This is a genomic window from Pedobacter sp. BMA, assembly GCF_001027745.1.
Taxonomy (GTDB): Bacteria; Bacteroidota; Bacteroidia; order Sphingobacteriales; family Sphingobacteriaceae; genus Pedobacter.
On sequence record NZ_LECU01000008.1, the window covers coordinates 1 to 57,671 of the forward strand.

Annotated in this window: 54 protein-coding genes (1 of these 54 running past the window's edge); 13 read left to right on the top strand and 41 right to left on the bottom strand. The window is 38.0% G+C overall.

The window, feature by feature from the left end; all coding sequences use genetic code 11:
- Nucleotides 1-487: 487 nt before the first annotated feature.
- Entirely contained in the window at nt 488-1,186 is a 699-nt protein-coding gene (locus AB669_RS18180; protein WP_047800788.1) for a ComF family protein, read from the top strand.
- Between the two features lie 46 nt (nt 1,187-1,232).
- The gene (locus AB669_RS18185) at nt 1,233-2,609 is read left to right on the top strand and encodes a hypothetical protein (RefSeq protein ID WP_047800789.1); all 1,377 of its coding nucleotides are present in this window, start codon (nt 1,233-1,235) and stop codon (nt 2,607-2,609) included.
- A gap of 119 nt (nt 2,610-2,728) precedes the next feature.
- Here the strand turns inward: AB669_RS18185 and glyA are convergent, their stop codons facing one another.
- Nucleotides 2,729-4,000: a serine hydroxymethyltransferase gene (gene glyA, locus AB669_RS18190; protein WP_047800790.1), complete on the bottom strand. Its 1,272-nt coding sequence runs from the start codon at nt 3,998-4,000 to the stop codon at nt 2,729-2,731.
- An 80-nt stretch (nt 4,001-4,080) separates the two neighbouring features.
- Nucleotides 4,081-4,821: a ScpA family protein gene (locus AB669_RS18195; protein ID WP_047800791.1), complete on the bottom strand. Its 741-nt coding sequence runs from the start codon at nt 4,819-4,821 to the stop codon at nt 4,081-4,083.
- 154 nt (nt 4,822-4,975) lie between these two features.
- Between AB669_RS18195 and dxs the strand changes: the two genes are divergently transcribed.
- Entirely contained in the window at nt 4,976-6,904 is a 1,929-nt protein-coding gene (gene dxs / locus AB669_RS18200; protein WP_047800792.1) for a 1-deoxy-D-xylulose-5-phosphate synthase, read from the top strand.
- Nucleotides 6,905-7,344: 440 nt separating this feature from the next.
- Here dxs and AB669_RS18205 read toward each other — a convergent pair whose 3' ends face one another.
- The 12 genes from AB669_RS18205 to AB669_RS18260 all read right to left on the bottom strand — a co-directional run bounded on the left by AB669_RS18205 (nt 7,345) and on the right by AB669_RS18260 (nt 22,080).
- Nucleotides 7,345-8,334, bottom strand: coding sequence for a UDP-glucuronic acid decarboxylase family protein (locus AB669_RS18205; RefSeq protein ID WP_047800793.1), 990 nt, complete (start codon nt 8,332-8,334; stop codon nt 7,345-7,347).
- 1 nt (nt 8,335) lies between these two features.
- A complete protein-coding gene (locus AB669_RS18210; protein ID WP_047800794.1) occupies nt 8,336-9,646 on the bottom strand; it encodes a UDP-glucose/GDP-mannose dehydrogenase family protein in 1,311 nt (436 codons plus the stop codon).
- Nucleotides 9,647-9,689: 43 nt separating this feature from the next.
- Nucleotides 9,690-11,297: a hypothetical protein gene (locus AB669_RS18215; RefSeq protein ID WP_047800795.1), complete on the bottom strand. Its 1,608-nt coding sequence runs from the start codon at nt 11,295-11,297 to the stop codon at nt 9,690-9,692.
- Nucleotides 11,298-11,439: 142 nt separating this feature from the next.
- Entirely contained in the window at nt 11,440-12,357 is a 918-nt protein-coding gene (locus AB669_RS18220) for a sugar phosphate nucleotidyltransferase (RefSeq protein ID WP_047800796.1), read from the bottom strand.
- A 3-nt stretch (nt 12,358-12,360) separates the two neighbouring features.
- Nucleotides 12,361-13,728, bottom strand: a complete 1,368-nt coding sequence (locus tag AB669_RS18225; protein WP_231582713.1) for an undecaprenyl-phosphate glucose phosphotransferase — start codon at nt 13,726-13,728, stop codon at nt 12,361-12,363.
- A gap of 309 nt (nt 13,729-14,037) precedes the next feature.
- Complete coding sequence (locus tag AB669_RS18230) at nt 14,038-15,114, bottom strand: mannose-1-phosphate guanylyltransferase (protein WP_047800798.1); 1,077 nt, start codon at nt 15,112-15,114, stop codon at nt 14,038-14,040.
- Nucleotides 15,101-16,216: a glycosyltransferase gene (locus AB669_RS18235; RefSeq protein ID WP_047800799.1), complete on the bottom strand. Its 1,116-nt coding sequence runs from the start codon at nt 16,214-16,216 to the stop codon at nt 15,101-15,103. The genes AB669_RS18230 and AB669_RS18235 overlap by 14 nt, the downstream gene beginning before the upstream one ends.
- Nucleotides 16,216-17,181 (bottom strand): GDP-mannose 4,6-dehydratase, encoded by a 966-nt coding sequence (locus tag AB669_RS18240; protein ID WP_047800800.1) that lies wholly within the window; start codon nt 17,179-17,181, stop codon nt 16,216-16,218. The genes AB669_RS18235 and AB669_RS18240 overlap by 1 nt, the downstream gene beginning before the upstream one ends.
- 12 nt (nt 17,182-17,193) lie before the next feature.
- Nucleotides 17,194-18,321, bottom strand: a complete 1,128-nt coding sequence (gene gmd / locus AB669_RS18245; RefSeq protein WP_047800801.1) for a GDP-mannose 4,6-dehydratase — start codon at nt 18,319-18,321, stop codon at nt 17,194-17,196.
- Between the two features lie 69 nt (nt 18,322-18,390).
- Nucleotides 18,391-19,428: a glycosyltransferase family 1 protein gene (locus tag AB669_RS18250; RefSeq protein ID WP_047800802.1), complete on the bottom strand. Its 1,038-nt coding sequence runs from the start codon at nt 19,426-19,428 to the stop codon at nt 18,391-18,393.
- Nucleotides 19,429-19,684: 256 nt separating this feature from the next.
- Entirely contained in the window at nt 19,685-20,935 is a 1,251-nt protein-coding gene (locus tag AB669_RS18255) for an O-antigen polymerase (protein ID WP_047800803.1), read from the bottom strand.
- Entirely contained in the window at nt 20,932-22,080 is a 1,149-nt protein-coding gene (locus tag AB669_RS18260; protein WP_047800804.1) for a glycosyltransferase family 4 protein, read from the bottom strand. The genes AB669_RS18255 and AB669_RS18260 overlap by 4 nt, the downstream gene beginning before the upstream one ends.
- Nucleotides 22,081-22,205: 125 nt before the next feature.
- Here AB669_RS18260 and AB669_RS18265 point away from each other — a divergent pair, with 125 nt between their 5' ends.
- Complete coding sequence (locus tag AB669_RS18265) at nt 22,206-23,153, top strand: beta-1,6-N-acetylglucosaminyltransferase (protein WP_197082436.1); 948 nt, start codon at nt 22,206-22,208, stop codon at nt 23,151-23,153.
- A gap of 383 nt (nt 23,154-23,536) precedes the next feature.
- Here the strand turns inward: AB669_RS18265 and AB669_RS18270 are convergent, their stop codons facing one another.
- A complete protein-coding gene (locus tag AB669_RS18270) occupies nt 23,537-23,779 on the bottom strand; it encodes a hypothetical protein (protein ID WP_047800806.1) in 243 nt (80 codons plus the stop codon).
- A 409-nt stretch (nt 23,780-24,188) separates the two neighbouring features.
- On the opposite strand from AB669_RS18270, the gene AB669_RS18275 reads away from it, so the two are divergent.
- Complete coding sequence (locus AB669_RS18275; protein ID WP_047800807.1) at nt 24,189-24,554, top strand: hypothetical protein; 366 nt, start codon at nt 24,189-24,191, stop codon at nt 24,552-24,554.
- Between the two features lie 275 nt (nt 24,555-24,829).
- Here the strand turns inward: AB669_RS18275 and AB669_RS18280 are convergent, their stop codons facing one another.
- The 4 genes from AB669_RS18280 to AB669_RS18290 all read right to left on the bottom strand — a co-directional run bounded on the left by AB669_RS18280 (nt 24,830) and on the right by AB669_RS18290 (nt 27,135).
- Nucleotides 24,830-25,375 (bottom strand): hypothetical protein, encoded by a 546-nt coding sequence (locus AB669_RS18280; RefSeq protein WP_047800808.1) that lies wholly within the window; start codon nt 25,373-25,375, stop codon nt 24,830-24,832.
- 368 nt (nt 25,376-25,743) lie between these two features.
- Nucleotides 25,744-25,881, bottom strand: coding sequence for a hypothetical protein (locus tag AB669_RS22225; RefSeq protein WP_156166783.1), 138 nt, complete (start codon nt 25,879-25,881; stop codon nt 25,744-25,746).
- Nucleotides 25,881-26,807: an IS1595 family transposase gene (locus AB669_RS18285; protein WP_047800941.1), complete on the bottom strand. Its 927-nt coding sequence runs from the start codon at nt 26,805-26,807 to the stop codon at nt 25,881-25,883. The genes AB669_RS22225 and AB669_RS18285 overlap by 1 nt, the downstream gene beginning before the upstream one ends.
- A 124-nt stretch (nt 26,808-26,931) precedes the next feature.
- Nucleotides 26,932-27,135, bottom strand: a complete 204-nt coding sequence (locus tag AB669_RS18290; RefSeq protein ID WP_047800809.1) for a hypothetical protein — start codon at nt 27,133-27,135, stop codon at nt 26,932-26,934.
- Nucleotides 27,136-27,178: 43 nt separating this feature from the next.
- On the opposite strand from AB669_RS18290, the gene AB669_RS18295 reads away from it, so the two are divergent.
- Nucleotides 27,179-27,412 carry a hypothetical protein gene (locus tag AB669_RS18295; RefSeq protein ID WP_156166784.1) on the top strand — a complete coding sequence of 78 codons (234 nt, stop codon included), beginning with the start codon at nt 27,179-27,181 and terminating at the stop codon, nt 27,410-27,412.
- Here the strand turns inward: AB669_RS18295 and AB669_RS18300 are convergent.
- Nucleotides 27,409-27,618: a hypothetical protein gene (locus AB669_RS18300; protein WP_047800811.1), complete on the bottom strand. Its 210-nt coding sequence runs from the start codon at nt 27,616-27,618 to the stop codon at nt 27,409-27,411. The two genes, AB669_RS18295 and AB669_RS18300, sit on opposite strands and share 4 nt — an antisense overlap.
- A gap of 106 nt (nt 27,619-27,724) precedes the next feature.
- Between AB669_RS18300 and AB669_RS18305 the strand changes: the two genes are divergently transcribed.
- Nucleotides 27,725-28,528, top strand: coding sequence for a hypothetical protein (locus tag AB669_RS18305; RefSeq protein WP_047800812.1), 804 nt, complete (start codon nt 27,725-27,727; stop codon nt 28,526-28,528).
- A gap of 733 nt (nt 28,529-29,261) precedes the next feature.
- Here AB669_RS18305 and AB669_RS18310 read toward each other — a convergent pair.
- The 16 genes from AB669_RS18310 to AB669_RS18385 all read right to left on the bottom strand — a co-directional run bounded on the left by AB669_RS18310 (nt 29,262) and on the right by AB669_RS18385 (nt 44,584).
- Complete coding sequence (locus tag AB669_RS18310; RefSeq protein ID WP_047800813.1) at nt 29,262-30,173, bottom strand: glycosyltransferase family 2 protein; 912 nt, start codon at nt 30,171-30,173, stop codon at nt 29,262-29,264.
- Nucleotides 30,166-31,560 (bottom strand): O-unit flippase-like protein, encoded by a 1,395-nt coding sequence (wzx, locus tag AB669_RS18315; RefSeq protein WP_156166785.1) that lies wholly within the window; start codon nt 31,558-31,560, stop codon nt 30,166-30,168. Before wzx ends, AB669_RS18310 begins: the two co-directional genes overlap by 8 nt.
- A gap of 62 nt (nt 31,561-31,622) precedes the next feature.
- Nucleotides 31,623-32,930: a lipopolysaccharide biosynthesis protein RfbH gene (gene rfbH, locus AB669_RS18320; RefSeq protein WP_047800815.1), complete on the bottom strand. Its 1,308-nt coding sequence runs from the start codon at nt 32,928-32,930 to the stop codon at nt 31,623-31,625.
- Nucleotides 32,920-33,798: an SDR family oxidoreductase gene (locus tag AB669_RS18325; RefSeq protein WP_053058474.1), complete on the bottom strand. Its 879-nt coding sequence runs from the start codon at nt 33,796-33,798 to the stop codon at nt 32,920-32,922. The genes rfbH and AB669_RS18325 overlap by 11 nt, the downstream gene beginning before the upstream one ends.
- 2 nt (nt 33,799-33,800) lie before the next feature.
- Nucleotides 33,801-34,337, bottom strand: coding sequence for a dTDP-4-dehydrorhamnose 3,5-epimerase family protein (locus AB669_RS18330; protein ID WP_047800816.1), 537 nt, complete (start codon nt 34,335-34,337; stop codon nt 33,801-33,803).
- A complete protein-coding gene (gene rfbG / locus AB669_RS18335) occupies nt 34,337-35,428 on the bottom strand; it encodes a CDP-glucose 4,6-dehydratase (protein WP_047800817.1) in 1,092 nt (363 codons plus the stop codon). The genes AB669_RS18330 and rfbG overlap by 1 nt, the downstream gene beginning before the upstream one ends.
- Before the next feature lies 1 nt (nt 35,429).
- Nucleotides 35,430-36,206, bottom strand: a complete 777-nt coding sequence (gene rfbF, locus AB669_RS18340; RefSeq protein ID WP_047800818.1) for a glucose-1-phosphate cytidylyltransferase — start codon at nt 36,204-36,206, stop codon at nt 35,430-35,432.
- Between the two features lie 7 nt (nt 36,207-36,213).
- On the bottom strand, nt 36,214-37,245 hold the full coding sequence (locus AB669_RS18345; RefSeq protein WP_047800819.1) for a ferredoxin--NADP reductase: 1,032 nt from the start codon (nt 37,243-37,245) through the stop codon (nt 36,214-36,216).
- Between the two features lie 3 nt (nt 37,246-37,248).
- A complete protein-coding gene (locus AB669_RS18350; protein WP_047800820.1) occupies nt 37,249-39,600 on the bottom strand; it encodes a tyrosine-protein kinase in 2,352 nt (783 codons plus the stop codon).
- Nucleotides 39,601-39,609: 9 nt separating this feature from the next.
- On the bottom strand, nt 39,610-40,416 hold the full coding sequence (locus tag AB669_RS18355) for a polysaccharide biosynthesis/export family protein (protein ID WP_047800821.1): 807 nt from the start codon (nt 40,414-40,416) through the stop codon (nt 39,610-39,612).
- Between the two features lie 164 nt (nt 40,417-40,580).
- Nucleotides 40,581-41,321, bottom strand: coding sequence for a tyrosine-protein phosphatase (locus AB669_RS18360; RefSeq protein ID WP_047800822.1), 741 nt, complete (start codon nt 41,319-41,321; stop codon nt 40,581-40,583).
- A 507-nt stretch (nt 41,322-41,828) separates the two neighbouring features.
- A complete protein-coding gene (locus tag AB669_RS18365; protein WP_047800823.1) occupies nt 41,829-42,290 on the bottom strand; it encodes a hypothetical protein in 462 nt (153 codons plus the stop codon).
- On the bottom strand, nt 42,287-42,898 hold the full coding sequence (locus AB669_RS18370) for a peptidoglycan-binding protein (RefSeq protein ID WP_231582714.1): 612 nt from the start codon (nt 42,896-42,898) through the stop codon (nt 42,287-42,289). The genes AB669_RS18365 and AB669_RS18370 overlap by 4 nt, the downstream gene beginning before the upstream one ends.
- Nucleotides 42,817-43,191 carry a hypothetical protein gene (locus AB669_RS18375; protein ID WP_047800824.1) on the bottom strand — a complete coding sequence of 125 codons (375 nt, stop codon included), beginning with the start codon at nt 43,189-43,191 and terminating at the stop codon, nt 42,817-42,819. Before AB669_RS18375 ends, AB669_RS18370 begins: the two co-directional genes overlap by 82 nt.
- Before the next feature lie 56 nt (nt 43,192-43,247).
- Nucleotides 43,248-43,892, bottom strand: coding sequence for a DUF6266 family protein (locus AB669_RS18380; RefSeq protein WP_156166786.1), 645 nt, complete (start codon nt 43,890-43,892; stop codon nt 43,248-43,250).
- Nucleotides 43,893-44,293: 401 nt separating this feature from the next.
- Nucleotides 44,294-44,584 carry a hypothetical protein gene (locus AB669_RS18385; protein WP_047800826.1) on the bottom strand — a complete coding sequence of 97 codons (291 nt, stop codon included), beginning with the start codon at nt 44,582-44,584 and terminating at the stop codon, nt 44,294-44,296.
- Nucleotides 44,585-44,962: 378 nt separating this feature from the next.
- Here AB669_RS18385 and AB669_RS18390 point away from each other — a divergent pair, with 378 nt between their 5' ends.
- The 3 genes from AB669_RS18390 to AB669_RS18400 all read left to right on the top strand — a co-directional run bounded on the left by AB669_RS18390 (nt 44,963) and on the right by AB669_RS18400 (nt 47,450).
- The gene (locus AB669_RS18390) at nt 44,963-46,090 is read left to right on the top strand and encodes a hypothetical protein (protein WP_047800827.1); all 1,128 of its coding nucleotides are present in this window, start codon (nt 44,963-44,965) and stop codon (nt 46,088-46,090) included.
- 162 nt (nt 46,091-46,252) lie between these two features.
- Nucleotides 46,253-46,828, top strand: a complete 576-nt coding sequence (locus AB669_RS18395; protein WP_047800828.1) for a hypothetical protein — start codon at nt 46,253-46,255, stop codon at nt 46,826-46,828.
- Nucleotides 46,829-47,132: 304 nt separating this feature from the next.
- Nucleotides 47,133-47,450, top strand: coding sequence for a hypothetical protein (locus tag AB669_RS18400; protein WP_047800829.1), 318 nt, complete (start codon nt 47,133-47,135; stop codon nt 47,448-47,450).
- 39 nt (nt 47,451-47,489) lie between these two features.
- Here AB669_RS18400 and AB669_RS18405 read toward each other — a convergent pair whose 3' ends face one another.
- Genes AB669_RS18405 through AB669_RS18415 form a run of 3 tightly spaced genes read right to left on the bottom strand, consistent with a single transcriptional unit; the run spans nt 47,490 to nt 52,699 of the window.
- Nucleotides 47,490-48,854 carry a RagB/SusD family nutrient uptake outer membrane protein gene (locus tag AB669_RS18405; protein WP_197082437.1) on the bottom strand — a complete coding sequence of 455 codons (1,365 nt, stop codon included), beginning with the start codon at nt 48,852-48,854 and terminating at the stop codon, nt 47,490-47,492.
- 9 nt (nt 48,855-48,863) lie between these two features.
- On the bottom strand, nt 48,864-52,025 hold the full coding sequence (locus AB669_RS18410; RefSeq protein WP_047800831.1) for a SusC/RagA family TonB-linked outer membrane protein: 3,162 nt from the start codon (nt 52,023-52,025) through the stop codon (nt 48,864-48,866).
- A gap of 2 nt (nt 52,026-52,027) precedes the next feature.
- Nucleotides 52,028-52,699, bottom strand: a complete 672-nt coding sequence (locus AB669_RS18415; protein WP_047800832.1) for a TlpA disulfide reductase family protein — start codon at nt 52,697-52,699, stop codon at nt 52,028-52,030.
- A gap of 614 nt (nt 52,700-53,313) precedes the next feature.
- Here AB669_RS18415 and AB669_RS18420 point away from each other — a divergent pair.
- The 3 genes from AB669_RS18420 to AB669_RS18435 all read left to right on the top strand — a co-directional run bounded on the left by AB669_RS18420 (nt 53,314) and on the right by AB669_RS18435 (nt 55,861).
- Nucleotides 53,314-53,700 (top strand): helix-turn-helix transcriptional regulator, encoded by a 387-nt coding sequence (locus AB669_RS18420; protein ID WP_047800833.1) that lies wholly within the window; start codon nt 53,314-53,316, stop codon nt 53,698-53,700.
- Between the two features lie 58 nt (nt 53,701-53,758).
- Nucleotides 53,759-54,490, top strand: coding sequence for a LytTR family DNA-binding domain-containing protein (locus AB669_RS18425; protein WP_047800834.1), 732 nt, complete (start codon nt 53,759-53,761; stop codon nt 54,488-54,490).
- Nucleotides 54,491-54,694: 204 nt separating this feature from the next.
- Nucleotides 54,695-55,861: a sensor histidine kinase gene (locus AB669_RS18435; protein ID WP_047800836.1), complete on the top strand. Its 1,167-nt coding sequence runs from the start codon at nt 54,695-54,697 to the stop codon at nt 55,859-55,861.
- 376 nt (nt 55,862-56,237) lie between these two features.
- Here AB669_RS18435 and AB669_RS18440 read toward each other — a convergent pair whose 3' ends face one another.
- Both AB669_RS18440 and AB669_RS18445 read right to left on the bottom strand, forming a co-directional pair.
- A complete protein-coding gene (locus AB669_RS18440; protein ID WP_047800837.1) occupies nt 56,238-56,933 on the bottom strand; it encodes a hypothetical protein in 696 nt (231 codons plus the stop codon).
- Nucleotides 56,933-57,671, bottom strand: partial view of an FG-GAP-like repeat-containing protein gene (locus AB669_RS18445; protein ID WP_047800838.1) — the end only. It continues 5,099 nt past the right edge of the window; only the last 739 of its 5,838 coding nucleotides appear in the window; its start codon lies off the right edge, out of view — the gene reads right to left on this strand; the stop codon is at nt 56,933-56,935. The genes AB669_RS18440 and AB669_RS18445 overlap by 1 nt, the downstream gene beginning before the upstream one ends.

Genomic DNA, 57,671 nt, shown 5'->3' on the forward strand with positions numbered 1-57,671 from the left:
AAAATATATTTTAGCTTTAAACTTCTTCTTTCTCCTAAAACACTGTTTTTCAAGCAGAAAAATTTAACCGCCATTAAAACATTTATCGCTTTAGGTTGTTTGCAGGCCCCGGCAGGAAAAGACCACTATATATAAGCTTCACTTTCCTTTGTCCTTTTGTGTCTTTGTGGGATAATCATTTAAGCGCTCTATTCCCTGGTTCACGTACATCGGACCCATGACACAAAAGGTAAACCCAAATCAATAGCTTAAAACCCCAAAATCAAACTCACAAAACCCCGTTTCCAGCATTCCGCTAGGATAAAAGCACCCAAAATCGGCCTTGAAGCCTATAAGATGGCACTTTTATAGGAACTTTATCCTAGCATGTTCCTTTCTTGTCCCTACCTTGTTCCTTTGTGGTACCTATCTGTTAAGTGCAATGGTACTGCGAAACACGAACCAAACACCTATTGCACCTTTAGGGTTAAAACCTTAAATTAGTTACATGTTAGCAATAAAGCGCTGGAGCTCAGACTTATTTAACCTATTGTTTCCGAATCTGTGTAATGCATGCGGAATCCCCCTTTATCATAACGAAAATTTGATTTGCACCAAGTGCCTTTACAACCTGCCTTATACCGACTATCACCTGTACAACGAAAACCGGGTCGCAAAGCAGTTCTGGGGTCGGGTTCCCTTAAATGCTGCCATGGCCATGCTTTATTTCAGAAAAGGATCAAAAGCACAAAACCTGATTCATGCCCTGAAATATAACGCCAAAACAGAAGTAGGCACAGTGATGGGAACTTTAATCGGCGATCGGCTTAAGGCAAATCAACTGTATGCAGATATCGACCTGATCGTACCCGTACCACTTCATGCAAAAAAACTCCGGAGCAGGGGTTATAACCAAAGTACATTCATCGCTCAGGGAATTTCAGCCGCATTAAATGTTAGCGTTTGTGAAAATGCACTGATCAGGAACGTAGCTACTGAAAGTCAGACTAAAAAAAGCAGGTATAACCGTTATGAAAATATGCTGTCGGTTTTTACCACTAAAGATTCTACGCTGTTTTTAAACAAACACATTTTATTGGTGGATGATGTGATTACCACAGGAGCAACTTTAGAAGCCTGTGCCAGCCTGATGTTAAGCCATGGTGCTGCAAAGGTAAGTGTTGCAGCAATCGCTTTTGCAGAATAAGCATCTACCTATTGCAATACATAGAACAAATACATAAGTTTGGAGTATGCGTCTGCTCATTTGCACCTGGATCATCACTATCTTTTTCCTTGCTTCCTGCAGGAAAGATGAACGCATTACAACCGATCCCAACGCCATGCTGACCTTTGCGAACGACAGCCTGTTATTCGACACCCTGTTTACAACAATCGGCTCAACAACTAAAAGAATCAAAATCGCAAATCCCAACAGAAGCGCACTAAACATTGGACAAATCAAACTCTCCGGCGGGACATCATCTTCCTATCACCTGAACATTAATGGTGAATCAACTAATCTGAAACAAAACCTGATCATCAACGGTGGCGACTCCATCAACATCTTTGTGAAAGTAACCATCGACCCCAAATCAACGGCCTTGCCCTTTCTCGTACAGGATTCGATCATCATTAATTATAACGGGAATAAAAAGGCATTGCAACTGCTGGCTTACGGACAAAACGCTGTTTTTATCAATGGCGGAACGTTAAGCGGCAATGTAAACTGGACAAACACCCTCCCATACGTGATCAGTGGAAGTCCGACAATTACAAAAGGAAGCCAGGTAAATGTTTCAGCCGGTGCTAAAATTTACTTTCATAAAGACGCCACGCTGAATGTTGAAGGGGTCTTAAATGTAAACGGCTCCATTGCCGCGCCTATAATGTTTTGCAGCGACCGGCTTGAAAGTATATATAGCGAACAGGCTGGCCAGTGGCAGGGCGTTCATTTAAAACCATCAGGCAATGCGCTTATTAAAAATGCAGTGATTAAAAATGCATCGGTTGGCATCACGTCCGATTCTTTGTCGCAAAACACCAATGCTAAGCTTATTTTAGCTAACACGATCATTAAAAACATGCAGGTAGCAGCTTATATCGGTTATCACTCCGAACTTAACGCATTCAATTGCCTCATGTATAACTGTGGAAATTATATTCTTTACGCCGTTGGCGGAGGCAATTATAACCTTAAACAGAACAGCTTTGCAGGATACAATCCCGATTTTCCGAGAAAAAATGCCGCGTTGACCTTTTCTGACTATCTATCGGCCAACGCCTATAACAACCTCCAAATCAACCTGACCAATAATATCATCTGGGGATCCCTCAGCAATGAAATAGACATTCAGAAAAAGAGTAACGCCGTTATTCAATCGGTAATCATGAACAATTTAATCCGCACCACCAATGCTGCGCTCAGTACAAACAATAATGTTATCAATACCGATCCGCAATTTGTAAGTCCTGTTTCAGGCAACTTCAATATATCAATTACCAGTGTCGCCATCAGAAAAGGGGTAGACCTGTCTGGTGATTATTATTTCAGCACTTATTTGAATAAAGACATCAATGGGGCTGACAGGATTTTCCCTTCATCTTTAGGCTGTTATCAGAAATATTAATTTTTTTTCACTTTATGAAAACAAAATCTCTTTAGTTTTCGTTTATATAATTGAGAGCGTTAATTTAGATGGTAAGGGTCGATATTTCTTCAAAGAGTATCGGCCCTTTACTTTTTATGCTATTTATATAATGGAAATGCACTTACCAGCTTAACCACCTCAGCTTTTACTGCATTTAAGTTTGCCTCATCTTCCGGATTGGTCAACACCTGATCGATTAAATCAACGATTTGTTCCATTTCCGCTTCTTTTAAACCACGGGTTGTGATTGCAGCGGTACCCACACGGATACCCGAAGTTACAAATGGTGATTTATCATCAAAAGGCACCATGTTTTTGTTCACCGTGATTTCAGCCTTTTCCAAAGCGTTTTCTGCCAGTTTACCTGTGATGTTTTTATTACGTAAATCAATTAACATCAAGTGGTTATCCGTACCACCAGAAATGATTCCGTATCCTTTAGCAACAAAAGCTTTCGCCATTGCCTGCGCATTAGCCGCTACCTGTTTAATATATGTTCCGTATTCTTCACTTAAAGCTTCACCAAAAGCAATGGCTTTTGCAGCAATAATATGCTCTAGTGGTCCGCCTTGAGTACCCGGGAAAACTGCCATATCCAATACGCTGCTCATCAAACGAACTTCACCTTTTGGCGTTTTTAATCCCCATGGGTTTTCAAAATCCTGTCCCATCATAATCATACCACCACGAGGACCACGTAAAGTTTTATGTGTAGTTGTGGTAACAATATGGCAATGTGGAAGCGGGTTAGCCAACAATCCTTTAGCAATTAAACCTGCTGGGTGAGAAATATCAGCCAGTACCAAAGCACCAACCTGATCCGCTACTGAACGGATGAAAGCATAGTCCCACTCACGTGAATAAGCAGATGCACCGCAAATAATCAACTTTGGTTTTTCTGCCAAAGCCACCTCTTCCAGTTTTTTATAATCAATTAATCCGGTTTCCCTGTCTACACCATAAAAGAACGGCTGATAGGTTTTACCAGAAAAATTTACCGGAGAACCGTGGGTTAAGTGACCACCATGAGAAAGATCAAATCCTAAAATTTTATCACCTGGTTGCAAAACCGCTAACATTACGGCTGCATTCGCCTGCGCACCTGAGTGTGGTTGAACGTTCACCCATGCAGCACCAAATAATTCTTTTGCCCTGTCGATTGCAATCTGCTCTACCACATCCACTACCTGACAGCCGCCATAATAGCGCTTTCCAGGTAAGCCTTCAGCATACTTGTTGGTGAGTACTGAACCAGCAGCTTCCATTACTTGCTTGCTTACGAAGTTTTCTGATGCGATAAGCTCTAAACCATGCTCCTGGCGGTTTAGCTCCTGATCAATGAGGTCAAAAATTTTGGTGTCGCGTGTCATCCTATTATATAAGGTTTGTATTATTTTCGCAAAAGTAGGCATTTTATTTCAGACTCAGCAAACCAACTTGCTACTTGATACTAGACGCCCGACACTAAAAAGTTATTGTATCCACTCCCGATCTTGATCTCGACAATCTGCTGTTGCAGCATCTCTAAAATCGCCAGGAAGTTATAAACGAAATGCACTTTGTTTTCAGAGTTCTTCAGCACCAGGGCAAAGTCGATTTGTTTATTGATGTCGAGCAGGTTGGCGATAAAATGTTTCTGCTGTTCAATGGTGTAAGGGTACTGCACTACGGTGTGCTTCACTTCCTCACTCCGCAACTCATACTTCTGCATCGTACGGTGGTATACGGTGAGCAACTTATATAAATCCAGCGAAAGCAACTCATCCTGATGGGAAGATGACTCCGCAGCCAGCGTTAAATCGTATTCAATGTTTCCGCGGCGCTCCTGCTGCAAGCGCGCTTCTTCAAAAACCTTCATCTCTTCCGCTGCCGACTTAAACTGCTTGTAGGCGATCAGCCTGGCAATCAGGTCTTGCTCCGGATTAATCTCATTACCCGATTCATCAATCTCCATGCGGGGCAACAGCATTTTCGACTTAATGCGCATCAGGGTTGCCGCTACCAATATAAATTCACTGGCTACTTCCACGTTGAGGGAAAGCAACTGGTGAATATAAGCAAGGAAATCGTTGGTGATCTTCGCAATCTCCACATCCTGGATGTTCAGCTCATCCCGCTCAATAAAGAATAAGAGCAAGTCGAAGGGGCCTTCAAAAACAGGAAGTTTGATTTCAAAATTGGAGTCTGGCATGCAAAACAAAAATAGCAATAGTGTTAAGGATTAACAATATTATATTTTGGCTGCTCAAAGTCGTTTTCTGCTCAGCTTTATACTCGCTACTTAATACTTGATACTTGACATAAAAATACCTTACTTTGTATCTTGTTTTTTACTATAATACTGAATGCAAGTTAAAGCTGGCCCCCTATTATCTACCATTAACTATCCCGCTGATTTAAAGCAGTATAGTGAAGAAGACTTAGTGCAAATTAGCCAAGAGTTACGTCAATACATTATTGATATCGTGAGTGTGAATGGCGGCCATTTCGGTGCCAGCTTAGGTGTTGTGGAGCTAACAGTAGCCTTACACTATGCATTAAACACCCCTTACGATAAAGTAGTGTGGGACGTTGGTCACCAGGCCTATGGACACAAAATCCTGACCGGCCGACGCGATTTGTTCCATACCAACCGCGTTTACAAAGGCATCAGTGGTTTCCCGAAAATTTCTGAGAGTAAATATGATACCTTTGGTGTAGGTCACTCTTCTACTTCCATCTCGGCTGCGCTGGGTATGGCTGTGGCGTCTCAGCTTAAAGGCGAAACCGACAGGCAGCATGTAGCCATCATTGGCGATGGTGCCATGACTGCCGGACTGGCTTTCGAAGGACTCAACCACGCCGGGATCGAAAACAGCAATGTGCTCGTGATCTTAAACGATAACTGCATGTCTATCGACCCTAACGTAGGTGCATTAAAAGAATATTTAACCAGCATTACCATCTCCAAATCGTACAACCGATTCAGGGATGATATTTCTACCGTACTTGCAGGCCTCTCTAAATTGGGCCCCAATGCACATAAGTACGTGAAGAAAATAGAAAAAAGCATCAAAGGGACTTTACTTAAACAAAGTAACCTCTTCGAAGCGCTTAATTTCCGTTATTTCGGTCCGGTTGATGGGCACGATGTCAAACGCCTGGCGCAAACCATCAAAGATTTATCTGCGATACCAGGACCGAAACTGTTACACTGCGTAACGGTAAAAGGAAAAGGATTCGCACTTGCTGAAAAAGACCAGACCATTTGGCACGCCCCAGGTTTGTTCGATAAAATTACCGGCGAAATCAAAAAAAGTATTCCCGATAAGCCTCAGCCGCCTAAATACCAGGATGTATTTGGCCATACGATGGTGGAGCTTGCCGAAGCCAATGCTAAAATCGTAGGCATTACCCCCGCCATGCCTTCAGGCTCTTCCTTAAATATCATGATGAAGGCCATGCCTAAACGGGCATTTGATGTGGGTATTGCCGAGCAGCATGCCGTCACTTTTTCTGCTGGTTTAGCCACGCAGGGACTGGTACCTTTCTGTAATATTTACTCCAGCTTTATGCAACGCGCCTATGATCAGGTGATCCATGATGTGGCCATTCAAAAGCTGAACGTGGTATTCTGTTTAGACCGTGCAGGTTTAGCTGGTGCTGATGGTGCAACCCACCATGGTGCGTACGACATTTCTTACATGCGCTGCATCCCGAACCTGATTGTTTCCTCTCCCATGAACGAGGAAGAGCTGCGCAACCTGATGTATACTGCCCAGCAGGATAACATCGGACCATTCGTAATCCGCTACCCTCGTGGTAATGGCGTGATGCCCGACTGGAAACGTCCTTTCAAAGCGCTGGAAATTGGTAAAGGCCGCAAAATCTCAGATGGTGAAGAAGTCGCTATCCTGACCCTTGGTCACGTAGGGAATTTCGCCGTAGAAGCTACCGCTGAATTAAACAGCGAAGGTTTATATCCGGCACATTACGATATGCGTTTCGTAAAACCTCTAGATGAGCAAATGCTTCATGAAGTTTTCTCTAAATTTAAACATGTAATTACTGTAGAAGATGGTTCACTGCCGGGTGGTATGGGCTCAGCGGTAATTGAGTTTATGGCCGATCACCAGTACAGCGCTAATGTGGTGCGTTTGGGTATCCCCGATCAGTTCATTGAGCATGGTGAGCAACCGGAGCTATGGGCAGAGTGTGGTTACGATAAAGAAGCGATTGTTAGTGCGGTTAAGAAAGTAGGGACAAAAAGGGTAACGAATACGTTGGTGGGGTAAGGGTTGTCGCGGGTTTTTACCACCTCAGACATTTTAGAACACCTGAGATTTCACACGATCTAAAATCTATTTTTTCCGAATTTTACTGTTTTTTAACATGTAAGGGATGTAAGGACAGATGAGTTCGATACGCCCAAACTACATATAGTATTAACCCGGTTTCCTGGGCGGGCAGTAAGGAATGTAAGGACAGATCAGTTCGATAAACCCAAATTACATCTACCATTATCCCGATTGCCTGGGCAGGGAGTAAGGAATGTAAGGACAGATCAGTTCGATGTATCCAAACTACATATAGCATTATCCCGATTGCCTGGGCAGGGAGTAAGGAATGTAAGGACAGATCAGTTCGATGTATCCAAACTACATATAGCATTATCCCGATTGCCTGGGCAGGCAGTGAAGCATGCTCCTTTCCCGGTTGCCCGGGAAGGAGGCACTTATTTATTAAAAGTGGTGAAGTCTTTATGCTCTATTTTCTCCAGGGCTTCAGCAGGTAAAGACCTGAAATAATCATAGGTAATTTTTAGTCCCTCGGCACGGCCTACCTTAGGCTCCCACCCCAGGATGGCTTTCGCTTTGGTAATGTCTGGTCTGCGTTGTTTCGGATCGTCTTGCGGAAGTTCTTTGTACACAATCTGCTGATTAGTACCAGTAAGCTTGATGATTTCCTCGCAGAACTGCTGGATGGTAATCTCATCCGGATTACCGATGTTTACCGGTTGTGCATAGTCGCTCATCAGGAGGCGGAAAATCCCTTCGATTAAATCATCTACATAACAGAAAGACCTCGTCTGGCTGCCATCGCCGAACACCGTTAAATCTTCACCTCTTAAAGCCTGACCGATAAAGGCAGGCAACACCCGACCGTCATTTAAACGCATGCGCGGGCCATAGGTGTTAAAGATCCTCACGATCCGGGTTTCAACCCCGTGAAAGGTATGATAGGCCATCGTAATGGCTTCTTGGAAACGCTTGGCTTCATCATATACCCCACGCGGACCAACCGGATTCACATTGCCCCAGTATTCCTCTGGCTGAGGGTTTACATTTGGATCGCCATAAATTTCTGAAGTGGAAGCAATCAGCATTCTCGCTTTCTTGGCTCTCGCTAAACCGAGCAAATTATGCGTGCCTAAAGAACCTACCTTCAGGGTCTGAATCGGAATTTTAAGGTAATCAATCGGACTTGCAGGTGAAGCAAAATGAAGGATATAATCTAAGTTTCCGGGGATGTGTACAAACTTGGAAACATCGTGGTTATAAAACTCAAAGTTCTCCAGTTTAAACAAATGCTCAATATTGGCCAGATCACCTGTAATCAGGTTATCCATGCCAATCACATGGTAGTCTTCCGCAATAAAGCGGTCGCATAAGTGCGAGCCTAAAAATCCGGCAGCTCCTGTTATTAATATTCTTTTGCGCGCCATGTTAATCAATCAGTTTACGGCCAATGCTATTGTAATAATAACCCAGGTCAATCATCTTCTGTAAATCGTATAAATTACGGCCATCAAAAATCACCTTATTTTTTAAAATCTGATCGATCTTTTCGAAATCCGGATTACGGAATACCGACCATTCCGTAGCGATCAAAAGCGCATCGGCACCTTCAAGGGCATCATACTGGCTTTGCGAATAGTTCACCTTATCACCAATCACCGCCTGAACGTTTTCCATGGCTTCCGGATCGAATACCGTAACCGTAGCCCCGTTTTTCACCAGCGCATCGATGATGTATAAAGCAGGAGCCTCACGGATATCGTCGGTTTCCGGTTTAAATGCCAGTCCCCATAACGCAAAATGTTTGCCCTGTACGTTGCCTTTGTAATATTTTAAAACCTTATCTACCAATATGGTCTTTTGTCTCTCGTTCACTTCCATCACCGATTTCAGGATCTGGAAATCGTATTCATAATCATCAGATGATTTTACCAGTGCCTGCACATCTTTAGGAAAACAGGAGCCTCCGTAACCTACGCCCGGGAAAAGGAACCTTTTGCCAATGCGCTCATCCGAACCAATGCCTTTTCTCACCGCGTCGACATCCGCCCCTACCAGTTCGCATAAGTTGGCCACCTCATTCATAAAGGTAATTTTTGTAGCCAGGAATGAGTTTGCTGCATATTTGGTCAGCTCTGAAGAACGTTCATCCATAAACAGGATTGGGTTTCCCTGGCGCACATAAGGACCGTAAAGTTCAGTCATCAGCTTTTTGGCTTTTTCACTTCTGGTGCCCAACACCACGCGATCAGGTTTCATGAAGTCATCCACAGCTACCCCTTCGCGCAAGAACTCCGGATTCGATACCACATCCACTTCAATGTTGCTGTGGGCTTCAAATACCGCTTTTACTTTATCTGCAGTCCCCACCGGAACTGTCGATTTGTTTACGATAATTTTATATTCTGTAATCAGTTTTGAAATGTCTTTGGCAGCACCCAATATAAAAGACAAATCTGCTGCACCATCCCCACCCGGAGGCGTTGGCAATGCCATGAAAATAATCTGTGCAGCCGCTACCGCATCAGCCAGGTTGGTAGTAAAAGTAAGCCTGCCCTGCGCAATGTTGCGGTGAAAAAGTAAATCCAAACCAGGTTCATAAATGGGCACTTCCCCATCCTGCATCTTTTTCACCTTACTTTCGTTAATGTCTACACAAATCACGTCGTTACCAGTCTCTGCAAGGCAGGTTCCTGTAACCAAACCTACATATCCTGTACCTATTACGGCTATTTTCATATTGCTATTAAATGATTGATAAAATGTTGAATGTAAAAGGGGATTAAAAGTCGGTATACAAGTTTCTAAACGAACTGCGTAAACCGAAAGTGATGATGCCGGTATTTTGTTTACCCTGCATATTGCTTTCCCTTCTTACAATACCACCTAGTTCTAAACGCAGGTTATATTTAGGATTCACTACGTAAGCAACTCTACCCTCCGCGTAAACCAGATCCGTTCTTACGCCTTGTGTGGTATAGTTGCCATTCGGTTGTACTACATCGGTGTAGGGCTCGAAGATGTTCTTGCCATAATTCTGACCGGTAGCATCCAAACCATATTTCGCATACATCAACTCGCCACTGAAATCAAAACGTTTGTATGAATAGTTTAACAAGCCCACTACTTCCCTGAAGTTTGCACCCAGTGGATGCGCTAAAGGTTCATTGTAGTTGGCATAATTGCCGATCCGTGTTCTTGACGAATAAGTATAGGGTTTGGCGGTATTATATTCCAATAGGTAATTCAAACCAGCAACTTTAAATACATCTGCCCCTCTCACCCCTAACTGCCAGCCATATTTATTACGGGAGCTACCTGATGAAGAAAAGAAATTCTTAGCTTCAAATTCATCTAAAGAAAATTGGCCATAAGCCACCAGTTCTTTTGAGAATTTATATTTACTGGTAAAACCGATTAAAGCATTATCCGGTGAGCCACTTGAAGCTTCTACAGGACGCAAAAATATAACCGGACTGGCGTAGCCCCAGTCGAACCCACGTTTGTTACCTTCATCATCATATTGCGACCAAACGATTGAATCAAAGAAACCGATTGATAAACGATTGTTCACATTCCAGTCTAAATAATGAAATACCCCACCCTTCTTTCTGTTTCCGGCATCGTATGATAATTTAGGTGCCCCAGGATCTTGCATAGATGTCCACATGGCCATATATTGCACATTTCCCAGGTTAGCCGTTAAACGCAATAATGGTGCTGGCGATGAAAAATCAGATAATAGCATCGAGCGATAACCATCACCAATAAAGGTTTTATCGTAACCAGCAGTAATGTTTAGATATTTAATCGGTGTATAAGATAAAGTCGCGGTAACGTATGACCAGTCAAGCGAGCTTTTGCCGCCGTTGAAACCATACGCGCGATTGTAGGATTGCCCTGGTACTACTCCGGTGCTATTTACATAGTTGTTATAATATTGAGAAAACTGTCCCTGGTTCTCATAACCGCTGGTGTAGAAGGAGAACTTCTTTCCTACTGTTCCACCCACCTGGTATCCCCTGGTATTTAGCCAAACATTCTGTTTACCGGAGAAGTCTTTCCCAATCTGGAAATCAGGAAGGAAGTCTGCGTATACCGTAAAGTCTTCTTTCTTGATATCTAATAAATGTTCCTGCCAAAGCTTACGGCCACCCCATGATTTGCGGCTCGAATCTCCGTTATAACTCAATAACATACTCGCTTTCTTCACGATCAAACTGTCATCAATAAAGAAAGGCTTTAGAGAACTATGAAAACGCGTTTCTGGATTGTAGATTTCTGCGCCTAACTTCTGGTAAAACTGATAAGAATAAGGCTGATACTGCGATTGTGCACTTAACCGGCTGATTGAGATAGCCAAAAGAACGAGTAGTAAGATTTTTTTCATGGATATTGTTTATGTACCGGTTACAAAAGAACGGAAATTATACGGGAAACGGAAAATTCGATCATCAGGCCTGGCTGTTTACGCAAAAATCCCGCTTGCGCAGGATTAATACTATATATGTTTAACGACTTAAAAAGCAAACTTAATTAACTAATGCTTCTTTCCAAAGAACTTCAGGATAAACTCCCTCATGTGTCAGTTTCAACAACTCTTCTTTTACTATTGGCGCATCATCCTTAAACGTTACCCCAAACCATTTCGCATCCGTAGGAATTACTGAGATTGCGGCGTTTCCACTTTTGATCATCTGATCTGCTACTTCCGGGATTAAGAATTCTGCTTTAAGCTCATTCTTATTTTCTTCCAAAAACTGATAGTATTGTTTTTCCATCCAATTAATAAATGTTGGATCAAAACAGAAAAAGTTCATGCTTACCTGCGTATCCTGATCCAGGATTTCCTGGTGATCATTTTCAAGACTTACGATTTTGCCATCTTTTAAAATGATTTCTCTTCTTTCTTTGATGGAAACAATTTCGTTATGAGTATTGGTTTTAATTTCACCCCTGGTGACCGCACCAAATTCACTTACCGTATTTTTTAGTGCATAACCCAGGCATGCGTATTTGCCGTCAGCAATTTTTGTTGTCAAAAATTGATAAGCCTGTTGAAAGGCGTCAAAACCATAAAAATCATCTGCATTAATTACTGCAAATGGCTCATTCACTTTACCTTTGCAACAGAGCAATGCATGAGCTGTGCCGAACGGTTTGACACGATCCTGATTAAATTGAATCCCATTGCTAAAGCTATCTAACGATTGAAATACATAGTCGAGCTCTATCTTACCGTTTAACTTCGCTTCCATTGATTTTGCAAAAGCCTTATGAAATTCTTCCCTAATGATGAAAATTACTTTACCGAATCCGGCTTTGATGGCATCATAAATAGAGTATTCCATAATGGTTTCCCCATTTGGCCCAAAAGACTCTGTCTGCTTATTCCCTCCATATCGGCTCGCCATTCCTGCAGCCAGTATTACTAATGTTGGTCTTGTCATATTTTAAAATGCATTCTCCTCGCCTTTTACCATGTTGATCACGGTCATGAAGATAATCTTCACATCCAGCATAGCCGACCAGTTTTCCAGGTACCAGATATCGTGTTCCACCCTCTTCACCATCTTATAATCTTCTTTGGTTTCACCACGGTAACCGTTTACCTGCGCCCAACCCGTAATACCTGGCTTAAGAAAGTGACGTACCATAAATTGGTCTACGATTCCTTTATACTGTTCCGTATGGCTTAACATATGTGGGCGTGGTCCGACAACACTCATGTGCCCCATGAAAACATTGAAAAATTGTGGCAGTTCGTCAAGACTTGATTTCCTTAAAAATTTGCCAATTGGCGTAATGCGGTCATCATTCTTACTCGCTTGTCTTTTATCACTATCGGCATTCATGCGCATACTTCTAAATTTGAAACACCAGAAAGGCTCATCATCCCGACCACTACGCAACTGCTTAAACAGCACTGGCCCTTTACTCTGTAACTTAATCAATAGTGCAATGATTGGATATAACCAGCTTAAGACAAACAGAATCACTAGTCCACTAAAAACTACATCAATGACACGTTTCTTGAAACGGTTGTGAATTTTCTCTAAGGGTTCGGAACGAAGTGAAATTACCGGAAATTCATTCCCTAAATAACTCACCGTGTAAGGTGATAAAAGGGCGCCGCTGATATCGGGAATGAATTTCAACCTTACACACTGACGTTCCGCCTCCTCCGTTAATAATAACATATCTCCCATACGCTCTGGTGCGATGGTCACATAGATGTCTTTAATCCCTTTGTCTACGGCTTGTTTAAACTGTCGACCTACGGCTTCGGAAAGGTGTCCATCCCGATCGCGATATTCTTCAGGCACATCGTTGATAAAACCATGAAATTCAATATAGCGCTGTTTTTCAAAATAACCTGCCAATTGTAAACCAGTCGCATTATTCCCCATAATTGCGACAGACTTAACCCCTCTCAGATGATTAAATAATAGAAACTGAAAAGAAGTCCCTATGAAGCGATTCACCAGGAACAATATGCCAAGCATTCCATAAAAGACCACTAAGAATGACCTGGAGAATTCATTTTGCTTTGAAAAGAATAGATAGACAGCAAATAGAACCGCATGTAAAACTACACTTTTCCAGGTTCCACGATAAATTCTCTCGATACGTCTTGATCCATATTCGGTATATAAACCAAAACTAGTGGTACTTACAATCCAAATTAAATTGCAAACCACTACATAATGCCATTGCAATTCGGAACTTAAGGATTTTCCAAGATAACCTGTAAATTGGAACGCTAAAAAATACACCAGATTGACCATTAAAAGATCGGTAACTGGTAATATGTATTTCAATATAAATAAGTAACGTGTTTGCATAGGCTATGAGTGCGCTGTATAACAGACAATTTAATTTTTTGTTTGAAAGTCTTTAGATATGAACAAAATTAATGCCCAAATCACCATGACAAAGTTAATTAATGATTATCAATATAAAAATTGTTAATTATTAAGCAATATACAGCTTAAAACATTGCCGATTCAAAATTAGTCACTGAACATGAATGAACAGTAGAACACTAAAGTAAATCAGTAGATAGCAAAAAAGGCTTAACCCTTTAGGTAAGCCTTCTAAATTCATCATTTATTAATCGCTAATAAGGACTATGCATAATCTTCACCATATTTCTCCACCATTCCTTTCGCCACTTGCTTAATTTCCTGTTCTTCTGATTTAGGGTATATTAATAAAACCTTCCCGTCATCCACTACAATATAATTATCCAGCCCCCTAATTACTGCAGCTTTGTCTTTAGGTAATTGAATAATGCAATTGGCTGTTTCCTGCAAGTGAACTTTATCTAGATTCACCATGTTATTTTTTTCATCCTTGTCTCCTACTACATATAGCGAAGCCCAGGTACCTAAGTCAGACCAACCGATATCAGCTGGAATCGTATAGACATTATCCGCTTTTTCTAAAATCGCATAATCAATTGAGATATTAGGGCTAGTTGGATATTTGGAATTGATGAATTCAGTTTCCTGATCCGTGTTATAGCAAGATAGACCACTTTCGAATAATCTCGCTATTTCAGGTGAATATTTTTCAAATGCCTTCTTAAGTGATTCTGCCGACCATATAAAAATGCCCGCATTCCAAACATAATCACCACTTTTCAAGTATTCCTGTGCCTTGGCCAGTTCTGGTTTTTCCATGAACGCATCAACCTTTTTTACGTCTTCATTGCCATCCTGATATCTGATGTAACCATACCCAGTGTCTGGCCGGGTGGGGCTAATACCCAACGTAAGCAAGGCATCATTTTCTGAGCTGAAACCTAAAGCAACTTTTATTTTCTCAAGGAAAACATCCTCTTTTAAAATTAAGTGGTCAGATGGTGCAACTACGATATTGGCATCAGGATTTGTTTTCCCAATTTTGTAGGCTGCATAAGCAATGCAAGGAGCCGTATTGTTACGGCTAGGTTCCAAGAGAATGTTATCTTTCAACACATCTGGTAACTGCTGAGTAACAAGTTCTGAATAAGCTTCGTTGGTTAATACATAAATCTGGCTATTAGGGCATATCTTAAGAAACCTTTCATACGTAAGCTGAAGTAGCGATTTTCCTATTCCTAAAATGTCAATAAACTGTTTTGGAAACTGGTTGCGACTTTTTGGCCAAAAGCGGGAACCTACCCCACCCGCCATAATTAGTACATAATTATCTTTGCTCATTATACTTTTCTAATACGAATTTTTTTATCTCATCTTTAAAGACAGTCTCATCAAATCTTTCTGCATTCAACCTTATAAAATTAGTGTCGAAATCAAGAGACTCGGATAGTTGAACTGCTTTGATAAGGCTTTCAACTGTTTGTTCATCAAAAAATATGGCAGTTGATTTGGCTGCATCATTTATGTAAGGAATCATTGTTTCTAACACGCCACCAACGCCATAAGCAATTACTGGTCTTCCAGATGCATTGGCTTCCAGCGGCGTAATGCCATAATCTTCGTGCTGTGGAAATATAAGTGCTTTGCAATTTGCATACAATTCAGCTAACTCTTCACTTGATAGACCTTTCCTGAATGTGATATTATCCTTTGCAAGTTGCTTTAGTTCCTGTGCCTTAGTACCATTACCAACAACTATCAAATTCAGACCAAGCTTATTAAAAGCCTCTATGGCCAAATCCGCCTTCTTATAATACTCAAGTCGCGAAACCAAAAGATAGTAATCTTTGGGTTTATCTGAAAGATGGAAATTTCTGGTTTTAACATCTGGAGGTATAAGTTTGATATCCTTTACCCCATAAGCATCGCGAATGCGCTGGGCAGTTTCCTCTGTCATTCCAAGGAAATAATCCCCTCTCTGCGCAGCTTCTTTATCGATCTTTCTCAGTATACTCACAACCTTATCGAACACCCATCGAGACAGTCCTTTAGAATTATTATATTGACTGTAAGAGGTTGGATTCCATGCTAGTCTGAAAGGGGTATAAGTGTAAATGAAAACTAATGCTTTAGAGTCTATATTTACATACTTTGCGCTATGGGTATTCGAAATAAGCACCACGTCGTACCCATGCACATCTAATGCCTTCATAGCCATTACTCCGAATGGAAAGTACAACCTCTGCATCCACTTTACACTTTTGGAAAGAAATTGTAATTTGGAAGTGGTAATCTTGTAGTCCCGATATTCTGGGTAAGTACCATCAGGGTTATAAGCCAGCGTAAATACGTCTGCTTCTGGAAATGCCTGAAGCATTGTCATCACCACTTGCTCTGCACCTCCCCTACGCATTAACTCATCATGTACAATTGCTACCTTCATTATATAAAATTCTTATCTTCTTCGTTAATTAAAATTTCGAGAACGTCGAAAAATGATTTATCGTATTCCCAACCTAATACTGTTTTTGCCTTTTTGTTATCTCCATACATATCTTCCATTTCTGTAGGTCTAAACAACGTAGGATCCTCCACTAACTTATTTTTAGAAATCTTAAGATAATCCATCGTATACGTTATGATATCTCTCAAGTAAATGGACGTCCCAGAACATATCAAATAATCGTCAGCTTTATTTTGTTGTAAGGAAAGCCACATTGCGGTAACATAGTCTGGAGCATAACCGAAATCACGCTTAACATCAATATTTCCCACCCTCAGTTCGTCCCGCAAACCTTTTTTTATTTCCAATGATGTTCTAATCACCTTTTTTACAAAAAAATTTGGACTGCGAAGATATGACTCATGGTTAAATAAGATACCATTCACGCAAAATACTTTATAAGACTCCCGATAATTTACGCCAATCCAAAAGCCCGAAGCTTTCGAAATGGCATAAGGACTCAAGGGGTGCATTGGCGTGGATTCCGTCACAGGCAATGATTTTACCTGCCCAAACATTTCACTACTACTCGCCTGGTAAATTTTTGTCTCCAGTTGCAAAAGACGAACACTCTCCAATATATTGAGCACGGACTGTGTATTATAATTGATCGTACCAATCGGCTGTTCGAATGAAATCCCTACTGAACTTTGAGCGGCTAGATTATAAAACTCGTCAGGCTGGTATTTCAATAATACTTTGATAATGCTTGAAAAATCTAATAGATCACATTCCTCAATTAAAATTTCAGCTTTAATATCTAAGTACTTGAAATTTTTTGTGCTAAAATTATGGCTACTTCGGGTTAGGCCAACGATAGTATAATTTTCACGGGACAATAACTGTGCTAAGTAAGCACCATCTTGGCCCGTTATTCCTGAAATAATTGCTATTTTCTTTTTCATGCGTCAAGAATATTATTCAAACTGGCTTTTGATATAATATCCGTTTTCCTTAAGCAATTTTTCTTTTTTGAAATGATCAACGTCAGTTGCTACCATTTCTTTAACCAGTCCAGCCAAATCATACTTGGGTTCCCACCCTAATTTAGTTTTTGATTTCGTTGGATCACCAATCAGTAGATCAACTTCTGTCGGCCTAAAATATGATGAATCCACTGCGACAACGGTTGTTCCAATCGCAACCTGGAATTCAGGTTTCGAACAAGAAATTACTTTTCCAATCTCGTCGACTCCTTCTCCTTCGAAGCCAACCACGATTCCAACTTCTTCAAAGGCCAATCTCACAAACTCCCTAACTCTTGTAGTAACCCCTGTCGCAATTACATAGTCTTCAGGTACATCCTGCTGCAAAATTCTCCACATTGCTTCTACGTAGTCTTTAGCATGTCCCCAATCTCGTTGAGCATCTAAATTCCCTAAATATAGTTTTGACTGCAGTCCTTGAGCAATTTTGGCAACAGCTCTTGTTATCTTACGGGTAACAAAGGTTTCACCTCTGAGCGGGCTTTCATGGTTAAATAAAATCCCATTACATGCAAACATACCATAAGCTTCCCGATAATTTTTAGTTATCCAAAAACCATAAATTTTGGCTACACCATATGGTGAGCGTGGATAAAAAGGCGAATTTTCATCGTAAAATCCTTTTTCATTTTTATTTTCTGGCATACCGCCATATAATTCAGATGTAGATGCTTGGTAAACTTTAGTCTTTTTTTCCAAGCCTAGAATCCTTACTGCCTCCAATATCCTCAAAGTTCCTATCCCGTCGACATTGGCTACATATTCAGGAGAATCAAAAGAAACTTTAACATGACTCATTGCGCCAAGATTATAAATTTCATCTGGCTGTACTTCCTGAACAATTCTGATTAGGTTAGTCGAATCAGTTAAATCTCCGTAATGCAATTTGAATCTTACATTGTCAGAATGTGGGTCTTGATATAAGTGATCAATGCGATCCGTATTAAACAAAGAACTTCTTCTTTTTATTCCATGAACTTCATAACCTTTTTCCAAGAGAAGTTCTAGAAGATAGGCACCGTCTTGGCCAGTGATGCCTGTAATTAATGCTGTTTTCATTTTCAATATTGCTTACTTTTATTTAATATTTTCATTTATTTAACTATTGCTGACATATTCACGCAATAGCTAATTTAAATCATTAATAACATTTTTGATAATATTTGCTGAATTAGACCAGGAGAACTCCGTAACACGTTTTAATCCTTTCTGTTTTAGTTGAGTCCGAAGCTTTTCATTCTCGCTTATAAGTTTTATTTTTTCAGCTAGTTCTTCGGTATTGTGAGGGTTGAAATAAATTGCTGCGTCGCCACATACTTCAGGTAAACTACTGCTCTCGCTAACTAATACCGGACAGCCGTGCTGCATGGCCTCTAGAGGTGGTATTCCAAATCCTTCATACAAACTGGGGTAGACAAATGCTACAGCATTTTTGTACAAAGCTGCCAAATGAGCATCACTTACTTTACCTAGGTATATAATATTTTCACTATAGTCTAAATCTACCAAACCAAAGTTTTTGTTAACCATCCCTGCGATTACAAGTTTTAAATTCGCTTGGTTAGCAGATTTGAAAGCATTTACTAGAGTGATCAGATTCTTTCGGGGATCCAAGGAACCAACAAATAACAAATATTCCCCATACATTACTGGTTCAGAATGTCCTGAATTCAATTGAGAGGAAGAGTTGTATACAACAATTATCTTTTCAGCCGGTTGCTTGAGAATATTGATGATTTCTCCTTTTGAAAACATACTCACTGTTAAAATTTTCCTTGATCTTCTGGCTAAAATAGGAATAATAAACCTATACCAAAGCGAAAATGGTTTTGAAAACCATCCAGGATTAACGAAGAAAGCAAGGTCATGTAAAGTGACCACTTGATTCTTATATAACAATGGAGCGCTATTGCATAAATTAAGCAAAACAGGTTTTTCTTTCGTATTTAGGTAAGACGGCAAATCAATTTGCTCCCATTTAACGCCTTGATTTTTACCAATGGTTTTGAACCGCTCTGGTAAAACCATCTCTTTGGGAGATGTATTGGGAGGGCATAAAACTATGAAACTAATTGGCTGCTTAATAAGCTCATTAAGAATCTCCCGCGCAAAACGCTGAACTCCGGTTGTTGGTTGGGTTAAAAATTTTCCGTTAATATAAAACATAATGTTATTCAACTTCTACATAACGATTATGTAATAGCATTTCATCAATTAATAATTTGAAAGTTCGTAAAAATAGTGTAATTATTTATAAACAGAGAAAAATTTTAAAGTAACACATTTATTTTCGAACTTTATGATAATTCAAAGATTCTTAGTATTAGAGAACTTATTTAGTCCATTGATTATCGTGATCATAATTATTAAACTTTCAATTTATTTTTAACACATTTTGTTAGATAAATTCATTTATGAAAAATCAATCTATTTTAAATCTGTACAAATAAAAAAGCATGACAAAGGTTGGAGGTAGTAGATAAATCGATAATGTATAGAATGTATAAAAATTAGCAAATACCACGTTAAAGCTGACTATAATAATTGTCTTTATTATTAATGAATCTGAACCCATAAGCTTCTTCTTCAAATATTTTGTAAAATACCCATAAAAGTATCCTGATATTAAGCAAAAACCAATGATTCCGAACCAACCGAACGATACATAACCCCATATTGGAGCCGGTAGCCTCAGACCTCCGGATACAATCTCTTCTAAATCATCACCGTTTGTTAACACCTTTAGAGTATAAACACCGGGATTCCATTCATAGTGCCCAGGAATCAAGCCACCATAAATTGTTTGCCCATAGGTTAAGTTGGGGTGTTGGACAAACTTTTCCATAAACAATAGTTGATCTGCAATATCCGGAGAGCCAGATGCAATGATTTCCCAATACGGATGCTCTGTGTTATAATTTGAATAATCGAGTTCCCGGGCCCCAATAATAAAGTAAAATACAGAACTAAAGACATATAATCCTATTACAGAAAGTAAAAGTAATATAAAATGAAACCGGCTTTTAAAAACCATAATAATCCCAAAAGCAAGAACAAGTCCCGAAAAAGCTGGACTCCTAGACAAGGACAATGCCATAAGCGCTACCGCTAGTATTGTACTGTAAAGAAAGAAACTTCTTTTCGTTTGATACCAAATAACTGCTGATATGGGTATAATTGTAGACAGAATATAGAATGATGTTCTAAAAAAGATTGCAACGCGCATATATGGAGCCTGATAAGGCCCTCGAAAAAACTTAGCTAGAAATGGATCCGCAGCAAATGCAGGAATAAATCCCATTCCAGCGTAACTCAAAACTAACATTACAATACTTACTATCATCAGCCATTTAGTAAAAGACATTACTCTTGCTAAATAAACTTCACTGTCAAGAACCTCATAGCTAAATCTTTTTAAGTCTGGCTTGGATCTATACCCAACAAACAGCCCTATTGCGAATGAAATAGCACCGACTAACAATATGTTTGAATACAAATCGACTACTGCCTCAGCAAAATTATTATGAACGCCTAAAATAATGGCAGGAACGAAAGTAGATATAAAGTTTCCTCCTAAAGACAGATGGGCTATAATATTATATCTGCTAGGCCAAACTAAATACCCTGGAGAAATAAAGATAGCGAGCGCAAGAAAAATAATTAAGCTATTCATATATTATTGATAATGGAATTGTACCGCTCGACCATCACATCAATATTAAATTTCCTTAATACTTTAATACGAGCATTTTTACGAACTTGCTCTAGGTCTTTAAAATTTTCGATAATCCATGCAATTTTTTTACGTAAATCATCATTATCATCCGGTATAAAGAGAAAACCATCAATATTATTTTCAATAATTTCTGAAGACCCACCTGTATTACTCGCCAACACAATTTTCTCACATGACATTGCTTCATAAATAGTAGTTCCCAATGGTTCGCTACCTATTTTTGAACTATTATTTATAACTATATCACAAGTATTGTAAAACTCTTTCATGTCATGAATATCACCGAGGTAAAAGAAATTTCCCTTCGAATTTATTATATCAATAACTTCTTTTCCATATTCGGGATGATCATCCGCAAACTTTCCAGCGACAAACACCTTGAATTTACAGGGTAAATTTAAATTCTCTAGGGACTGTAACAGCTCTAATTGACCCTTTCGAGGGGCAATGACAGCGGCTATGCCAATTACTATGCAATCTGCATCAATTTTTAAAAAGTTTCTTTGCCTAGCCCTTATTGTCTCGTCGTTGGTAAAAAAATTAGTAGACAGGCCATTGTAGAGAACAAAAGTTTTACTTTTGTCAGAGAACTTTTGTCTTACAGCTTCTGATACTACCAATGTTGCATTATATAACTTGTTACATGCTCTCGACATCATTGCATCTAAACCGGAATAATATTTCAAGTCATGATCACTCCAAATCCATTTGATATTTCTCTTAAAAATTTTGGTGTAAATTATAACTGGCAATAGATAGGATGCGGGCACTATTGTATTTGCATGAATTACATGTATATTATTCGATTTTATATATTTAAAGACAAATTTAGAGATTCTGAAGTAGTTAGTTAATGCTCTAACATAAAATGATAAGCTTTTTTCTTTACTTCGATTTAGTTTTTTCAATTCTGGCAAAATTACAATTGGATAGTCAATTTGCTGCTTCAATTTCGAAGCGTATTCACCTGGCGCTATCAAAAGATGCGGCTTGACTTTAGTGTTTTTCCCAAGAAGTCTAGAGATAACAATCTCTGCGCCGGAGGCCTTTTCACCCCCGTAAACATATAATATATCTTTCACTTAAGTAGTGTTTTTTAATTCAAGGTAAAAGTATTATTTAAACACTATTTATTACCAACATCCTTCAAGACTCTTACTATAACGCAAATATGTTAATAATAAATTGATTTTATATATCACATTCTTTGATTAAAATAAAAAAGCATTTTGGCAATAAAAATTCTCCAAGTTTATTATTTTTGAAACAAATGAAGCAAGCCATACTAATTGTCGCGTATAAGGACATCGACTATCTTAAAAAGTTGATAACGTTTTTTAATCCAAATGACTATATTTTCTTTATACACCTGAATAAGAAATCAGTTTTTACGGGTAATGAACTGAAAACGCTCACTGACATGGAAAATGTTAAGATAGTAGTACAAAAATATAATACGCATTGGGGGAGTTTTAACCATCTAAAAGCTATATTACATCTGTGTTCGGTTGCACTTGATTTTGATATAAGCTATTTGCATCTTATAAGTGGCCAGGATTTCCCCGCAATGTCTGGTGAGAAAATCAAAGATTTTCTTCGCGAAAATAAGGGGAAGGAATTTTTAGAGCATTTTGAATTCCCTGCAGATGTATGGAAGGATGAAGGCTATGGACTAGATCGAATTAATTTTTTTCACCTCAACGATTTCGTCAGCAGCACCAAACGCAGTGGCAGATATATCCTGAGATTAGTATTTACATTACAGAAAATATTACATTTAAGAAGGTCAGGATGGGGCGGGCTTAAATTATTTGGAGGCGGTACTTGGTGGACATTAAGCAAGGAATGTATTGCTTATGTTTTAAGATATATAGATGAAAATCCCGCTTTTTACGAGCGATTTAATTATACAAAAATACCAGAGGAAATTCTATTCCAAACTGTGATAATGAACTCACATTTTAAGAGTAACGTCGTTAACAATAACTTGCGGTACATTGATTGGAATTGGAAAAATGGTAGCAGGCCTGCAATTTTAGATGAAAATGATTTTCAAGTCATTAAAAATTCGAACGCATTATTTGCTAGAAAATTTATTCTCCCGATTTCAGCAAAACTTCTTGACATTTTAACGGAAGATTTTAAAAAAGCTTAACTACCTGTTAACTTTTCTGGTATTAGTTATAAAAGATTACTATAGTTCTTAATAAAAAATTTAGGCGACAATATAGCAAATTACCCTTAGTGGCATAATCTGTGTTTATTCTTAATTCAACGATTTTTTAGTAATCCGCCTTTTTTTATATTTGTACTTCAGCCTTCGGAAGAGGCGTAATCGAAGCAGAAAGCTAAAACACAATGACAATCCTCATTGCAAATATCTTAACAAAATTTATTAAGCGGATTACTAAGAAAATCAAATTCAACTTATCTATTAACATTGAATTAAAAATAGGGAGTTTATAGCTCTCTATTTCATTTTCTAAAGATCATCGGTATCTAGCTTTATTTTATAAAATAAGATCAAAAAGTTAGAAGCTATAACCTATTTTCCTCAATATATTGAGCTCTGATTCTATCTAAATGAGACTTAAGAATACTTGCCTCCCCATGTGGATCTATCAAATCAATAAACTCTCCCTTTTCTAAATCGTATTCAGCCGCTACTTTTCCTGGAAAATCCTCTGAGCTTTCATAGCTTTTCTTTAATTCACTTAGATCATCAAATCTCTTTGAATAGATTTCGTTAAGATGAATTTTTAACAATACATATCGTTTCATAATGTCTTTTTATAAATATATAAAAAGGAAAGTACATTTATTAAATAAGAATATTTTAATAGTATTGACTTTAACTCTTACTAAATTAAAGTTACTTTAATCTATAAAAGTATATAGTTAAAGTTTTCAGATGAGAATGCAAATAAATCACATAAGGAATTTCATATGGAAGAGTGATAATAAAACCACATGAGTTAAGTTACCATGATTGGTGGCATTAATAAAATCATACACAGAATTTGAGATATATAAAATTGAAAAGGTGTTACTTTTTGTCATTACAATAATTATGAATACTTAAAGCGTATGTAATCATATATTAATAAATAGAAAAAATAAATTTTATTTTTTTATATAAAACTTGCTTTTTGTAAAAAATGATATATATTTGTATTAATAAAATTGAGATATGGAAATTGAATTCATAAAAGCTAATACTTCTAAAACTAAACCAAAAGCAACTGTGCATAAAACTGGAAAGCTTGGTCTTAATATAGAGGCAAGTAATTTAATGGAAATACAAAATAAGAAATCTTTCCTTATAGGAAGAGATAAAGGTGATACAACAACGCTATACTTATTAGAATCCAACGCTGAAGGATCTGTTAAGGTTTCGAAAGCTGGAGCCTATTATTATCTAAATGCAGGTAGTGTATTTGATCAAATGGAATTTGATTATGAAAAGAACAATATAATGTTCGATTTGTCAAAAGACAAGTATCAAAACAAAGATATATATGTTTTAAAGGGAAGACCAAAAACTCCTAGAAAATAAAAAGCCCAACAAATAGCTGGGCTTACTAATACAGTAGGGTTATTGTTTAGAACCATTTGTAAGGTTCTGATTTAGTCTTGGAAATTGTCATTTTGAGTTGTAACAAAATGAAATCAAAAGACCAATTAATGCTAGCAGGAGATAGAGTAACGCAAATGCTCTATCCGAGGCGTTTCCGTTGTATGGAGACGCCTTTCCTGTTTATTAAGTGTAAACTTATATAAAGTTTTCTTCATTTACAACTTTACTCTGTAAAATGTTAGTCTCCTAATATCTTATTCCCCTTCAAATCCTTCTGACTGCTCTTCTTTGATCTTGACCTCTTCTGTTTTCTCTGACCTCAACATTCTCAAGTATACATGTGATAGTGACTGACTTGGACTACTCTTTATTACTCTTTCTTTTGCTTTTTCAGTTCCTAATATCTCTACTATTGATTGAGTATAGAACATTTCTCCATTCGAAGCCTTTCTATCTCCATTAGCAAGTGCAACCGTTCTAAAATTAAGCTTCAAACCAGGGATATCGATCATCTCTACGCCATCACTATTTGAACTTTTGTACTTATATGTTTTGACTAATTTGCCTAGTGATGGATCAGTTTTATACGTTCTAATATCTCCAAGGCTAGAGTTAAGTGTAGCTGTCATTTCAATGTATTCACTTGAAATAAAGTTAAGTTGGACTTCTTCAAGAGTTGCTATATAACCATTGAGTTTGCAGTTTAAGACATAGAACTTTTTACCTTTCCAAGGATTGGATTGACACGATAGCAACAATAGGCTTATTGCAATGAAGAGGTACTTAGATTTTTCGATCATTTCGATTTGTTTAGATAAAAAGAAGCCTGAGCGAGTGCTACTTTCGTATCTAAGGTGGTCGAATACCCGGTACTACAAAGCAGTCTCATGCCCAGGCTTTTACCTGAGCACTTAACTAAACTTTCCTGTAGTACCTTAAATTTTCGACCTTTTAGATACAGGGTTTAAGTTTTGCTAAATGCAAAATCTATTATGATATATTACTCTACTTGCTTCTTTCTATTTGGGTTAATTTTATTTGTAAAAATAGTAAAATATTATAAATAGAAAGAGAGGGAACATTACAACCCTCTCTTCTTTTTTGCCTTACAGCAACTTATTTGAATTAGTAACCTAAAGATCACATTATCAATTTAGTTGCTCAACTTTTATTTTTCTTTCTTGGGCTTTCCAGATTCGACAATCTTATCTATAGCCTGTTTCATTGAAATGCCATAAAAAGGATTTGTTACTTCTTCATCCTTTTTCTCTTTTGGCTTTACCTGTTTTGCTTTCGCTTTTTTCATTATTTTCTTTTTAGTTCGTGGTATTTCAATCTGCAGTTAGCAAGATCTACTACCATAGCAACTCTTTCACCATCTCCAGCTTTTCTATAGTTGTATCTAAATACACTTTCATCAACATACTTTTGTAGATGTAATCTTGAAGTGGAGTGATATATTCCAAATATACTACGTTTTAGATGACTCCAAAAACCTTCAATCGTGTTGGTATGTGCATTACCAACAACATATTGACCTTCTCCATGCTTAACGAAGCTGTGTGAATGGCTTTTCTTTAATCCTTTATAGCCTCTCCACTCATCAGTCATAACAGTTGAGTTTGATTTAATAGTTTCATCAACAATTGGCTGAATTTCTGAAGCAGACGTATCTTTCATAACTTTTGCCACTAATAAACCGCCTCTTTCAACCATTCCAAGTACTGGTGTTTTATCAATACAACTTCTACCTTGTGAATTTTTAACTTTCTTTTTAGCATGGCGGTTTTTGTTCTTTCCGCCAACAAATGATTCGTCAATTTCAACTATATTTTCACCACCAAGCATTTCGAAACTTCCATTTCCTAATGCAGTACGCAATCTTTGTAGCATGAACCATGCTGTTTTCTGTGTTACTTTTAGATCTCTTGCTAACTGATGGGAAGATACCCCTTTCTTGTGTGAGGTTAATAGATAGATAGCTATAAACCATTTTTTAAGTGGAACTTTTGAACCTTCGAAGATAGTACCAACTTTAGCTGTGAATTGTTCGTCGCAATCTTTATCGGCACACTTATATTTACCGCTTTTTAATGCATAAGTTTTAATGTTACCACAATGTGGACATGCTCTGCTACCTTTCCATCTTAATTCCTCAAGATGCTTTACGGCTGTTTCTTCGTCTTTTAAAAACTCTACTAATTCAAATAAATTGGTGTAGTGTTGGTCCATTTTCTTTTTGGTGTTTTCTCGATCTTGTAATGTTAAACTAAAGGTCCAACTATTAACAATGGGGTCCACCATTTTTGTGAAAAAACTTGCAAGATCGTGTTCGTGCCCTATCTGGAACGAAGATTTATAGGGTCATAAAGAATTGAACTTTACCACCTTTTTGTTGATTATAAGGTAAGCTGTTTTTAATTGAAGGAATTGGTACTAAAGTCAGATCAACATATTTAGCTTTCCATTTATTTTCAAATGCGAAAATCAATTCATTAACCTGCTTTTCAAGCTCCAGCTGTTCCTTAATTACCCGTGTTTTTAATCTTTCTTCGTACATTTTGTAAACTTCCTACTTTATTTTCTAAATGTTATATTTGACCATGAACTTGACAGAAAAGCAAAAAGAATCTTTCAATAAACAATTTTTAGAATTGGTCTCTGAGTCTTCAGAAGAAGTCCAAAAATTATGGTATAGAATTGGAAAAATAGTTTGGCCGCTCAACATAGATGTTCCAAACACATTTGGATTTGAAACAAAACTTGTTGGATCTATTGCTGATCGTTACCATATCCTGATTAATAAAGTGCATAATAAAACTATTGAGGAAGATTAAAAAAACACTCTTTCTAAGCCCCATTCTTCGTACATATTCTTAATCCATTCACTTTCCGAATTTCCCAAAAGATAAATTTGAGAACCAATTATTGCATACTCAACCTCTTCAACTTCTTCAAGGTTTGAATTATTTCCTTTTAATGGAATGTAAACAGACATATTGGGTCCATCTAGTAATTTTCTGGCTAATTCATGTGATGTCATTTGGACTTTGTGTTTTTCGATTTATATAAACTTCTGCCTTTATCTGCATATTCTCCAAATAATAGTTGTGATTTATTATATTTGATCTCTATCTAATATAACCCTTATGCAAATTACCCCTTCAGAATTTTTTCTTGAAACACCTCTTTATACAGGTGTCACTATAGAAAACGAAAACGACCTTGAAATATTTGTTAAGAGAAAATATTATGATATTACTGAATTCCACGGATACAATCCGAAGCAAAGACTTGAAACTACCTATGCAGTTCATGGTGCTGAATTCACTAACTTTAGAACAGACTGCTTTAATAAGAACGGTTACCATCTTTTAGAGTTAAGATGCAAAAGAAGTACAGATGTTTTTAAATTCTATGTTCGTTGGGACGCTGACAATAAAATACTTATGAAAATAGGGCAGTATCCTACAATTGCGGATTTTCACATAGATCAAGTGAAACAATACGATAAACTTCTAGATAAAGAAAAATTACGGGAATTTACGAAGGCAATCGGTTTAGCAGCTAACGGAGTAGGTATAGGCTCATTCGTTTACTTAAGAAGGATTTTCGAAGATTTGATATATGAAGCGTATAGTGAATATGTAAATAAAAATGGGCAGTTGGATGGTTTTAACAAAAAACGGATGGCTGATAAAATTGATACTTTGCATGATTTTCTTCCAGAGTTTTTAGTTGAAAATAAAGAGCTTTATGGTATTTTGAGTAAAGGTATTCATGAGTTAGAAGAAAAAGATTGTCTTGCTCATTTCGATGCTGTTAAAGTTGGGATTGAAATGATTTTAGATGAAAAGCTTGAGCAACTCAATAAAAAGAAAAAAGCTGAAGCTGCTCGTCTTAAAATTCAACAAGCAGCTTCAGCTATTACAAAACCTGAGGTGAAGTCTTAAAATACCACTAAGGGTAATTTGCTATATTGTCGCCAAAATTTAAACATCGCCGTTTCTATTGCAATTGACTGGATGGTTGCGAAATTTGTAGTACTGAACAATTAGCGCAAATAATTTTGGAGCGCCTTTTGATTATCCCCTTCTAAGAGAAAACCTTCTACTCCATCATTTCCCATTTCATTAGAGGTACCTGACAACGACGCGATTGCATTCCTTCTCAAACGAAATCGCATCTTCGTAGATAGTTGTTCCTAATAGTTTACTACATGTTAGGTCACTATTATTTATCACAATCTTACACAAATTGTAGAATCTCACATACTATTAACATGTCCAATCTAGACGATTTTGTTCCGTGATCACTTCATATCCCCTTATTTATTTTAAAAAATTTAAGAAGTATAACGCAGGCAGCAGGCATGATGAGAGAACTACCATGTTATCATGAAATACATCATGCTTAACGAGCTTTCGAGGAATAATAAAAATCTAATAAATTAATTAAATTGCTCTAAAATGGTATTTTGGAGCAGATGAACCACTTCAATTCAGTTTTTGAAGTCTGTCTAGAGTTTGAATTTACCCTACTGATCCTCAGCTAAAATTTTATTTGCAAAATCCCGAGGAGATAAAATTAAAACAGATTTGCATTTTTTTATTGTCAATTAATCATTTAATAAAGATCTCTCCCCAAAGCTTTTAAACTTCAAAGACACATAGTGCTATTAACATATTAAGTCAATGATATATAAATTCGCTTCGCAATTCTGACAAAAATACGCTGCATAAACAAAGGAATAGGAATCTTACTATAACTTTCAATCAAGTGTCTACAAGAATACTTGCTATCATTTAGCAGGTTATCCTCTCCATTATGGGTTTTAGAATAATTTTTGAATCCAACATAAGTATCCAGTTTGGATAGAAATATCTCTAATAAATTCCTAGCGGTGATAGTATTTTTGAACCTATATGCTTTTTCTACGATTTCTAAATATACCTCGCTTGTTTCTTGTTGGGGAGATATTCTATAGAAAGCCAGTTTTTTATTTACAAAATGCAGTGGGGAAATTAAAGATAGTTCGTACCAGAAAGAGTAATCGGCAATTGGATACATATCTTTCTTGAACTTTGTATTTATCTTTCTCTTATTAAACAGTACCCCTGGAAAAGGGATAGGATTTCCTAGTAAAAAATGATTTGGCTTAATTCTATTGAACGGAAAAACAATATTCTTTTTAGGATCATTAAAATCTGGCCTCACAGCTGTACCGAAATGTGTATCAGATGCTACCGAAATCAAATAAGGAAATTTTTCAATGTATGCTAACATATTCGCAATATAGACTGGTGAAAGCATGTCGTCTGAATGTAGAATAGTAACCCACTCCGTTTCGGTTTTGTCAATACAAACATTCCAATTTTCCACCATTCCAACATTTTCCGAATTTCTTATATACGACACCTGCGGGTTTTTAAGGGAATCAACAAAATCTTTAAACCTTGCATGACTTGAATTATTATCTACTACAAGTATGTTTGCGCTTACAGTCTGGTTAATGGCGCTGTAGATCGCATCCTCGAAATATTCATAACGTTCATAAACGGGGATAGCTATGGTTATTTTTCTAAGTGTATTAGGCATAAAGATCTTTGAATTTAATTTTTAATTCTTTTATTACTTCCAAAGGCCATTTCCAAGCATTATATGACAACTGTATAAATATGGTAGAAATACCAAATGCCTCTAACCTCAAATGAAAGTAAAATATAAGAATTAAGTTTGCGCAAAAGATTGCTACCCCTGAAACAATAGTGGGTAAAACATATGGCACAGTATTTTTTGTTGTCAGGAATATTCCGCTATTTCCATGCGTAATTTCCATAAGATAGATAAATCCAAACATTAGAATCATCGACAAATTTGGCAAATTTGTATTACTGCCGATTATTTGTAAAATATACCTTCCAGCAAAAATTATCACTAAGCTCCCCAAAGCATAAAGTGCCCAGCCTATTTTCATGCTTTTGATGAATTCTCCTTTGAGTTTGGACACGTTATTTCCCATCCAAAGGCTATTAAATCTTGGCAAATGAGATGTAAAATACAACCGGGAAAAAATCGCTAAAAGAGAAAACAACTGAACTACGAGTCCGTAAGATGCGACCTCACTTAAAGAAAAAAATTGACCGGCAATGAGCATATTTGCTTGAAATATCAGAAAAGTTCCCACAGAAACTAACCCCAACTTTTTTGAATTAAACCATATACTATTGAAAACATCCTTTGGATTCTCAACATTAGCTCTATCCAATTTCGTAACCGTGTCGAAATCATAGAAAGCTCTGTGGTACAAGAATCGGCAAACTATATTACTTAAAAGTAGCGCTATAGATATGCTCAAAAGACCATATCCCAAGAATAGGCCAGTTGCTGCTAAGATCAGGTTCAGTAATTTAGCATAAGATATAGCTTGATTCGCATTTTTTACTTTACCTCTTCCTAATAGAAGTGCATCATAATATGAGTAGAAAAAATTCATCGATATTGCGATGCAAAAAATGTAAAATGCAATCCAAAGAGTGTGTTCCTCCGGTGAAATTATATTTCTCAAATACCAATATCCACCAAAAATCAATAAAAAAACCAAAAGACCCGTTATTAACATGTATATTTTTTTAATAACGTGTATGATTGTTTTTAGTAAATCATAATTGATTTCGTTACTGGTAGTAATATCATCTAAGCCTTCTTTTTTTAGTTTTTGCGCCCCGCTATATACATAAGATACAATTCTTGTAATGTTTGGTAGAAACCCGAAATCTAGTAATAAAACAAGTGAGGTTATACTCGAGAAGATGTACCAAATACCAATTTGATGTTCTGGTAGTGTTTTTAATATTATTGGTAGCAAAAGAACACTTGACCCATAATTCAAAGCTTGCGCTACATAACTCCAAAAAACATCCTTTTTACTTATACTAATATCCATAAAAGTAAATTCTGTTGAAGTTAAAAGTTGGTAAAACATATTCACCAACATTAAAGAAAATTTTCAAGGCGATAAACAATTTTATCGCCCTGAAATATAAATTACAAATCATTAATATATTTGCGAATTACATCTGCGATATAATCATAATGATCTTCCGTAAGACCTGGCCATACACCAAGCCAGAATGATTGATTCATGATGATATCAGTATTTGTCAAGTCACCTACTACTCTGTGTGTAACATCAGCATAAGCTGGCTGTCTTAACAAATTCCCAGCAAAAAGTAATCTTGTTCCAATTTTGTTTTGCTCCAAATGCTGAACCAACATATGCCTGTCGTTTGCATCTCCTTCCCTTAATGTCATCAAAAATCCAAACCAGGATGGATCGGATTCTGGCGTAGGCTCAGGCAAAATGAAAATGTCTTCAAATTCCTTCATACGAGAATACAATGCGGCGTAATTTTCTTTTCTTCGTTGAATAAAATGATCTACCTTCTTAAGCTGCGATACTCCTAATGCCGCCTGCATATCTGTAACCTTCAGATTAAATCCAACATGAGAATATGTATACTTATGGTCATATCCGTAAGGTAAAGAACCTAATTGTTGGCTAAATCTACAGCCGCATGTATCATCTTTACCCGGCAAACAGTAGCAATCCCTACCCCAATCTCTAAAACTTTCAGCAATTTTAGCCAATTCAGGATTGTTAACAACTACCGCGCCACCTTCACCCATTGTGATATGGTGAGCAGGGTAAAAAGAAAAAGTCGATAAATCACCGAAAGTACCGGTTTTTTTGCCCTTATAAGTTGCCCCCAGTGAGTCACAATCGTCTTCTATCACCCACAGATTATATTTTTTTGCAACTCTCATCACCTCATCCAAGTCAAAAGGATTACCCAATGAATGGGCTATCATGATTGCTTTCGTTTTAGGAGAAACAGCTGCTTCTATCATATCGGCCTTTACGTTATGTGTGGCGATATCAACATCAATGAAAACTGGAACTGCACCCGCTTGTACAATTGGATTTACGGTCGTAGGAAAACCAGCTGCCACAGTGATTACTTCGTCGCCTGGCTTAATAGCCCTGTCACCTAGTTTAGGAGAGGTTAAAGTATAAAAGGCAACTAAGTTAGCAGATGAGCCTGAGTTTACCAAAAGTGCCTTAACTGCACCAAAATATCTGGCGAATTCAGATTCAAATTCCGCTGCAAAACGTCCGGCAGTTAACCATCCATCTAGCATAGAGTCCACTCCTAATAGTAAATCATCTGCGTCCATTACTTTGCCGGTTACAGCGATGTAATCTTGACCGGGGATGATTTCCCGTTTTGCATTTTTGGCAGCTATTGCAGACAATTCTTCCTGTAACGCTCCGTTAAAGTGTTTATAATTCATGTTTTGTTACTTTAAAAATAAAAGAATCTACATTTTCAAATGTAAATTTTGGATATTCTCCTAAAAATTTAATATTTAATAATCCTCCGTTTAATGGTCTAACCGCTGCTTGATTCGATTGAGAAGTTTTAACGGGTGTCAGATGAAGCTTGTTATGGCTAAAATAACTACCAACTTTTGCCGCTAACTGATATCTGTTGTAATAGTCATTTCCTGCTAAGTGATAGATTCCCTTTTTGTTATCCTCAATTAGCATTAAAGTCATTTTGGCAATATCGCCGGCATATATCGGCGTGGCAAACTGATCAAAGGGTAAATTTAGTTCTTTAGAAACGTTATTCTGTAAATCTGAAATTAGTCTTGCGATAAAGTTTTTTGACCTAGCCTCTTCACCATAAACATTCGTCACACGTAAGACAAGGTTGGTATCCAATGTAGAGACTAATCTTTCACATTCTAATTTATGTTTTCCATAAACATTTAACGGATTAACTTTGGCATCTTCACGATATGGTCCACTCGTGCCGTCAAAAACATAGTCCGTCGAAATAAATGCTAATCCCACATTTTTCAGCCGGCAGTAGTCAACTATTTTTTCAGTTGGTAAAACAGTTTTTTCATAGCTTTCATCCACATTATTTTCACAATAATCAACGTTTGTTAAAGCGGCGCAGTGAATAATCACATCTGGATAAAAACTGTGTGTAGCAAACAGTTTTTCTAAATCATCTTCCAAGAAATTGAAAGGAACTGTGTGTTCGGTTGCAAAACTTAAATGTGAACCTAAGACTTCCCAGTTATGGTCTTTAAACACAGACATGCAGTGAGAACCTACTAGTCCTGAAGCTCCAACGATAAAGGCTTTCATATTTAAAAAGGGCTTTTTATATTAGAAAATGTTTCGAAACTCAGATCCCGATCTGATAAAATTGGGGTCTGAACGTCCCAGTCATATCCAAAAGAATCAAATTTAATCCCTGCTTCACATTCTCTGCTTTGAGAAGTAGAAGTATGGTATTCTACAGTGGTATTGTCTTCTAGTGAAAGGAATCCATGTGCAAATCCCTTCCCAATATATATCCCCTTTCTATTTTTCGCTGAAAGTTCTGCGAAAAAAAAACTTCCAAAGGTTTCAGAATTCTTACGAATATCTAAAACGACATCTATGATTGCACCAGTAACAACGTATACTAGTTTTGAATGATCTTCAGGAGGAACTTGATAATGCATTCCCCGGATTACATCTTTATTAGAGACAGAATAGAAACTTTCGGTAAAGTTATAATCCAAATTTTTAGCCTGAAATGTTTCTTTGTGGATTGTCTTTACAAATTCACCCCTGTTATCAACAAAACTTTTATAATCCATGATAAATAAATCGTGGAAGGGAGTTTCTTTTATTTCCATTATAATGCCCAGTTTATGGCCTTGCCTAATGCCGCCTTAGTATACTGATTTATCTGGTTTGTCCTTAAAGATAAAATGTTACTTCCACCTTCCAAATCGTCCATGTAACCTTTCAGAGTGAAATCAACTGTTTCCTTAAAGCTTAAAACTGGTTTCCATTTTAGGAAATTTGCTGCTTTAGAGATGTCTAACTTTAATAATACTGCTTCATGAAGTTTGACAGTACCTTCCGGTATGGTATAACCACCTCTACTGTCTAAAATCAAAATCTCATCAATTAATTCCTTTACAGAATAATTGGTTACATCTTCAGGCCCAAAATTCCATCCTCCACTAAATCCCTTGCCGTTTATGAATAATTCCGCTCCTAAATTTAGATAACCACTTAATGGCTCTAACACATGTTGCCAAGGTCTTGTTGCATAAGGATTACGAACTTCCAGCTTCTCTTCTTTTTTGAATGCCCTGAAATAGTCTGGTATTATTCTATCTAACGCCCAATCTCCGCCCCCAATTACGTTACCTGCCCTTGCAGACGCAATATTACACGTGCCCTCAGCTTTGAAGAAAGATTCTAGATATGAACTGGTAATAAGTTCCGAACAGCCTTTGGAAGCACTATACGGATCTTTACCTCCCATTGGATCATTTTCCCTATAACCCCAAACCCATTCTTTATTATCGTAACATTTATCTGTAGTTACATTCACGGCTGCTTGGACCGAGGCTGTAGACCTTACCGCTTCCCAGAAATTTACTGTGCCCATCAAGTTAGTGTCAAAAGTACCTAATGGATCTTGATAAGATAATAATACTAACGGTTGAGCAGCTAAGTGAAAGGCAAAATCAGGTTGAACGTCCTGAAAATAACGTTTTAATTTTTCTCCATCTCTAACGTCACCTTCATAATGATTAATATGATCTTTTAAGTTACAGATCACGAAATTATCCATATCGGATTGAGGAGCTAAAGCATATCCATAAACCTCTGCACCTAGTTCTTTTAGCCAGATTGCCATCCAAGAACCCTTAAAACCTGTATGGCCAGTTAAAAGGACTTTTTTCCCTTGATAAATATTTTGAAAGCTCATACTACCAGATTTTCCATTTTGCTTCCCCACTAGACCAAAGTTGTTCCAACTCAATACGATCTCTCAAAGCATCCATTGGTTTCCAAAAACCAGAATGTTTAAATGCTGCTAGTTGACCATCATTGGCAATTTCTTTCAAAGGTTTGTTTTCCCATTGAACGTCTTCAACGTCACCCTCTAGGTATTTAAATATCCCTGGATTTAAAACAAAGAAACCTCCATTAATCCACATTCCATCTCCCTGAGGTTTCTCTACGAAATGTTGTACAGCACCATCCTCATCCATTTCAATATTTCCGAAACGACCTGGCGTTTGTATACTAGTTAATGTTGCTAACTTATCATGGCTATTATGAAAATCAACGAGAGCATTGATATCAATATCTGCTACTCCATCTCCATATGTAAGCATGAAAGTCTCACCATCCACATATTTCTGAATTTTCTTGATTCGGCCAGCAGTATTTGTTTTCAATCCAGTATCAACTAGAGTCACTTTGAATGACTCTGAATTAGAAAAATGGACATCCACTTTATTCTTTTCGATATCGATAGAAACATCTGAGTTATATAAATAATAATTCAGAAAATATTCTTTAATAGATTGGGCTTTATAACCTAAGCATAATACGAAGTCATTGTAGCCATAAGCTTCATAAATCTTCATAATATGCCATAATATAGGTTTTCCACCTATTTCAACCATTGGCTTTGGACGAGCTTCTGTCTCTTCCATTAAGCGGGTACCTAAACCACCTGCAAGTATTACTACCTTCATATTTTATTTATATTTCTATATGTACATTATCTGTTAGAGGATGTGTGCAGCAAAGTAAATATTCATTTGCTGATAAATCATCGCGTACTTTCGTTAACCCGATCATCTTGGCTTCGCCAATGATCATTGAACCCTTGCAAGTACTACAATTTCCCGTTTGGCAAGAATAAGGCAATTCAATGTCAGCGCTTAAAGCTGCTTCCAAAATACTTTTTCCTTTAACAACCTCAACGGTATATTTTTCGCCCTGAAAATTTAGAGAAACGTTTTGAGTATGCACATCTTCGAAATCTTTTGGATCTTTAACCAATTCAAAATCTTCGGAATAAACATGGTCAAGATTACCGAACTTGGCTTGAACTGCATTCTTTACGGATTCCTTTAAACCGGCGGGGCCACAGATATAGTGTGCAACACCGTTATGTTCGCTTTGATCACTCAATATCTTTAAGGCTTTGTCTTGATCAATCCTACCTTGTATCAGATATGGATTTGCCTCATCAATAACTAATTTTGTGTGAAAATGCCTAATTGTAAGGCGATCACCATATCTCTCTTTAAGTTGATCTATTTGGTTTTTAAATATTGTAGATTCATGACTTCGGTTACCATAGTTAAGATGTACTTTAACTTCCGTTTTTTCCGACAAAATATATTTTATGATAGATAGCAGTGGCGTTATACCGCTTCCCACACCCCAAAAATATACATCTTTAAATCCATGGCCCTCTTCAAAAATAAAATCGCCCATTGGAGGCATTACCTCAATTGAATCACCTACCTGTACTACATCGTTGATGTGATTTGATATTAAACCATTTTCGACCCGTTTGACTGTAATTTCCAAAAATGTATCAACACCGGGACAGGACGAAAATGAATACGGACGAATATAACGTCTTCCATTAATCCTAAAGATCAAAGTAAGGTATTGTCCGGCTATATACTTAATTTTTTTTAATCCGGGTTGCTTGAAACAAAGTGTGACAGTATCTTCGGTTTCCTTTCTTATTTCAGCAACTTTTAATGTATAATTCATAGACTATGATCTCAATTTAAACATTTTCTTATACCAAGGTTGCGTCTCATTCTCTCCGTAAGCTCCATAACCGTAACCGTAACCATAATATTTATTAACTATATCATTTACGACGATCCCTAAGCTCTTCATTTTTCCACTTCTGTAGAGTTCCTCAACAATTCTAAGTTGGTCTTTCTGTGTAACCTTCTGTCTCACCAAAAACAAAGTAACATCTGCGTACGGAGCCAGTAACTGAGCATCTGATATAATACCAATAGGAGGCGCATCTAAAATTATGTAGTCAAATTGTTTTTTCAGCTCTTCCATCAAAAGTGGCATTCGTTCATTCATCAGTGTTTCTGCGGGATTTGGAGGGAGCGGACCTGAAGAAATAATGAACATATTTTTATTAATATGAAGTGGTTTAATTAAGTTGGTTGCTGTCAAATCATTCTTAATGGTATAATTACTATATCCCAATGAATTATCAACATTTAACTTCGCTGATAAACCTGGTTTTCGTAAATCCAGCTCCATTAATAAGACTTTCTTTCCCGCTAATGCCAATATATTTCCTAAATTAATTGCCGTAAATGACTTCCCTTCACCACTCATACTTGATGTAAGTAAAATTATTTTTTCATCATTATTCCGAAGATAAAACGATAAGTTAGTTCTTAAGGCTCTGAACTGTTCTGATATCGCGGATCGGCTTTGATTTGCAACAACGAGATTATCATCAGATGAATTATGGCTTATTTCTCCTATTACCGGAACTTGTGTCAAAGAATTAATCTCTTCCTTAGTTTTTATACTATTGTTCAACAGCTCTGAACCAAATATTACAATAACTGGTAAAATCAGTCCTGCCACTAATCCCACAAGATATATTAGGTTTTTCTTCGGACTAATTGGAGCAACTTCAGCTTTTGGAGGATCAATTGTTTTAGCAATCGAAATATTTGATGTCTTCGATATAGCGGTCTCTTCAGCTTTCTGCATTAGAAAGATATATAGTTCTTGTTTGATCTGCTGATTCCGAGCCAATTTCAAATAATTCTTCTCAATTTGTGGAACACCGGAAATCTGTCCCTCTGCTGATTTTAATTGATTTCGAAGCTTATTACGATTAGCTACATATGAATTTTTTGTGATTTGAACATTAGAAAGAATATCGCTTCTTAGCCCCTCAATTTGTTTATCGATATTTTTAATAAATGGACTTTCTTCCGTTACACTTAATAATTGTTTTTCACGCTCCAGGAGAAGTGCATTGTATTGCCCCATTAAATTCGAAAAAACCAGATCTGAAGGAATTAATGATGAGGGAAACACCCTCTTACTATCTGTATTATCTTTTAGATAACGTTCCAAATCATTCAATACTGATACCTGTGTTTCTGCTTTAGCAAGTTCAGTTGAAAATTCACCTGTATTCTGAACCAACAACTTACCTTGTTCACTCATGTCTGATAACTGGTTTTGTTGTTTAAAAGATTCAACTTTGTTTTCGACATCCCCAAGCTCCGAAGCAATTTTATTTATTCGTTCTTTAATAAATAAATATGTACTATCAGCGATGGAATTTTTATCTCTTAAATTTGCCTGGGTGTACTTATCAATTAAAGTATTAAGAATATCTTCGCCTTTTTGTTGTAAAGTATAAGATAGCCCAAGATCAATAATAGAGACTTGTTTATTAGAAACCCCAACAGAAAGTTGTGCTAACAAATTTGATACTCGTTGGTCTATGGATAGAATACGTACAGAATATTCACCACTTTCAGTCCTAGAAGGAGACAAAAGATCTAATTTTACGATACCAACACCATCAAGTTTAAATTCACTCCCCCATTTTATGTTTCTTACCTCGTTATTTTTTTTTAATCTTAGATTTTGATTGTCTATTACTGATACTTCTATGTTAGTAGTTTTAATAGTATCTAATCCCTTGAGAATACTTAACTTAAATGGCGAATTGTAAACTTCTCTTGTTAAAAAATCTATCTTTCGTGAATATATGACATTAAGCTGCATCTCTCTTACGACTTGCTCCATCAAAAACCTCGTCCTAAGAATTTCGACTTCGTTATCAACGGAATTTTTAGCCCCCATTAACCCACCTAGGTCCATTAAAGCGCCGGCTTGTTTACCTAAACCCCCGCCTTTTTCGTCATCATTTACCAGAATTTTAGCTCTTATCTGGTAAAGTGGGGCAGTGTATTTTGCATAAAAAAATGAAAGTAATAAACAGATCAAAATACTTATTAAAAACCATAACCACTTATCAACAAGCTTACTGAAAACATCCTTTAGGTTGATAATATCTTCTTCACCATTCGGGTTGGTATTGTTATTTACTATATTATTCATTGAGGCAAATTATTTAAAACTAGAGATCGCTAAAACTATTACTGAAATAACAGAGGCTATTACGCCAATAGTTTGTATTTGTGCTGAATTTGATGCTGAGACTTTACGTTTATTTGGCTCGACATAAATTACGTCATTTTGCTTTAAATAGTAGAACGGACTATTGAAGATGTCAGATGAGTTTAGATCAAGTCTGGCAAACTCCTTTATTCCGTTATTGTCTCTAACAATTAAAACATTCTCACGTTTACCGTATATTGTTAAATCGCCAGCTAGACTTAACGCATCTAAGATGCTCACTTTTTCATTTGGAAGCGTATATGTTGACGGAGCGTTAACTTCTCCTAAAACACTCACTTTAAAGTTAGCAAACCTTAACTGAACATTAGGTTGCTGATAGATATTGGCAGCTTTCTCTCGAATTAATTCTCTCGCCTGATACGAGGTAAGGCCCGCAACTTTAACTTTTCCAATTAACGACAGTTCAATCTCGCCATTTCTATCAACCAAAAAACCAGTATTTTGCGTTGCCAAACTACTATTAGAGTTTCCTCCCAAAGATGGCGTAGACGCAGCTTGATTTACAATTGCCCCACTTTGTTGATTGAGAGTAAATATGTTTATACTTAATATATCATCAGATTGTATTATTGGTTCAGAAAAAACCACTGCACTATCTAACTTGGCTTGATTTACCGATTGGATGTCTTGAAAATAAGCAATTTTCTTGTTGCTTATACATGATGAGGTTAACGATATAACCAGTAGAGTTGCAACGAATACAACCCCCTTACTCATATTATTTTGTTTATTCATAAATATTATATCTGCAAGAAATGGAATTGACACAACGAGCAGGTTACAAACTTAATCATTTAATTGTAATATCTAGAAATGCTGATCTAGATAATATATGAAGTAAGCTCAATTTTAGTTTAGTATTTCAATTTAAAACAATTTTATTCGTCACATACACTATTTTAAATACTGTCATGCCCGAATACATCTTGGTTTCGAAAGTGGTAATTACCTATTAATTCATGTAATCTTCCTGAAAGAACCGACTCTGTCAATGTATTCAAATGCCTTTCATGGTGTAAATCAGTTCCTGCCAAATCATACATTTTCTCCTTTAATAAAACGTCTGCCATTAGCTTAACTTCTTTCCCATAGTAGCCCAGAACAGAGAGTAAATTTAATTGAAATAAACAACCTTTCTCTTTAAATCTTTTCAACCGGGTTTTATCCTTGAAATAAAATGTATATCGTTCTGGATGAGCAAGAATTGGCTTATAACCTTTAATTTCTATATCAAAAACAGTTTGGCTTATACCTGGACTCTCATTCAAATAAGACATTTCAATTAACACATGTTTTTCGTCCAATTTGCATAAAGGCTTATCCATCGTAAAATCCTGATCGACCATATATTCTGCTGCAGCACCTAACGTCAACGAAATATTCTGATTATCCATTTCCGCTTGCAGTGCATCTTTCGCCGCACCAATGGTTTCCTGCGTGTTAGGATAAAGCTCCTTATATATGTGGGGCGTAGCGATCAATTTATTAAAACCTAATTCCTGCAGGGCCTTAACAAAACGAATGGAAGTCGGCACATCAGGTGACCCATCGTCTATACCGGGTAAAATATGGGAATGCATATCGACTCCGAGCCAGGAAATGTCTGTAACCTTATTTTTTTTTGAAAAAAAATTAAACATAACTAATGAAGGATGCTTTTGCGTAGAAAAGGAAAGACCAACTTAAATCTGAAGATATACCGCATTATAACCAATTTTTTTCTAAAAATAGATGCAATAATCCAGTTATCCAAACTTAAGTAGATTAAAACAGACCAAAAGTAGAGGGGGACCAGAACAAATACCAAATTAAGGCAAATTTAACCTGATTTTACGTGAGTAAACTATACGAAAGCTTTCGGAAAACGCATTTTACTATCCAAACGCCGCTGTTCTGATTTTTTTAGTCGTTTAATGGAAATGTATGCCACAACATTAGAAATGATTAGAGCTACCCAGCCAATTGATTCAATATAACTACTCATATGATTAAGAATAAGACAGCCACATAACAAAGCAAAGATGAAAAGGTTTTAAAAACTTTAAAATTAATTGAGGGCTTCCACTGGAGTCAAGTAGTGAAGTATAAGCAGAGATTGCTTCGTACCACGCACTGATTTTGAGCGGGCACGAAGCAAATCATAAATATCAACTAACGGAGTTTTGCAGCAACTTCCATAGGCACCGTAAACACAGGATTAAGCCTAAACCAATACCGATAGCCCAATACCAATCTTTATTTCCAACCCTTGTATGGCTTTCAGCAATTTGCTTTTGTGTTGTTTCAACATTAAGCTGTTGACTTAAACTTGTAGAATCTGTACCTTTCGCCTTCGCATTAATCTTTCGCATTTCTCTTTGTTGTATCTCAATCAGCACGGCTTCCCCTCTAAAGCCACTATCCCTTAAATAGCTTACATTTCCCTTTGGCCAAATACGCCAAAAGGTTTCATTTGACAAACTATCATTGCTCAAAATAGTCCAGGATTGATGGCTTGACAAACTGGAATTAAGACGTTGCGCTTCCTGGAGATGATTGGTGTTGGAAGCACTTTCCTTCCGCAGCACGCTGCAGGAACAGAATAGTACCACGATCAAAAACCTTTTCATATTCCACCTCCCTTCAGCCAATCCGCATAATACATAATGGTTCTCTTGTGCCGGTATTTAGTGTATACGCCATCTCCTTCCCTGCTGCCCGTCATGTTGGTATTACCTTCAATGGTAATTAACCATGAGCCACGTTGTGATTTTACTAAACCACAATGCGCTATTCGCTTCAGGCTGGAAAAGTAAATTCCAAACACATCGGCGGGTTGTGGGTTGTCTACTCTTCGGCTAGCAGGAAATAAAGCCGGACTCCAGGCAGTGGACGGGAACTTATACCCTGACTGTCCATAAACCCAACTTACAAATGCTGCGCACCATGGGTCGCCTTTTACATGTCCAGTATAATGGAGATAATTTTCTACTGCAATTCCATCGTTATTACCTGTCGCTTCACGGACACGAAGTTGGGCCTGTGCAATCTGAATGACTCGTTGTCTAGCGTGTTCGGAGGATGATTTACGAGAAACAGTGCGCTCCTGAAAGAAAGATGATAAACCAGCGAAACTTGCTCCCGATACTTTACTTTTTAAAACACTGCCGCTAAGCATCCCACTCCCGCTAACAGCAAAAGCGCAAACGATGCCCAATAAAAGCCTAACTGATACCATGATGATAGATCGTTAAATTGTAAAACCATGTTTGAAATTGAAGGTAATGCCAGTTTTCGGAGAAAAAGCCCAAGAAGACTAACCGACAAGAACAGGAGCAATATCCAGGTAATTAGTCCGAAAAGTAATAATTGCCAGATACCGGCGTCAACCAATCCCACAGTTGCATTGCCAATCGTCAGGAACATGGGCAAAAGCTGCCAGCATAGATATAATCCCAGCACCACTGCTACGATTAATAGGATAGGATAAAGGTTAAATCCCCTTTTTAAATTTAATATTAAAGTTTTCATGATTTTAAGTTTAAGATGAGTGTGCTGCCGAGGGCAACACACTCATCGGTTAAAAATTAGGCAACTGTAAACGGCCCTTTGTAAACACTATTTGACTGTCTCCCACCATCCCGGGATTGGTAAAACATGTAAACATGAATTTCCTGGCCCGAAAAGCTTGCAGGTAGGGTAATCGTAGTAGTCCCCTCAGTTCGTGTAGCGATCGCAGTGTAGATCATAAACAGATTTTGCGGGGCGTTGTAAATCAATACATATACCCGGTCATCAACAAACGCTGTCAGGTCATTAATCTGAGGCATCCAGCTCAACACCAGATCTTCCGGCGTTGTAGATACCAGGGTTACGTCTGCAGGTGCCTGTAAAGTTCCTTTGCTGATCTGAATAATTGACTTATCAACGCTAAAATACGGATAGACTCCGGTGACCGCATTGTTAAGTGCATGTTGTACACCCATGTTAAATCCCGTTGCCCGATTCGAGGTCTGCCCTTTGTACCCGAGCATCAATACATCTTTGATAGGCCCCAGGTAGGTCATCACCGCACCGAAGCGAGCCCGCTGCATAAGCTGAGCCTCACTGGCAGGTTTGTTGCTTAGCTTTGGCAAGCCCTTAATGTAGCTGATATTGTTCCAGCTACTGCCGATAACACTTCCGGCCTTGCCGGAGAAGCCTCCATTGGCTCCGTTTCTGATTGTTCCCATAATGAATGGATTTAAAATTTTTAACAGCATCACTATCCGGCCGGTATAGCTTTGCCTGGCACAATGTTAAATGCGAAAAATATAAAATCCTAATATTCAGCGTAGTGCGGCTTAACTTGTCTTGATTTGGCTTAATTTGTCTCCTTCATAGCCTGCCAGAAAACATTACTGAACAAATAATTAAACCTAAATATTGTCCTCACTTAAGGCAGCCGGTTGGAAAAGATGGCAACCTGAGAGGTATCAGTTTAGGTTAACAAATGCCTTGCGGTTGCCAATTCATTGGAATTTGATCGTGTTGATCCCAACCCGTTCCCGAAGCCTTCCCGAACGCTTCCCGAATCTGAGGCAATAGTTTCCCAAAGAGGAGTCGAAGCCACCTCGAAGTATACACGAAGCCATTAGAAAAGGTTCCCGAAGAATGTTGGCTCAGCTACAAAGAAATCAATATCATTCCGGAGAAATGATGCTTCGCGGCTGGCGCTAATAGCCATCCCAATCGCAACGATGTTCGATGTTGTAAGTGAGTTATTTCTTGTTTGCAGGTTGAACTGGAAAATCCGGAATTTTGTAATACCACTTCCCTGAAAGCTGTTTTGAAGATACAGCGCCGTTTTTCCGCAAACGGTAAATGGTTCGGCTACTGATGTTAAGTTTTGCCATGAGTCCGGCGGTGTCAAACCATTCTTCATTTTGAACAATAGGTTGTTGCTGAATCAACAAATTACGGACTTCGTTTACAGAGTCCAGAATCTCTTTTAAGCGAAAGAAAATTTTACTAAACATAACGATAATTTTAGATGAGCATACTGAAAGTTATACAATCAATACCTCTACAAATTCAACAATTACCTGTTTATCATCAAGTTGATGATAGGTTGATGATTATTGCAACCCTGCATCCCTAAAAGAAAATGACCTGGTAAAAAATTAGGAATTGAATAAATATAGCTGGTACTCAAATGCGTTCGTCACATTATAAGCGGTTTTCGCGGAGCCACAGATCTCAACGGTGTAAAAAGTTTTATTCCAGGAAAAATTGCCGATAATTTACCGGAAAAAAAACCATTATGCAATTTGAACTAACCCCATTTGAAGAAAATTTTCGGGAACTGATCTCGAATAACACCTTTTCCAGAAAGTATAAAACTGATTTCGAAAAAAATGTTGATCGGGAATATGAGCGACTAATATACATGTTCAGAAACCTGGTGTTTAAGGCCGGGAAAAACTCCGAGATAAAGAGGTATGTCTATATGCATCAGCAAGTACTCACGGCCCTGGCAGACGCAATAGAAAAAGCGATCACGTCAGACATTGAACACCCTAACAAATCACTTTTAAACATTTTGTATTCATACATTCGGGATCTTTTGGAATGGTTAAGTGTGGAACTTCGCAAATATTTCGATTTCAGCTACAAAGCCCCCATTTATTTCATGACCCAGTCTTTGGCTAACATCAAAAACCAGCAGGAAATGCTCACTGAAAAATTTAAACAGCTTGATTTTAGTGAAGACTTCATCACCATGTTTAAGAAGGCGACGGATGTAAGCTATGTGATAAGCTTTACGGATATTTATTTCTGGCTGGATCTATACGATATCATCCACAAAAAAATTCTTGAAAATCTTAAAACCGATGAGTATGAAATCATTAAACTCATGATAGAAACGGGAGCAAATCATGATGTCTTTTTTTCGTACGTCGCGAAGTTTATCGCAAATGCCATTGATGGGATGCCACTGATAGATGATCAGATCACCATGCTCCGCCACTTCAGAGAAGATTTCAAATGCTCGTGTAGAAAACGTCCTGAAAAACAATATTCAGACAATAAAAGTAGCAGGAAATTAATTAATACAATATTAAAACAGAAAATCAGGTTCCTGGAATTATTAAAATTCGTCAAAGATAATTCGGAAGATGCACAAATGATGAACTCGCAATACAAGGTATCTTTCTCAGTTAAACAGCTTGCATTTTTTATTCACCTTCAAATGGAGACAGGTATCATCCTTTGGAGAAGGGCAAAGTTTGCCCCTCAATATGTCTCGCATCATTACAGTACAATTGAAAGGGAATCCATCTCCGAAAAAAGTGTCCGTAATGCTTTGTATAATCACGCTGGTGAAGATATTAAAAAGGTAATTGTCAAGCTTACTGAAATGTTGGAGCTGGCGAAAGGAAAATATTAATCAGGCTGGACCTGATATTGAAGCATGATCAATCCTTAATCATGAACACACAATGGTTTCCTTTTCATTCGTATCGAAAGAAAATCTATACAACTGGGGGTTGCAAAATTATGCAACTTGACAGAAACTATATTACCATTTTATTTACCATCAAAAAAGGTTATGGAAAATGCGGATTACATTGAAATGCTGAACACCGTACACGCTTTGCCTGATGGGCTTACATTGTACTTAAAGAGTGTAGTAAAAAGCAAAACTTATTTAAAGGGGCAGCATATAGACTATGCGGTCGATAATCAGATGTTTTACCCCTTGATGTTTACGGGGGCGGCAAAGTTACTGGCTGTCCACCGGGAGTCAGGCGAGCGTATCAATCTTTATTTCTATTTTGACAGGGAATTTCTTTTCCATGCCACCAGCTGTGTAATCAACCCGGATGTAGAGATTGTTTTAGTTTTCCTGGAAGATGCTGAACTAATGTATATTGAGGAAGTACACTACGGAAATGTATTGAAGCTTTATGGAGATGCCTACCACCTTGATATTAAATACAATATGTTTCATTTTGAGGCAGTCTTAAATCAGCTTTTTATCAGAAACTATCACCTCGCTACCCAACGGTATCAGCTCATGCTCAAAGATAACCCGAAAACCGGCAAAAGACTTTCAGTTAATGACATTGCTTCATATCTTGGGATAGATCAAAAAACACTCAGTCGCATCCGGACAAAAGAGTAGTGACATTTGTCACTCCCCACCGCCTATTTAATAGTGAACTGGTGACATTTGCGTGCATACGCTTCGATGCATTCTCACGAAATTTATGTCAGGATTTCGGGAAATGATAAATACAATTACATATCTTAAAAATGGCTTCGCATTCGCGGGATCGGCCATTTATTTCCCGGAATTAATGGCTGTGTTTACGGGTAGGCCGTTCAGGAGAGTCAACAAGAAAGTGTTTTACAATATCGTGTAAAACCGCTTTCGGATCGCCATCCTCAAGTGCTTAAACAGAGTCTTTAATTTAATTTTTAAAATCATGAATTTAAAAAAAATCTCTATCGGCCTTGTAGCCCTTTTCGGGTTCGGCGTGATAGGCTTAAGTGCTTTTACCGAAGAAAAATCGGCTGCCTTAAGATACCAATTTACCGGAACTAGTTATTCAGATACCACCGACCCATCAAAGTGGGTAGATATCTCGAATGACCCAATTCCTTCGGAATGTGATGGCGAAAGCATTCCATGTACTCTTGAATTCCAGGATACGCAATACGCAAATATCTCGGCATACCTGGCCGTGCATAATACGCCTGCGTTGGTAGACGATGATGATTTCGTTACTTCGAGGAAAGATTAGGTATAGCAAGGGAGCAGGCACACCTGCTCCCTTACGTTTTTAATAGGTATTTTGTACAATATCACTTAAGGTGATCACCTCTTCCGGAATGGGTAATGCAAAGCGCCTGCTATTTGCAGGCAGGTTATAAGTAATATTATTAACCGTTCTGCTCAATGATATCCCGGCACCCTCCTTATTTAATCTCTTAACATCCATCCATCTAAGCCCGCGGATGAGCAACTGCTTCCTCCTTTCCTTTAATATAATTTGCACTAAGACTTCCCCGCTCAATCCGGTATACGGGACATAAAATCCTTTCGCATAACGCGTGACCAGTAATGCATTTAGATCAGACAAGGCCAAGCCGGTTTGATTCAGTCTTGCAGCGCATTCGGCCCTCGTAAGGTATACTTCATCTATGGCCACCCCACTAAACGCGGTGACGGAATTATCGTAACTGCCCTTAAAGGCGTAAGTGCCATTACCGTTATCTTTAAAGTACAATGTCTTTCTCAAATCTTTAGGGTCGTATAAGCTATAAACCTCTGGAACAATTTTCGCCCTTGCAGCAGCAATTGTGGTTAACGATTTAAATACCGCAGCATATAACACTTCAGTATTAAATTGAGGAAATGGATAGCTAGCTGTTGCAGTTAACGAATTATAATCCAGCAAGCTGCTTTTGATTTTAAGGCAGGAATCTGCATAAAGCTGCGCCTGCTCGTATTTTCGCATCCAAAGATAGGTGCGGGCCAAAAGCGCAAAGGCGGCAGGCTTTGAGGGGCGCATCACATGGATTTCCTGATTAGGCAATAGTGCGGCAGCTAATTTAAACTCATTGATGATATCATTATACGTTTCCCTGAGCGTACTTCGGGTTGACCTCAGATTAAAATTTGTGCCATCAATAACAGGTAGACCTGGTTCAGTGTCGGCGGTACTTTCGTCGTAAGCCAGGCACCAGATTCCGGCTGCCTGCAACAGATTTCTTGCCTTGATAAAATGAGCCTGGCCCATCACGCTGTTCCATTCCATTGAATTTAAAGCAGTTTTTTCAACCTTTGGCAACCCTTCAATTACCGTATTCAAGGTAAAGTTCTTTCCATAAACATTTGACCAGTCATTGTTCTGGGAAATAAATATATTGCTGTTTTGCCAGGTATACATCCTGCGGTCCACTTCATCCCTGGCATTATAATCGGCGTCAGAAAGGTAAGTTTCGGCTGCGCTTACTTCGCCCGAACTGGCATCTACTTCATTAATTGAACTGTATTTATCTAACAATGACTGGTAATCTTTCAACGTTGTGGGAATGGCCAGGCTATCTAGCGGCTTTTCTTCCAGAAACTTTTTACAGCCACTAGCTGCCAGCAATACCAGGATAAAAAGTTGCAATAACACAAATTGGTATTTATAATTCATGATCATATTTTAAAGGTTAAATCTTAAATTGAATGAATAGATTCTCTGAGGCGCGCCCGTTGGATAGTCCGGATCAAGCTTGTAATCATTATCTGACCATAATAAGCCCAGGTTATTAGCCGTAATCTGAACTGCCACACTATGAAATGGAAGGTTTTTGAAATCCGTTTTATTGAACTCATATCCCACCCCTGCATACTGAAAACGGATCAAATCACCACTCAGCACCGTGGCTTCAGAATAACCATAGAAATCATCTCTGGCTCCTATTGCAGGATATATTTGGGAAGGAACAACGGTGTTTAACTCATCCCCAGGGATTTGCCATCGATTGGAATATTCACTGAGTCCGCTACGATTTGAGTACAAACTGCTATAACTGAGGGCTGGTCTCCTGAAATAACTGCCAAACTTATAACTGATCCGAAAATTGAAATTAAAACCCCTCCAGGCGATAGTATTACCCAGCGCCCCGGTCACTACCGGAAATGCGGGGCCGCGGTAAGCCAGATCATCGATAGTTATTCCGCTACCTGTCAATGCGGTATAGTTTTCTGAATACACCCCGTTCAGATATCCCCGTGGATTCCCGTTGGCTGGATTCAGACCGGCCCATTTATAAGAATAAACTGCGTATACCGGCTTCCCAACTACCCCGCCTATATTGAGGTTTCCATTAACAAAATTACTCCCCAGGTTACTGGATAAGTAGTAATCATCTACCCTGTCCCGGTAATAATTCAAGAAAAAATCTGTTGTCCAACGTAGCTTGCCCACCGTATTCAATGATCGCATCTCCACATCGATGCCTCTGGCGCTAATGGCGGCTACGTTTCGGGTAACCGTTGTACCCACACCAATCGTATAATCTATCGGCTCAGTTCCAATGAGGTCAGTAGATTTTTTAATATAATATTCAACACTTCCTGATAAACGCTTTTTAAAAAAACTAAAATCGAGCCCGGCATTTAGTGTCCTGGTGAGTTCCCATTTTAAGTCTGGATTGGCATAATTAAATATGATCGACATTGCGGTTCGGGTATAGCTCGAAATTCCGCTATAACTGATCGTGGTTAGTGCTGCGTTTCTGGAATCAGAATTTCCGCTACTTCCATAAGTAACACGCAAACGCAGATAAGGCCAATTATTGGCGAAAGGCTCCTGTGATACAATCCATGCCATCCCAGCCGACCATAATGGGTGCCAGAGATTATTTGTAGATACACCAAAAAGATTTGAGGCGTCCCTTCGTGCACTGCCTGAAAGGGTATACCGGTTTTTAAAGGATAATGCACCATTGGCATAAGCTGACACGTAACGGGTAAGCGAACCGTTGTGACTGGTGAAATCACTAATGTACCCGGATGATCCGGTCACAAAATTCCTATAGCTATTTACATAATCTACGGGTATAGATGTACCTGTTTCGGCATCTACCCCATAACTCCTGAATGTCCTGCTCACACCCCTTGCTTCCCGCATTTCACCACCAGCCAGAAAATCGAGAGATAAATCATTAATTTGTTTATTAAAATTTACCTGGCCGCGAAGATTATGTACATTGAGGTCTTGAAGATTTTCATCAACGATACTGCCTAAAGGTATTGGTCTGGTTACTGTGGTACCCGACAGCTGTGTAAACTGGTTAATCAGATTCCGTGTATAATAACTTGATATATCGTTAATCGTGTTTCCATCGATTTTTTGGTTTTCGTACTGATAGTTGATACCCAATTTAAGGCCTTTGAACATTTCATAACCTATTTTTAAATTGGCAAGTAAATCTTTTGTAGTATTTGAGGTAGCAGAATGTTGCGCATCAGAAATCGGATAGTATTTCCAGTCTAACAAGTTGCCACTCCCCGCGGTAGTAGTGTACCGGCTAGTGTAAGTTTTCATAACCTCCGCCTCTTCGCCGTTGTTATTTAAAAACCTGGTGTAAGATGGTAATACTCCAGTTGCTGTCGTCAGCGAGGATAAACCAGGCAATCCACTGGCATTATTGATCTGGCTATACGAGATCGCAAAACCCAAATCCAGATTTTTAACCGGCTTCCAGTTATTTTCTACCTTCAGGTTAAGCCTGGAATATTTAGCTGAAAGCGCACTTGTATTATGGTCGTAACCAGCAGTAACCAGCCAGTTGTGATTGGCCATGCCGCCCTGCATGGATAAGCTATACTGGTTGTTTATACCTGTTTTGAACAAAGCACCGGCGTAGTTCTGATTAATATCCTGAGTACGCAATACACTCAGGTTGTCTTCCAATTGCTGGGTACTGATTTTACTATCCCTTGCTGCTATTAATAGTTCGATCACCGGTGAGAGTACCGGATGCGTACTTGCATTTTCAGAGCTGGTGTAATAACCTTTCGAAAACAACATTTGCTCTACAGCAATCTGATCTCTGGCCGATATGCGTTGGCTATAAGTTAAATCCGGGTCACTTAATACGCTGGTAGCTGCATTAAACTGGACATTAAATTTTTGATTGTATTTACCCTTTTTCGTCGTAATTACAATTACCCCGTTTCCGGCTTTCGCCCCCCATATTGAGGCGGCAGCAGCATCTTTTAAAATCGTAATATTTTCGACATCGTTAGGGTTGATGTTATTGATATCGCCCTGGTAAGGGAACTGATCTACAACAATCAAAGGACTGCGGTCAGACCGTAAGGTACTTAATCCGCGCACCATGATGGAAGCTGAATTTGTTCTTCTGTCTACGGTCAATGCAGGTGTGATTCCTTCTAACCTCTCCAGAATTCCGGTGGTAACCTGTTGGTTGAATGTATTTTTGCTAACACTGCTAAAACTTCCTGTCGCACGTTCTTTAGGTATATCCTGGTATCCTGTGCTTACTATAACATCTTCGAGCTGACGGCTCTCAGTTTGTAAGTACACTTCAAAAATTTTGCGCTGAGGTAAGCTGACCTTCCCTTTAAACATTGCATATCCGAGATGGCTGATGATGACTTCGTAATCGCCCTTAGGGATTTGCATTTTGAAAAAGCCAAGACTGTCAGAATAGGTCTGACGGTCATTTACTTTTACACTGACCCTCAACAAGGATGTTTTATTCGCGGCATCCAAAATCCTTCCGCTCAGCTCTTGTGCGCATGCGGCTATTCCTGTAAGCGCGCATATTAAGGTAAATAGTACTGCTTTCATAATTAAGGCTTTTTTGGTGTTGAAGGATGTTTCGCTATATATCTTTGCGCCCTCCCCAATACGGCATCCAGGTTCGCAATGGTCAGAAGATCATAACCTGTAATAGCGACCACAACGCCCTGAGCGTTAATCCATATATAATGTGGGATGTAGTGATAAGGAAATGCATTTGCGAGATATACGTCGTTAATAATAGAAGTTGCGTTAATGTCAGGGACTTCTGTACGGATATTGGAAAATATCCTGGTGATATTGGTAAGCGAATCGCGTGACCTTTTGGGATTTACCAGCACCACTTTAAAAAGTTTTGAATTTGCTTTCTGGAAGCTATCTAACAAGGGTATTTTTTTAATGCAGGTAGTACACCAGGAGGCCCAGAAATCAATGATGATAAATTTGCCTTTATCCCCTGAAAGATTGGAAACGATGAGTTTACCGTTATCGAAAATTTCATGGTTTCTATTCCAGAAATCGGTTCCCAACTTTTGCCCGACTTGTATCGGGACTGTTGTTTCAGTTAAAATTTGTGCTTCTGAAACCATTGGAATAGCGCAAAAGAACACAGCACTTAAGTAAGTGAGATTTGATTTTTTGATATCGAAAGTAGCATCCATAAACTTTCGAAAATTCAGGCATAGCAATGCCCGGTCAATAAAAAGCTTTAATTTTTTCATTGTTTGTTTGGTTGGTAAATAAAAATAAACGTTAGCTATAGGGATGCTTTGAACTCAGCAGGATCTTAAGAAACATTGGATGTTTCGCCTAAACTGCTTTAATAATAATTATTCAGGAGAACAGATGATAAGGCTCAATAAGATAATTTCAGCCCATTCACGAGTTGAAAATTGGGTTGAATTGTAGATGATACAAGTTCGTTTAGGTAGCCAGGTTCTTGTTAGAGAATAATCAAATTGTGATTGTAGTGCTTTCATGGTTAATATATTTAACCGAAAGACAAACGGAAAAGGGCCACCTTTACGCTGTATCTGCGACGAAGGTGTAGGACCACCACCACTTTGCAGCGGCTGAACACAGATATAGCAGGTGACCCAAATCCGTATGCTACGCAAAGATAGCATAGGAATTGAGTTTTTACCTACCACTTGTGTTCGAACGTCCTACTTCTCGTCACAAATTCTTTCAGTAATTACTCCATTCTACGAATGAATATTATGTATTTATAGTCTTTTAAATTAAAATATTTTGTTAGGACTAATATAAAGATTTTATCTCTACCTCGCTATGTACCTGTGATAATTTTTTTCTTTTATTGTTCCTTGCATGCATAATGCAGAACCAAAATCCAGAAGAAGAAAACATTAATATTGTGATTTCGCATTTGGACTATTTGTTGATTGAAAATGTGAAGCAACTTAGGTTGGCAAGAGAAATTTCTCAAGTTGCGCTATCACAGAAAATGCATTTATCTGAAGGTTTTGTAGGAAAAGTAGAGCTCCTGACCAACAGAGAAAAATATAATGTAAGACACTTTTTTTTACTGGCTGAGGCATTTAATTGCAGCATACAGGAAATTCTTCCTTTAGAAAGACCTACACATGATATGGTGAGGTTGACACTAAAGCGCACCAACAAAATTAATAAGGACGGTTCCCTATCCGCCAAAAAAATTACTGAAGTGATAGGAATTGAACCGATCAAGGCCAAACAGCCCTGATACGTATGCGAAGATGATTGCAAAGTCCAAAGCGACTAAACAATTTAAACTTTGAAATATGTTACCTTATAAATGCGTAGTGATTGATGATGACGATTCCGCCATTTCAATCCTGACTGATTACATTGGAGTGCATCCCAGGCTTGTCCTCCACAAGACCTTTACTGATCCTACATCTGCCCTGGCAGACATTAGCGTAAAAGACCAGGTAGATTTTCTTTTTGTCGACATTGACATGCCTGATATTACCGGGATTGATCTGGCGAAACGGCTATGGAATAAGGTCAGGTTTATTGTTTTTGTTACAGCCTTTAACCAGCACGCTATTCAGGCTATTGCCCTGAATGCTTCGGGCTACCTGCTCAAACCAATTTCAAAAGTCCAGTTCACCCAGGTGATAGCTGATACTCTAGACCATGAACGCAAAATAGTTGAAATATCCAAACGAGAAGATCCAAACTCTTTTTTTGTAGCAAACGGAGAAAGAAATAGCCGTAGCAGAATTAAAAAAGAAGATATCCTTTACATTGAGGGTTGTGGAAACTTTGTCAAAATTGTCACAAATGAAAACACAGAGCTGGTGTATTTAACGATGAAGGAAACAGAAACCGGTTTGGGTGGAAATCCCTTTTTCAGGATACACAATTCTTACATTATTAATGCTGAAAAGGTCTTGGAAACTACAGGAAACCTCGTCTATATTGGGGAAATCAAGATCGGACTGAGTAAGGCTTTCAGAGACAATTATCTGATTTACCTTGATCGCAACACTTTAAGATCTGACCGGTAAAACCGGCCAGATTACTTAAACCAACCTTTAGTGAATTTTCAGATTGACTATGGTTTCATTGGTTATGATAATTACGCTGGATGTGGTTGGATCCGTCGACACCAATGGGATGTTGGATTTCGATTTAAAAATAAACACAGTTTTCTTACTTAATTTTCTACGGGGTTCTTTCATGATGAAATCAAAAGACCCTCATTTATTCCTATGGAAAAAACTTTTTACACCGCTATAATCCGAGGCTACACAAAAGGCACATCAGACATGATGATCAAAATATGGAAATGGGTAAAAATCAACAGAATTCACTTTCTAGGATGGAGCTTATACATAGTTTTAGAGACTACGCTCGTGGGCTATGCCCATGAATTTGGTAAACCACTAAACTATACCTGGCATTACGCGCTGAACATCATATGGTTTTATATCAGCGCCCACTGGGTGCTTCTTAAAAACTTCGGGAAAAAAGGTAAAAAGCTATTGGTTTTTATTAGTCTGATGGCTTTACAGATTGTAGCCTTCGTCTTTATAAAGATGGCCATTAGCTTCATATTGGACAATTCACCAGATAATCATTTTCAACCCTATCTCATCCTGGTTAAGCATGAGTCTTTTATATCTTCCTTTAATGACCGTAAAGATTTGCTATCAAATTTGTGGCGTTGTTTACAGTTTATAGGCTTTTCATGCTTTTACTACTTATTCCTTTCATATCAGGCAAATCAAAAGAAAATAGAGGCGGCAGAAAAACAACAACTTCAGCATGACTTACAGATCAAGAGCATTGAGAGCGAGTTATACCTTGCGCAAAGCAATTATTTACGCGCGCAAATCAACCCCCACTTACTTTATAATACCTTAAATTTTATTTACGATAAGGCCAGAAAATATGATGATGAATTAGCTGAAGGCGTCATGAAGCTGGCGGAAATCATGCGATACAGTATCGACGAAACAAACACTGCTGAACATCTTGTGAAACTTAGCACAGAATTAAAACAGGTTCAAAACCTCATTTATGTAATGGGACTAAGAAAGGGAGGGCGGTTACACCTGAATGCAGAATACAAAGGTCAACTTGATGACTTTGAATTTCTACCTATTGTGGTGATTACTTTGGTAGAGAATATTTTCAAGCATGGTAACCTGAGTAAAGAACTGCACCCGGGATATCTGCTCATCGAAAAGACTACCCATAAATTCCGGATTTACACCCGGAATATGTTGAATACCGGAATACATTCATCGGGCACAAATCTGGGAATGAAAAACATCAGACACAGACTAGCCTTGGAATACAAAGATGCATTTAGTTTTAACTTCGGCATCGTGGAAGAAAACTGGTTTGAGGTAAAACTGGAGGTTAATTTGTAAGAATTAACGTATTTCACTAACTAGCAAAACTACCTTCCTCAAGAAAACCTGGTACCTGACTGTCCTCATATCCCTATTCTCTGAACAGTACAGGTAGCACAGGATTCCCCCTATCGCAGGGATATCTTCTTGCGTATACACAATAAATTCAAATGGTCATTCATAATGACCAACAATATGGGATGTTTTTAAGCTGTGTTAAAACGGGCTGTCGCTGGGATGATGCGAAGGGATAGTAGCCAGTTAAGTAACCTATCTGAAAGGTAGTAGGTTAATATGATCAAATATAAAAAACATTGCAGATAAATCAAAAGTTCTCAAAGCTATAATACATAGTAAATTGATATTTACCCTGAATGAAGTGTAAGGGTTGCATTTAGTTTGTCCTAAATTGAGATATACCTGAAGTTGACGTATTTCCTTTTGAATCTTTTGTAACCACAATCCAATAATAAGTTGAATTATTGTTAACAGGTATATCGGATAAGCTATTCACACTAAGATCGTTTTTGTAAAGAGGCGGATTTGTTGCCGTACCAAAATAAACTTGATACGAAGTTATATCTCCATCAGGATCGGTCCCTTTCCAGGTTAGTGAGATTTTACCTGAAACCGGGGTAACCGTACTCCCAAGCAAAGGGGAAACAATTTCTGCAGGATATGGAGCATAAGATACTACCCCATTTCCGGCATTATAAAATTTCCATACTTCACTAGTAGCAATGGTATTGGTTTTGGAAGATTTGGTGATTACTTTCCATGAATATGGGGTATTTCGTAACATTTTGATTGTTGCAGTGGTACTTGTAGAAGTGACTACGGTAGCGCTACCTGTTTCGAGATTTTTATAATTCAGTTCATAACTGTCTGCATTTTCAGCCGCTTTCCATACAAAAGTAATCTGACTCTCTGTATCGGATAAAATCGTTCCGGTAGTACAGACTTCGTTTTGAAGGGGGCTTACTAATACTGCAGCCGTTGGAGCGGGTACAACACCATCTGGCGTTACCTCCTCGTCTTTTCCACACCCCACCAACAGCATCACACCTATCAATAAATATTTTATTTTCATTATTTTTTCAAAATTTTAGAGGTTATAGTCCCTGTTGCTGTCGAAATCTTAATGACATACATTCCGGGAATCAGGTGCTCAATGTCAATTTCAATGTAACCTTCATTTGCTCTTTTAGCACGGAAAACACGTTGGCCACCCAAGCTAAATAGCTCAATATCAGCTTCCGGCGAGGTATTATCACCCATACCAATGGTTAATATTTTTTCGACCGGATTAGGAGAAAATGAAGCTTTTGCCGCCATTGCTAAAGTCTTTTTAATGACGCCCTGACAAGGCAGATCAGAGCTTACCATGAGTTTGTTAATCCCTGAAGCTAAAGGCAGCTTAAGTTCACTGTTAGTGGTTTGATAGGTTTTGCCATTGAGATCAACAAAATAGGTGTTTGCTCCAGACAAGCTGATGGTAACTGTTGGGCTCGTTGTACTGATATTCGTGTATATGCTTAGCTCTTTAGGTTCCGAAATCACCACATCATAACATTGCTTATAGTTTGGTTGATCAGGTATGGTAATGCATAAATTATAATTGCCTGCTTCGAGATTCGGGAGCTCGAGTATTGTAGAGAATTTATGTATTGAAGCTATTCCATTGACATTTAAGGTAGCAACATAATTCAGGTTAGTAGCAGCTGTAATTTTCAAAGTACCGTTCTTGCTTCCCCTACAACTTAATGAGGTGGTGGCAATCATGAAGTTTGAGCTCGGTAGGGTAAAAATGGTTTCAACTACAATCGGG

Excerpts from the sequence above, each read along its gene's own strand:
- rfbG (WP_047800817.1), bottom strand. The coding sequence starts at position 35,428 with ATGAGCTTTCAAAATATTTATCAAGGGAAAAAAGTCCTTTTAACTGGC.
- AB669_RS18375 (WP_047800824.1), bottom strand. The coding sequence starts at position 43,191 with ATGAAAACTTTAATATTAAATTTAAAAAGGGGATTTAACCTTTATCCT.
- rfbF (WP_047800818.1), bottom strand. The coding sequence starts at position 36,206 with ATGAAGGTAGTAATACTTGCAGGTGGTTTAGGTACCCGCTTAATGGAA.
- AB669_RS18295 (WP_156166784.1), top strand. The coding sequence starts at position 27,179 with ATGAACTTGACAGAAAAGCAAAAAGAATCTTTCAATAAACAATTTTTA.
- AB669_RS18360 (WP_047800822.1), bottom strand. The coding sequence starts at position 41,321 with ATGTTTAATTTTTTTTCAAAAAAAAATAAGGTTACAGACATTTCCTGG.
- dxs (WP_047800792.1), top strand. The coding sequence starts at position 4,976 with ATGCAAGTTAAAGCTGGCCCCCTATTATCTACCATTAACTATCCCGCT.
- AB669_RS18205 (WP_047800793.1), bottom strand. The coding sequence starts at position 8,334 with ATGGCGCGCAAAAGAATATTAATAACAGGAGCTGCCGGATTTTTAGGC.
- gmd (WP_047800801.1), bottom strand. The coding sequence starts at position 18,321 with ATGAAAACAGCATTAATTACAGGCATCACTGGCCAAGACGGTGCCTAT.
- AB669_RS18395 (WP_047800828.1), top strand. The coding sequence starts at position 46,253 with ATGGAAAATGCGGATTACATTGAAATGCTGAACACCGTACACGCTTTG.
- AB669_RS18330 (WP_047800816.1), bottom strand. The coding sequence starts at position 34,337 with ATGGAAATAAAAGAAACTCCCTTCCACGATTTATTTATCATGGATTAT.
- AB669_RS18215 (WP_047800795.1), bottom strand. The coding sequence starts at position 11,297 with ATGAAAAAAATCTTACTACTCGTTCTTTTGGCTATCTCAATCAGCCGG.
- AB669_RS18300 (WP_047800811.1), bottom strand. The coding sequence starts at position 27,618 with ATGACATCACATGAATTAGCCAGAAAATTACTAGATGGACCCAATATG.
- AB669_RS18220 (WP_047800796.1), bottom strand. The coding sequence starts at position 12,357 with ATGACAAGACCAACATTAGTAATACTGGCTGCAGGAATGGCGAGCCGA.
- AB669_RS22225 (WP_156166783.1), bottom strand. The coding sequence starts at position 25,881 with ATGAAAAAAGCGAAAGCAAAACAGGTAAAGCCAAAAGAGAAAAAGGAT.
- AB669_RS18290 (WP_047800809.1), bottom strand. The coding sequence starts at position 27,135 with ATGTACGAAGAAAGATTAAAAACACGGGTAATTAAGGAACAGCTGGAG.
- AB669_RS18365 (WP_047800823.1), bottom strand. The coding sequence starts at position 42,290 with ATGAAAAGGTTTTTGATCGTGGTACTATTCTGTTCCTGCAGCGTGCTG.
- AB669_RS18275 (WP_047800807.1), top strand. The coding sequence starts at position 24,189 with ATGGAAATTGAATTCATAAAAGCTAATACTTCTAAAACTAAACCAAAA.
- rfbH (WP_047800815.1), bottom strand. The coding sequence starts at position 32,930 with ATGAATTATAAACACTTTAACGGAGCGTTACAGGAAGAATTGTCTGCA.
- AB669_RS18435 (WP_047800836.1), top strand. The coding sequence starts at position 54,695 with ATGGAAAAAACTTTTTACACCGCTATAATCCGAGGCTACACAAAAGGC.
- AB669_RS18385 (WP_047800826.1), bottom strand. The coding sequence starts at position 44,584 with ATGAAGAATGGTTTGACACCGCCGGACTCATGGCAAAACTTAACATCA.
- glyA (WP_047800790.1), bottom strand. The coding sequence starts at position 4,000 with ATGACACGCGACACCAAAATTTTTGACCTCATTGATCAGGAGCTAAAC.
- AB669_RS18405 (WP_197082437.1), bottom strand. The coding sequence starts at position 48,854 with ATGAATTATAAATACCAATTTGTGTTATTGCAACTTTTTATCCTGGTA.
- AB669_RS18350 (WP_047800820.1), bottom strand. The coding sequence starts at position 39,600 with ATGAATAATATAGTAAATAACAATACCAACCCGAATGGTGAAGAAGAT.
- AB669_RS18240 (WP_047800800.1), bottom strand. The coding sequence starts at position 17,181 with ATGAAAAAGAAAATAGCAATTATTTCAGGAATAACGGGCCAAGATGGT.
- AB669_RS18180 (WP_047800788.1), top strand. The coding sequence starts at position 488 with ATGTTAGCAATAAAGCGCTGGAGCTCAGACTTATTTAACCTATTGTTT.
- AB669_RS18415 (WP_047800832.1), bottom strand. The coding sequence starts at position 52,699 with ATGAAAAAATTAAAGCTTTTTATTGACCGGGCATTGCTATGCCTGAAT.
- AB669_RS18345 (WP_047800819.1), bottom strand. The coding sequence starts at position 37,245 with ATGAATTATACATTAAAAGTTGCTGAAATAAGAAAGGAAACCGAAGAT.
- wzx (WP_156166785.1), bottom strand. The coding sequence starts at position 31,560 with ATGTTTTACCAACTTTTAACTTCAACAGAATTTACTTTTATGGATATT.
- AB669_RS18230 (WP_047800798.1), bottom strand. The coding sequence starts at position 15,114 with ATGAGCAAAGATAATTATGTACTAATTATGGCGGGTGGGGTAGGTTCC.
- AB669_RS18305 (WP_047800812.1), top strand. The coding sequence starts at position 27,725 with ATGCAAATTACCCCTTCAGAATTTTTTCTTGAAACACCTCTTTATACA.
- AB669_RS18310 (WP_047800813.1), bottom strand. The coding sequence starts at position 30,173 with ATGCCTAATACACTTAGAAAAATAACCATAGCTATCCCCGTTTATGAA.
- AB669_RS18270 (WP_047800806.1), bottom strand. The coding sequence starts at position 23,779 with ATGAAACGATATGTATTGTTAAAAATTCATCTTAACGAAATCTATTCA.
- AB669_RS18285 (WP_047800941.1), bottom strand. The coding sequence starts at position 26,807 with ATGGACCAACACTACACCAATTTATTTGAATTAGTAGAGTTTTTAAAA.
- AB669_RS18210 (WP_047800794.1), bottom strand. The coding sequence starts at position 9,646 with ATGAAAATAGCCGTAATAGGTACAGGATATGTAGGTTTGGTTACAGGA.
- AB669_RS18250 (WP_047800802.1), bottom strand. The coding sequence starts at position 19,428 with ATGTTTTATATTAACGGAAAATTTTTAACCCAACCAACAACCGGAGTT.
- AB669_RS18280 (WP_047800808.1), bottom strand. The coding sequence starts at position 25,375 with ATGATCGAAAAATCTAAGTACCTCTTCATTGCAATAAGCCTATTGTTG.
- AB669_RS18255 (WP_047800803.1), bottom strand. The coding sequence starts at position 20,935 with ATGAATAGCTTAATTATTTTTCTTGCGCTCGCTATCTTTATTTCTCCA.
- AB669_RS18355 (WP_047800821.1), bottom strand. The coding sequence starts at position 40,416 with ATGAATAAACAAAATAATATGAGTAAGGGGGTTGTATTCGTTGCAACT.
- AB669_RS18195 (WP_047800791.1), bottom strand. The coding sequence starts at position 4,821 with ATGCCAGACTCCAATTTTGAAATCAAACTTCCTGTTTTTGAAGGCCCC.
- AB669_RS18440 (WP_047800837.1), bottom strand. The coding sequence starts at position 56,933 with ATGAAAATAAAATATTTATTGATAGGTGTGATGCTGTTGGTGGGGTGT.
- AB669_RS18420 (WP_047800833.1), top strand. The coding sequence starts at position 53,314 with ATGCAGAACCAAAATCCAGAAGAAGAAAACATTAATATTGTGATTTCG.
- AB669_RS18425 (WP_047800834.1), top strand. The coding sequence starts at position 53,759 with ATGTTACCTTATAAATGCGTAGTGATTGATGATGACGATTCCGCCATT.
- AB669_RS18400 (WP_047800829.1), top strand. The coding sequence starts at position 47,133 with ATGAATTTAAAAAAAATCTCTATCGGCCTTGTAGCCCTTTTCGGGTTC.
- AB669_RS18370 (WP_231582714.1), bottom strand. The coding sequence starts at position 42,898 with ATGGTATCAGTTAGGCTTTTATTGGGCATCGTTTGCGCTTTTGCTGTT.
- AB669_RS18410 (WP_047800831.1), bottom strand. The coding sequence starts at position 52,025 with ATGAAAGCAGTACTATTTACCTTAATATGCGCGCTTACAGGAATAGCC.
- AB669_RS18235 (WP_047800799.1), bottom strand. The coding sequence starts at position 16,216 with ATGAAGGTAGCAATTGTACATGATGAGTTAATGCGTAGGGGAGGTGCA.
- AB669_RS18325 (WP_053058474.1), bottom strand. The coding sequence starts at position 33,798 with ATGAAAGCCTTTATCGTTGGAGCTTCAGGACTAGTAGGTTCTCACTGC.
- AB669_RS18390 (WP_047800827.1), top strand. The coding sequence starts at position 44,963 with ATGCAATTTGAACTAACCCCATTTGAAGAAAATTTTCGGGAACTGATC.
- AB669_RS18380 (WP_156166786.1), bottom strand. The coding sequence starts at position 43,892 with ATGGGAACAATCAGAAACGGAGCCAATGGAGGCTTCTCCGGCAAGGCC.
- AB669_RS18185 (WP_047800789.1), top strand. The coding sequence starts at position 1,233 with ATGCGTCTGCTCATTTGCACCTGGATCATCACTATCTTTTTCCTTGCT.